Below are 57052 nucleotides of genomic sequence, written 5' to 3'. Positions count from 1 at the left end.
GAACAGCAGGATCGCCAACGGCGCGACGGTACTCCCGAAGTAGAACAGCACCAGCATGACGATCATCGTCACCAGGGAACCGACCACAGCTCCGTCGACGTTGATATCGGCGAACCGACCACCGATCCAGTTACCGACCACCATGCCGACCCCGTAGACCATCAGTACGAACCACATGAGGTTCTCCGGGAACCCGGCGCGCTCAGTCATCGTCCACGAGATGTAGGTGTACACACAGAACATCCCGCCGAAGCCGATTGCACCTGCCGCCAGGGAGAGGAGCACCTGCGGGTTCACCAGTGCACCGACCTCGGTCGACGGCCGGGTCATCGGCATGAGGGTCATGTGGGGCATCGAGTGCCACAGTCCAGCGAACGAAAGAAGGCCGATGACCGCAACCAACGCATAGGCACTGTTCCAGCCCAGCTGTTGCCCGATCCACTGGGCGACCGGCACACCGATCACCGTGGCAGTGGCCAGCCCCAGGGAAATGCGGGCTATCGCCTGCCCTCGTTTCCCTGGATCGGCCATCGACGCGGCGATCAGGTTCGCGACGGCGAAGTACGCCCCGTGCGGCAAGCCGGCGATGAACCTCGCCACCAGCAGCATCCCGTAGCCCTGGGCGATCACGCTCATGGCATTGCCGATGACGAACGCCGCCATCAGGATGATGATCAACCGACGCCGCGGCACACGTCCGGTCAGTGTGGTGATCAGCGGCGCGCCGACCACCACGCCGAGGGCATAGGAGGTGACGATGTGGCCCGCCTGGGCCTCACTGATGCCGAAATCGTCGGCGATGATGTTGAGCAGGCCCATCGATACGAACTCTGTGGTCCCGATACCGAACCCGCCGAGCGCGAGAGCGAGCATGGCGATCGGCCGTCGTCGCCGCCCCATCTCCGTCTGCCGCGGAACGGGCTTGCGCTGCGCAAGCTGCGACGGCGAAAGACGGGTGAGACGGGACGGCAGCTGCGCCTTTGCCCCCATAGTGGAAACTCCTTCACAGGACGTGAACGAATGGACACGTAAAGAAACCCCGGACGTGGGCGCTCACCCACCCGGGGCCATGAACGGTCCGTGGTGATCTCACTCCATTGTCCGCCTGATGTGCCGACACGTTCAACCCCCGGAGGCAGACGGGTCCTGTTCCGGCACCGTGATGTTATGCACACGGACGGTCAGGGGGCGTCCGCCTGGGCAGTCACCATGCCGGAGTTCCGTGGAATCACCATGGCCGCCAACGCCGCGACCACCAGGGCCCCTGCTCCGACAAGAACAGCGGGGACAGCCGGCTCGGTGAATCCGGTGGGGGTGAGTTGACCTCCCGATCCGGTGAACACGGCGGTGAGCACGGCGATTCCCAGTGCGATACCGAGTTCGCGCGCCGTTGAGTTCGTACCCGATGCCGTCGCCTGGTCGTCTGGTGTGACCCCATGGAGCGTCGCTGTCGCCAACGGGGCGAACACCAGGCCCATCCCCACCCCGGCAGCGACGAACGCCGGAACAAGCACCCGGTACTCGACGGCGGGATCAAGAAGGACCGCGATCCCGGTCAGCCCACCTGCCATCAACAGCAGGCCGGCGATCAGGACCGGGCGTGTCCCGGTACGTGGGGTGATCAGCCCGGTCAACGGTGCCACCACCAGTGGGGCGAGCGTCCAGGGCATCGTCATGATGCCCGCGTGCAGCGGGCTGGCCCCTTGCACGAGCTGCAGGAACTGGATCAGGAGGAACACCGCGCCGAAGATCCCGAAAGAGAAGACGACGCCGATGACGTTCGCGGCGGCGAAACTCCTGTTCCGGAAGAGGCGCAGCGGCAGCAGCGGCGCGGGGGCCATGGTCTCCCAGGCGATGAATGCGAGGAGAAGTACCGCGCCACCCACCAGCGGGACTACGATCTCGCCGCTGGTCCAGCCGGCATCATTACCTCGGACGATGCCGAAGGTGAGCGCGAAGATCCCGGCCGCGGCCAGAAGAACACCGAGGACATCCAGTCGCTCGGGACGGCCGTGCGACTCCGGCAACGCGTAGCGGACCAGCGGCAGGCAGAGCAGGCCGATGGGCACGTTGAGCCAGAAGATCGCCTGCCAACTCAAGCCTTCGACGACCGCTCCTCCGATGATCGGTCCCAATGCGACACCGAGACCGGACACCCCGCCCCAGATGCCGATCGCCGCCGGGCGCATGTGCGGAGGAACCGAGGTGCTCAGCAGGGTCAGCGACAACGGCATGACTGCCGCTCCCCCTGCTCCCTGGAGTGCACGGGCCGCGATGAGTGTTCCGACGTCCTCGCTGAACCCGCACCAGAGGGAGGCGAGTGTGAACACCAGTAGTCCGCCCATGAATATCCGCCGGCGCCCGAACCTGTCCGCCAGGGCCGAAGCCATCAGGATCAGGGAGGCAAAGCTGAGCGTGTAGGCGTTGACGGTCCACGTCAAGGCTTCCAGTGAGGCACCGAGGTCCTCGCGGATCACGGGTAGTGCGTTGGTCACCACGAGGTTGTCGAGTGCCGCCATGAACATCGGCAGCGATACGGCGAGCATCACCAGCCAGACCGGCCGTCGTGCCCGGTCCTGTCGTTGCAGGGATCTGTCAGCCATCACGCGTCCTTAGTTGTAATCAGTTGATTACAACTAATCTAAGTAATCAACTGATACCCTGTCAATGTGAACAAACCCGCACCCCGACGGATCCCCGCGACCGAACGTCGCGAACTGATGCTCGACGCAGCAAGCGTCGTCTTCGGCGAACGGGGCTATGCAGGTGCAACGACCGACGCAATCGCCGACGCGGCCGGGGTGAGTCAGGCCTATGTGGTGCGCACCTTCGGCTCGAAGGAGAATCTCTTCGCCGAGGCCGCGTCCCGCGCGATCGACCGCATCGCCGCGGTGTTCCGCGAGGCAGGCACCCGCTCCCCCGCATCCGGTGACGACATGCAGTCGGTCCTCGGACGCGCATACGTCGATCTCGTCGCCGACCGTGGCATCCTGCTGACGACGATGCATCTCTTCACACTCGGCCACCATCCCCGTTTCGGGCCGTTGGCCAGGACGGGCATGCTGGACATATACCGTGTCCTGCGTGACGAGGTCGGGCTCACGGATGCACAATGCGAGGAGTTCCTCGCCAAGGGGATGCTGATCAATACCGTCCTCGGCCTCGGACTTCCCGGAATCGTCGACGAAGAACCTGAAGCCAGGAACCTGATGACCTGCATCTTCGAGGACGACACCCGCGAGGTCCTGTCACTGACCGCCGACCAGGAACCCCTCGCCGCTGTCCGTCGTGACGCCCGTCGGGACCGGTCTTAGGCTCAGATCCGCTCGAGGAAGGTCCGGATCGTCCCGTTGTCGAAAGCCGCGCGCCGCCAGGTGGGCCAGGTGTGCCCGCCGAGAATGTCGTAGCGGAAGTCGATGTTGTCCATGCCCTGGCGGATGGCCTCGGCCTGCAGCTGGGCAGTCATCACGAACGTCCCGGTCTCGACCGGTCCACCGACGAAGAATGCGGCGACCGGATCCTTACCCGCCAGTTCTTCGGGGTGGACGATGCCGGTGGAGACGTTGACGATCGTCGGCATGGTGAGCTTGTCCAGGTTGCGCATCGGGTTGTTCGCAGCCCGGCTCGCCTCGGACGTCCACGGTGCCCGGTCCCTACCGCTGAGATACCGCGACGTTGCATCGATGGCGAACCGCCCGCCCGCCGACTGCGGATCGTAGATCCCGCTGAGTGCGTACACCGAGCTGTACTGCTCGGGGTGTTTCGTCGCCAGATTCAACGTCCCGTAGGCACCGGCGCTGAGACCGACCACACCCGTCGTCCCCCGCCCACCACCCGGGACGTCGAAGGATGTCTCCAGGTAGTCCGGGAGCTCGCTCGACAGGAATGTCTCGAACTGGGCGTCGGAGGACTCCGCTCCACCGTCCCAGTCCTGTGACCACGTCCACGGATCGGTGACCGGGAAGACGAGGGTCATGTCGACGTCGGTGAGCTTGTTGACCGCGCCCGCCTTCTCAACCCAGCCGTTGACCTCACCGGAATCTCCGCCGTCCAGGAACAGCGCGACCCTGTCGTTGTGCGGGGAAAGTGACGGGCGGACGATCACCGAGAAGTCGCGTCCCATCGAAGGAGACGGAACCTGGCATTCGAGGGCTCCGGGAGCGTCCTGCACGACCGACGTCTCTGCCCCGTCCTGACCTGACACGGAGGCAGCTTCCTCCTCCACGTCACGGGGGACGTAGGTCTGGCAGCCTGACGGGGTCGCCGATTCAGCCACTGCGACGGGGACGGCGATACCGCCGAGAGCCACCACGGCAGCAACGACAGCGGAGACGCCAGAGAACAACAGTGAGGGGTGTACGGTACGTCCCGTATTCAGTTGAGTCATGAAAAAGCAGCGTACAGCGCCGTGATCGAACCGGGACCCGAACAGGCGGAAAAGCCCGGACACACCATTCCCCCGACCCACCGACAGTGATGTTTTGCGCCCAGGAGTACCATCACTCCGGTCGCACGCCCCACCACGGCATGTCGCGTCGAGTCCTCCGCCTCTGCCAGGCGTGGTAACGGGTCACCGCCCACCCCATGCGGTAACCGCCCCACCCCGGCACCGGCAGCGAACTTGTCTCTCCCAAGGAGTACCGTGAGCCCGCACGTCCTGACGATCACTGTCCTGGTGCTGATCTTCCTCATCGGCACATTACGTAATGTCAACCTCGGCATTCTGGGACTTATCGGGGCATTCATCGTCGGTCTTGCCGTCCCCGGTTTCGGCGATGACGCCGGCGGTGGTGCCGACGGCGTCTTTGACCAGGTCTTCGCGGGATTCCCTGTCGACCTGATGATCGCCCTGATGGGGTTGACCTACCTGTTCGGCTTCGCCCAGCAGAACGGCACCATCGACATCATCCTCGACTGGGCGATGAAGGCGGTGCGTGGAAACCGCGCGGTGATGCCCTGGATATTCTTCGCCCTGACCGGGGCGTTCATGTCCATCGGTGCGATCTTCGCCATCGGCGTCATCTCCCCGCTCGCCATCCCGTTCGCCCGCCGCTACCGGATCAACCAGCTCATGATGGGCATGATGGTCGTCCACGGAGGCATGGCCGGACTGCTTTCTCCGCTGAGTGTGTACGGCATCTACGTCAACGACTTCCTGCGCACAAACGATCTCGGAAACCACCAGTGGACACTGTTCCTCATGGCCCTGGGTTTCAATGTGCTGATGGGGATCATCGTCTACATCTTCCTGGGTGGACGCCATCTCTTCGGCGCCCGCGCGCGAGCCGACCAGGATCTCATCGACGCCGACGAATCGGAGGGACTCCCCGCGGAAGCCGGAACCACCACGCGCACCAGGGTCAGCCCGTACCAGATCACCACGATGGTGGGACTCGCCGCACTCGTGGTCGGGGCCGGAATCTTCGGCCTGAACATCGGTGTCGTCTCACTGATCATCGGCGGCTGTCTGGCCATCCTGAAACCGACCGCCTCCCACACCGCGCTGTCCAATGTCTCGTGGTCGACGATCGTCCTGGTCGGCGGCATGATCACCTACATCGAGGTTCTGGAGGCGGCGGGGACGGTCGACGTGATCTCCGACGCGGTCTCCTCCCTCGGAGCTCCGCTGATCGGGCTGCTGCTGTTGTGCTACCTGTCGGGGATCGTCTCGGCACTGGCGTCGTCGATCGCGACGATCGGTATCGCCATCACCATGGCCGCACCGTTCCTCGTCAGCGGTGACCTGCCGATCGCCGGGACCGCCGCGGCGATCGCCATCGCGGCCACGGTCGTGGACGTCTCACCGTTCTCCACGAACGGTGCCATGGTCCTGGCCAACGTCGACGCCGCCCACCGTGACCGGTTCTTCCGCCAGATGCTCATCTACTCCGGCGTCGTCGTGGTCATCGGACCACTGCTGGCATGGCTGCTGGTGTTCCTGCCGTTCTGAGGTGTGCCGACGGTGGTACCATGGCTTCGTCACGACACCGGCGGGACGACCCGTACGGTAGCCTCCTGAGCAGGGACGACCCCGCAGAAAATCCGGGTACACAGCTATGACCAGTGCATCCGATCGTGCAGGGCACACCGCTACCCTGCGCGACGCTTTCTCCTCCGCCGTCATCTTTCGCCTCATCCTCGGTTGGGGCACCTTCGTCGCAACCCTCCTCGCCCGGCCGTGGCTCCACGGAACTCTGTCGACACCGGTGCTGACCGCAGTTCTCGCCGGGATCATCACCGTCATCATCCTCTGTGCTTTCGGTGTTGTCGCCCAGGCGGAGCATCTGGCCCACCGGCTCGGCGACCCCTACGGCACCCTCATCCTCACCCTGTCGATCGTCATCATCGAGGTCATCCTGATCTCCGCGGTCATGCTCGGCCCGGGTGACCACACCACCATCGCCCGGGACTCCGTCATGGCCGTGTCGATGATCATCCTCAACCTGGTGATCGGTGTCGCGCTCATTGTCGGAGGCTTCCGCCACGGAGGCATGCTCCCGAACCGCACGGGGACGTCGGCCTACCTCTCGGTGCTGGTCGTACTGACGACGATGGCTTTCGTCATGCCAGGACTCATCGGCTCAGACGGCACCTACACCACCGCCCAGGAGATCCCGATCATCATCTTCACGGTGATGCTCTACGTCTTCTTCCTCTACCGTCAGATGGGGGCACAGCGCGGTGACTTCCAGGAGGTCGACTCCCGTCCGGAGGAAACCTCCCCACCGAGTGCCGACATTCGCGACGTCCTCGTCGACCACCGCCGGGAGATCCTCACCCGTTCGGCCATCCTGCTTCTCACGGTCCTGCCCATCGTGCTGCTGTCCCACGACATGGCCACCCTGCTGGACGACGGACTGGCCCGCGCGGGTGCACCGGTCGCGCTCTCCGGCGTGCTCATCGCAATGGTTGTCTTCCTCCCCGAGACACTCACCACCATCCGGGCCGCCCACCAGGGCGAAATCCAGCGGGTCAGCAACCTCTGCCACGGAGCCCTGGTCTCGACGGTGGGTCTGACGATCCCGGCGGTACTGACCATCGGCATGCTCACCGGCCAGCGGGTCGAGCTCTTCGAGTCGCCGACGAACCTGGTCCTCCTGGCGGTCACGCTGATGCTGTCGGTGGCGACGTTCACCGGGCGCCGGGTCACGGCTCTCCACGGCGCAGCGCACCTGATGGTGTTCTTCGTGTTCGGGTTGTCCATCTTCGCCTGAGTTCACCACGTACGCTGGGAAGATGCTGCGCCGCGGATTCCTCACGCATCGTCACCCCGCTGACGGGGGCGAGACGTTGTGGGCGCCGGGGTGTCCGGAGCACCCCGCCCGCTTCGTCGTCGATCCCCGTCCACCCCGGTACGGCATGCACGTCCCGGTCGTCTACGATGACACGGCTCCCGGCATCGCGACCCCGCTGGACCCGCTCATCCCGGTCGTCCCGGTGATTGACTGGCGCGGCCCTGTCGGCGTCGAGGTGACCGCACCCTCCGGCCTGGAACGACTCTGTCCTGCGCCGACGGTGGCAGACTACCGTGCCGCGGTCGACGACGGCTTCACACCCCCGCTGTCCCGGCATGTCAAGGACCCGGTGTTGCTGGCCCTCACCCTACGGATGATGCAGCTGTCCGTCTTCGAGGCGCAGCGGCTCTGCCGTCTCGCAGATGCCGTGACACCTGAGCTCCTGGACCACGTCCACCGCCTCGGCCCGGGCCTCGAGCACTCCCCCGAATTCGCCGACGAAGCCCTGGGAAACCTGCCGCCCGCGGCACTGGGCTCCCACCGTAGACGGGTGTTGCACGCCGTCTGTGTGGCGACGATGCTCGCACGAACCACCGGACCCCTCACCATGTTCCGGCGGATATCGGCGGACGATCTGCGTACGGTGCTCGCACCGTTCGTGACAGTCTGTGGTCCCGTCCCCGGTATCGACGTCGACGCACTGCGACCGCCGCCCGTGGAGCTGCCGGAACCCGTACCTCCACCAGTCATCCGCGCCCGTCAGCTCCATGATGCGGTGACCGGCACCCTCGTCTGGGCCGCTTTCCCGATACCACCCGAGGTGGGGCAGGTGGTGGCGGTGTTCACCGGCACGCCGACCTTCGGAGAGGTGGCGCTGGGGACAGCCTGCACCCACCACCGCATCACCGTCGTCAACGACGTTGAGCCCACAGGCCAGACGAGCATCCTCGTCACCCCCGCCCTCCCGTCAACCGAGGGAGACGTACAGGTCATGCCGGTGGACTGGTGCCGCACGTACCTTGCCGACAACCCGTCCTCCGTCGCCCGACCAGTTGCTGCTGAGCGCCACCCGGACATCGAGTCGGCATCACCACGACCGGTACGTCAAGGCGGCCGTCGACGTCTGCCGTGGAAACGCCCCGACCGCGCGCACGTCCTGCTCTGGGACACCGCCCTCACCGAACATGACCGGATCAGGGAACAGTATCTGCAGTATGAGATGAACCCGGAGCTGATCCTGCGCTACCCCGCCGTGACCGATGTCAGTGTCGACCAGACCGCGGCATTCCATGATGCCGCGCCCGGGCAGACGCCTTGCGGGCCAATGCCGTGCCGGCAGACCCTCGTCACGCCGACGCATACCACAGGGCGGTGAACGAGCTTTCCCGACGGTGGACGCAGTGTGAGGACCACGGCAGACGTCTCGGGCACACCCATCTGCCCACCGCTGACGCCACCGACCTGGACCGGGCAGTGAAACTGATCCGCCATGCTGCCGGGGCGTCCACGGACCTCGAGCGTGCCGCCTACCTGGACCGCGCGCAGAGGTTGGTGGACGACATCAGCTCCCGGCTCACCGTGCGGATCGGGCGAACCGCCCGGCGTCGTCTGTCCTCCCTCGCGTCGATCCCACAGCTGAGTCCTCCGCCCGACGCCGATACCCTATGATGTCTCCAGAGAACACCTCACCAACTGAATACCTGACCACCCACAGACACGGGGTGTCCCGCCACGCAGCACCTGCGCTGCGCCGGGGCTGAGATCACACCCGCTGAACCTGACCTCATTCACATGAGCGGAGGAATGTCCCATGCCGCCTGTCACAGCGGTGACCGTCGACTGCGTCGACGTCGCCTACCCGAACTCCCCTGCCGTCCTGCAGGACGTCCACCTCACTGTCCCCGTCGGCGAGCACGTCGCCGTCATCGGTCGCTCCGGGTGCGGGAAATCCACGCTGCTGCATCTCATCGGCGGTCTCCTCTCCCCAGATCACGGCAGCGTGACCGTCCTCAGTGATCCCGCCGGCACCGCCGACACCGCCGATTCCGCACGGCTGAACCACTGTGCTCTGATGCCCCAGGGCGACAGTCTGCTGCCCTGGTTCAGCGTCCGTGACAATGTCGCCGTTCCACTGCGCAACCGTGGTGTGGGACGACGCGCCGCACGCGCCCGGGCTGCCGAGGTACTGGCCTGGTGCGGGCTGGAGCACCACGCCCGTCGACGTCCCGACCAGCTCAGTGGCGGCATGCGCCAGCGTGCCGCTCTGGCCAGGGCATTGCTCGCCGGGAAACCAGTCCTGCTCGCCGATGAACCGCTCGGCGCACTGGACGCGATCACCCGTGCGGAAATCCAGGACTGGCTCCACACCGTGCTCAGCGAACCGCCCACGGATAGTGCCCATGGTGCGGCCACCACGATGATCATGGTCACCCATGACGTGGACGAGGCCCTGCTCCTGTCCCACCGGGTCGTTCTCCTGGCGGACGGCCGCGTGCGCCAGACGTGGCCGGGATGGTTCGGACGCCGTGGGGACCGTCCCCGGGAGGATGTCCTCGCCGATCCAGACTTCGCCGCGGCCCGGTCGGACCTGCTGCGGGAGCTCGCAGGAGGTGGGCAGTGAGTACACGTGTGCTCTCCTCCATTGCCCCGCCCCTGGTCACCGTGGTCCTCATCGCGCTGCTCTGGGTTGCGGCGACCTCCGGAACCCGTATCGAAGACTACGTCCTTCCCTCTCCGGTATCTGTCCTCGATGCACTGCGGGACAACTGGGCTGGACGGTTGGCCCCCGCCACCTGGCTCACGCTGACTGAAACGCTGCTCGGCATCCTGTGCGGCGTGGCCGTCGCCCTGGCCGTCACCGTTGCGGCGGGCTACCTGCCCCTGCTCGGACGTGCACTGACGCCACTGCTGGTGGCGTCACAGGCGATCCCCACCATCGTGCTCGGCCCGATCCTCACGATCGCGCTGGGCTACGGGATGCTGCCCAAGGTGATCGTGGTGGCCCTCGTCTGCTTCTTCCCGGTGGCGATGAACCTGCTGTCAGGTGTCGGCAGCGTTGAGCAACGCCTCGTCGACACCATGCGCAGCCTGCACGGCACCCGGCATTCGGTGTTCTGGCGGCTGCGGTTCCCGTCCTCCCTGCCCGCCGGCTTCGCCGGGCTCCGGGTCGCGGTGACCTATGCGCCGGTCGCCGCGGTGTTCTCGGAGTACACCGGTTCCACCGACGGTGTGGGGTACCTGCTGCTCCAGGCCATCCCCCGCCTGCAGACGGACTACGTCTTCGCTCTCGTCGTGGTGCTGACGGTCATGTCCGCCACGCTCCTGCTGACCGCCACCGGCCTGGAACGCCTCTGCTGCCCGTGGCAGTCCCCCACCCCCTCACGTCCTGCGAAAGGTTCCCGATGAAACTCCTGACCCGCTCTGTCGCTGTGTTGCTGACCGCCGCCACCACGTTCTCGCTCGCCGCCTGCGGCGGCGCAGAGGACGGCGACACCGGCCACACGCGCGTCCTGCTGGACTGGAACCCGAACCCCGACCATCTGTCCCTCTACACCGCCGAACACACCGGCGCCTATGACGACCGCGGTCTGGACGTGGAGTTCCTGCTGCCCGGAAACACCGCCGACGCCGCGAAGGACGTCTCGCTGGGACGGGCGGACATGGCGGTCAGCTACGAGACCGACACCATCCTCGCCCGGGCCGAGGGGCTGGATGTGGTCAATGTCGGGGCGCTGATCCCCACACCGCTGAACTCGCTGATCACCAAGACCAGCTCCGGGATCACCGCACCTGCGGACCTCGCCGGAAAGTCCGTCGCCGTCTCGGGCCTGCCGTCGCAGCAGGTCACCTTGAACTACATCGCGGACAAGGCAGGTATCGACCCGGAGTCGATCACCATGCCCAACGTCCAGCAGAACCTCAACCAGGCACTGCTCAGCGACCAGGTGGACGCCATCTTCGGTGCATACCCCAATATCGAGGGCGTCGAGCTCTCACAACGCACCGACATCACCACGCTGACCGCCGCCGAGATGGGGGTGCCGTCCTCCGCCGAACTGGTGATCATCGCCAACCCCACCCGACTCGCCGACGACGACGCCTACGCCGAACGGGTCCGCGGCTTCCTCGCAGCCACCGCCGAGGGGCACGACGCCGCGATGCGGGACGCGTCCCTGGCCGTCGAAGCGCTCACCCCGGAGACCGAGGGCGCCTACGACCCCGACCTGCTGGCGGCGATGGTCGACGCGACCATCGGGATCCTGAAGAAGGGCAACAGCGACGGCGACACCACGTTCGGTGTTCAGAACCCGCAGGCGTGGTCGGACTACGCCGACTGGATGCGCGACAACGGGCTGCTCGATGCGGCGACGGGAAGCAATGCCCTGATCAACGGTGCCGACGCCACCACCAACGACTACCTTCCGGAGTAGGCACGTCTCTCGGCCGCCTCATCGGCCAGGTCCTTGGCAGACTGCAGACCGGCCCGTAACTCTGAAGTCCCCGCGTCAAGATCGTCACCGTCCACGGTGAAGGGCTCGCCGACCACGACATGCACGGTCACCCGACGCCCACCCAACCGGGGCCGCTCCCCCCGGGTCCAGAGCTTCTGCGTCCCGGAACACCCGACCGGCACGATCACCGCACCGGACTGCGCCGCCATGCGCACCGCACCCGATTTCATCTCACCGATCTCCCGGTCATGCCGGATCGTCCCCTGGGGGAAGACCGCGACGACCTCGCCGTCCTGCAGTGCGTCCACTGCCGCGGAGAACGACTCCCTCCCCTTCCCCGGGGTACGGTCGACGGCGATGCCGCCCAACTCGACGAACAGCTTCGTGATCCACCTGTTCGCGAACGCCTCCTTCTTCAGCATGTACCGCGGTTTACGGTCGCCGCGGAGCTGGAGTGGCCCACTGACGGGAATGACGTCGTAGTAGGCTCGGTGGTTCGGGGCGAGGATCACCCCGCCGCTGAGGGGAACATTGTCCGCCCCGACGATCTCGACCCGGATGTTCTGCAGGTAGAAGATCCACAGGATCAGGTTCTTCGCCAGGTCGTAGAAGGACCGTCGACGTTGTCTCGGTGCGGGCCGCGTGCCGTCAGGGGTGGTGATGATGGCGCGTGCCGCCCAAGACATTTCATTCGACATGGGAAGTACCCTAGCCGTCACTCCGGACACGGGAGCCGGTAACCCAGAAGTTCCTCAGATATTCGTGACCGCTCCCACCGACGCGGACTGCACCAGCTTGGCGAACTTCCCGAGCACCCCGTGCAACCGCGGGTTCGGCGGCGGAGTCCAGCCCTCTGCCCGTTCCGCCAACGTCTTCTCGTCGACGAGGAGGTCGATGGAGCGCGACGGGATGTCCACCCGGATGGGATCGCCGTCCTCGATGAAGGCGATCGGGCCGCCGTCGACCGCCTCCGGGGCGACGTGGCCGATCACCAGACCGGTCGATCCGCCGGAGAACCGGCCGTCAGTGATCAACAGGACATCCTTGCCGATACCGGCGCCCTTGATGGCACCGGTGATCGCCAGCATCTCCCGCATGCCGGGGCCGCCCTTGGGTCCCTCATAGCGGATCACGACCACGTCGCCCTTCTTCAACTCACCGTTGAGAACGGCGTCCATCGCCGGCTGTTCCTGGTTGAACACCCGTGCCGTGCCCTCGAACACCTCGGCGTCGAAGCCGGCGGTCTTCACCACCGCCCCGTCGGGGGCCAACGAGCCCTTGAGGATGCTCAGACCGCCGGTGGCGTGCAACGGCTCATCCATGCTTCGCAGGATCTTCCCGTCCGGGTCCGGTGGGTTGATCTCGGCGAGATTCTCCGCGACCGTCCGGCCAGTCACGGTCAGGCAGCTGCCGTCGATGAGACCGGCGTCCAGCAGTGCCCGCATGACCACCGGGATACCGCCGACCTTGAAGACGTCATTCATCACGTACCGGCCGAACGGTTTGAGGTCGCCGAAGTGCGGGACCCGGTCGCCGACGTCATTGAAGTCCTGCAGCTTCAGGTCGACACCCGCCTCATGGGCGATGGCCATCAGGTGCAGCACGGCATTGGTGGAACCACCGAGGGCCATGACCACCGCGACAGCGTTGAGCAGGGATTCACGGGTGATGATGTCGCGGGTGGTGATTCCCTTGCGCAGCAGGCCGACGACGGCCTCACCGGACCGGCGTGCGTACTCGGTGCGGTTCCGGTGGATCGCCGGTGGCGCGGCGGACCCGGGCAGGCTCATCCCCATCGCCTCAGCGGCCGAGGCCATGGTGTTCGCGGTGTACATGCCTCCGCACGCCCCCTCACCGGGGCAGACGGCGCGCTCGATGATTCCGACGTCCTCCTCCGACATCTTGCCCGCCCGACATGCTCCGACCGCCTCGAAGGCGTCGATCAGGGTGACTTCCTTCTCCGTCCCGTCCGACAGGCGTGCCTGCCCCGGCATCGTCGAACCGTTGTAGAGGAACACCGAGGACAGGTCCAGCCGCGCCGCGGCCATGAGCATGCCGGGGATGGACTTGTCGCAGCCCGCCATCACGATCGACCCGTCCAGTCGTTCGGCGGACATCACCGTCTCCACCGAGTCCGTGATGACCTCACGGGACACCAGGGAGTAGTGCATGCCCTCGTGCCCCATCGAGATGCCGTCGGACACCGAGATCGTGCCGAACTCGAGCGGGTACCCGCCCGCCGCGTGCACGCCTTCCTTGGCGAAACCGGCGAGCTTCTTCAGGGTCAGGTTGCAGGGGGTGATCTCATTCCAGGAACTGGCGACGCCGATCTGGGGCTTGTCCCAGTCGTCGTCGCCCATGCCGACCGCCCGGAGCATACCTCGGGCCGCGGTCTTCTCCAGGCCATCGGTCACGTCCCGGGAGCGGGGTTTGATGTCTACTGAGTCTGTGTCTCTGCTGTCTGTGTTGTGATCCATATCCCAACTCTAGTAGACGTGCCCTCGAGGAGCTTCCGTCCTTCCACTGTCGGTGACGGTGACGGCGAGTCGACCGTCCTGCACCTCGACCACGAGGTCGGTGAGGTCATCGAGGACGGCGTCCGCCGACGCCTCGCGTCCGAGCGCTTCCAGTGTCCCGCGCGGGTGGGACGTCGCCACCGCGAGGACCCGGCCACCGGCGGCGCGTCCGGCAGCCAACCCCGCGGGGGCATCCTCGATGACCAGGCAGTCCAGCGGATCCACGCCCAGCGCCTCGGCCGCCTTCCGGTACCCCTGCGGGTCCGGTTTTCCCTCGACAACGTCCTCGGCGGCAATCAGACTCTCCGGGACGGGGAGCCCCGCCGCGCCGAGCCGTGCGCGCATCAGCTCCTGCGAACCCGAGGTCACGGCCGCCCAGAGACTCCTGGGCAGTGACGCGAGCAGGTGTGCCGCACCAGGGAGCGCGACAACACCGTCGACGTCGCCGGTTTCCTTCGCCTCCAGCTTCTCGGCCTCGACGGCTACCTGGTCAGCCGGGAGGAAGTCCGCGATGGTGTCGGCGGAGCGCCGGCCGTGGCACACGGCGAGGACCTCATCGGCCTCTATGTCATGCTCGGCTGCCCACGCGCGCCATGCCCGGTTCACGGCCGCGGTGGAATCCACCAGGGTGCCGTCGATGTCGAAGAGGATGGCGGCGACGGTGAATCTGGAATCTGTACTCATCAATGCTCCCGTGGGTGGCGTCAGCGTGGGTTCCGGCGGTGTGGCACGAGTCTACGGTCACATGAAGATCAGCGGAACAGCCCACAGGGCCGTGAGTGCGAGCCAGACAAGGACATTCGCCCAGCGGTAGTGGACGACCAGCGCGGCAAACTCCCTGAGGAACGCCGAGGGCAGGTAGTAGGACGGTGTCACCGACCCCAGTGCGCGTACCCGCAGGCGTAGTTGGCGCGAAAGCGACACCGACCGCAGCACGTGGAAGTTGCTGGTCACGATGAGCAGAGCCGGGTCAACCAGCCCAGCGTCCCTCAGCACCTCTTCGGTGAACAACAGGTTCTCCTCGGTGTTCGTGGACTGGGTCTCCATGAGGATCCTGCCACCGGGGACCCCTCGTCCCCGCGCGTAGTCCGCCATCGCCTCCGCCTCGGCACGCGTCTCGTCCGTCCCCTGACCACCGGACATGACCATCAACGGAGCGGTTCCTGCGTCCTCCTGGGCGGTGTATTCGGCGACCGCCTTGTCCACCCGTGCCGCCAGCAACGGTGACACCGCGCCGTCGACGAGTCCGCAGCCGAGGACGACAATGACGTCCACGACATCTGCGTCGTCCCGGTGCGGGATCCAGCGGTAGACCACCGCGTAGACGGTGTAGGCGACCAACTCGACGATCAGCATGGCCCCGGGAATCAGGGTCAGCACCGCGACATTCACCGCCGCACGGGCTGACCAGGACAATACGGCCACATCACCCGCCGCGATGTAGAGCGCCGTCGCCGCAAGACCCACCGTCCCCAGCAGGGCGACCCCGATCACGGCGGGCGTCAGGGTCGCCAGTCGGATCCCCTCACGGCGTACCACGACCCCGGTGTTGGCGATGAGCGAGAACCCCGCGATGATCACCAGGACCGGAAGGATGAGCGTCGGTGCCGTACCGATCAGTGCCGGCACCGACACGGCGTGCACCGGCATCAGTGCAGAGGTCAGTGCCAGTACCGCGTACCAGAGTGCACCGACGGTGGCGAGCAGCCAGAACCCGTTGGACGGACGTCGCGGATGCCTCCGTATCCGCCAGACGGTCACCCCGGCGATGATCGACAGAGGGGCGAGCGACATCACTGAGGCGGTGTACATGGTGGTCACTATCCCCGGTTCCGGACGCCGGGTCATCGTGCCCAGGACTGAACTACCGCGCGGGACGACTCATCCCGTGGTCGGACATGGACGCCTCACACGTAGCCCCGGTACCTGCTCGGGGGAACCCCGTGGTGCCGGGCGAAGACGTGGCTGAAGGAACTGGTGCAGGAGTACCCGAGGTGCTGGGCGACCCCGTCCACCGGGACACCGGCAGAGAGGAGTTGGCGGGCGATTCCCATCCTCATCGAGGTCCGCCACTGACGGAAGGCCCCGGCCCCGTCCCCGGCGAGCGCACCCGTCAGCTCCGACCGGGAACACCCGAGATGCTCCGCCCACTCCTCCACGGTGCGGCCCGAGGACGGGTCCCGGCGAAACGTCTCCAGAAGTCGTGTCATCAGTCTGGAGTCCTGTACGTCTCCATCGCTCCCGCTGGCCAGGTAGGTGTAGAAGAGCCCGTCCACCAGTGCCGTCTGTCTGGCGAAGAGCGGATCGTATTCCTGTGCCGACGCTCCGAGAAGAGTGTCTGCATTCAGGCCCTCCGCGCACAGTCGGACCGGGCCTCCGCCGTGCTGCGCCCGACCGACCCGGGCCCCGACCGGCAGGACCAGGCTGTCATTCCCCATGTGCACGACATTCGGGATGCCCGCGGGAAGCCATGCCAGATCGCCCTCCACCAGTTCCAGATTCCCGCCACCGGCGGACACGCGAGCAGAACCCCGGTAGACCCAGATCAGGACGTGCATCCTGTTGGTCCTCGGCCAGGTGGACCTCTGACTGCCGGCACCCGACGCGGGTGACTCGGCACATCCCAAGGCCTCCGACGACCGGAGGCGTGCGGCGGTCGTCCCCATCGTCTCCCGGAACAGCCGCGCGAGCGCCGACCCCGACGATAGTCCGACGCGGTGAGCCGCGGTCTCCAGCGTCATCCCGGAGCCCCGTAGAAGCGCCGTCGCCGACGCGATCCGTGCCCTCGCCCTCCACTGCCCGACGGACAGAGACGTCTCGCTCCGGAACCGCCGGTTCAGGGTCGCCGGTGACAGGTGGACCGCATTCGCCAGGGACGCCACCGTCCCGGTCGACGTCGGATCATCCAGGAGGAGTTTCGCCGCCGCACGCGCGCCCGCTGACGTCGGCAACGGCGGCCGGGCGATTCCCGCCGGTGTTGTCGTGGATGGACCGGTCCCACGCAGGTAACCGAGACTCGATGCGAACTGCTCGACGAGGCCGTCCCGCCACTGCTCCGCGACCACTCCGCCGGACACGGTACCGTCCACCCGAAACGGCAGGACGTCGGTGTCCCTGCACCGGAATCCGACGACTCCCGCGTCCGGCGCACGGTCCACCCGCACGCCGACCCCCTGGTCAACCCAGATTCCCCGGCCCGCCCCCACCCTACGGACGCCATCTGCGCCACCCGCTCCCGTTCTGGTGACGACCTGCGCGGAACCGGAGACCGTCCAGTAGAAGACCGGAAAATTCAGTTCAACAGTGTGCGTCATACGGTCAATCCGGTCCATGAGGCTGACCATACACTTGTCCACCGTGAGGAAAGTAAGGCTTAGCTACAGGAGGAGAATTGTGAGAACACCGGGTTGGACACGGCGTTGCGTCTCGGCGGTCGTCGCGTGCGCGTGTGCGGCAGGACTGGCGTCGTGCGCGTCAGGGACAGACGGATCCGAGGGGCCCGCCGGCAGCACGGCAGACACAGCAGCGCAGCCCGCGGAGACGTCGGTGCCCGTCGAGCATGCCTTCGGCAGCACCGAGGTTCCTGTTCACCCCGAACGGGCCATCAGCTTCAGCCAGGCCTGGACGGACGCCTTCGCCTCTCTCGGGCATCCCGTGGCGACAGAGGTCGTCAGCACTCTCTTCGACGCGGGTGTGCCCTGGTCCACGGAGGCCGCCGGGGAATCCATCACCAATTCCGGTGGCGGTGCCGACGCCATCTCATCCTTCGGGGTGGAGGAGATCGCCGCGAAGAATCCGGACGTCATCTTCGCCGGTTACGTCCCCGACCAGGAGACCTTCGACGCACTCTCCGCTATCGCACCGACGGTGGCCACGGTCGGGACCGGGAAGGTCGACGACTGGAGGGAGGTCACCACCGCCGCAGGTCACATTCTCGGTGACGACGACGGAGCCGAGGACGTCATCGCCGGGGTTGACGACCTGATGCACCAGGTCGGCGAAGACCATCCCGCCGTCGACGGTGCCACCTTCGCCTACGCCGCCTACTCCGAGGGAAGTTTCAGCGTGATCTCGTCGCCGGAGGACGCGGCGAACCGATTCTTCACCGACCTGGGGATGACCCTGTCCGCAGACGACATCTCCGGCACCGAAACCAAACGTGGCATCTCGGTGTCCGCCGAGAACATCAGTCTGCTCGACATGGACCTGCTGGCGTTGTGGGTACGTGCCGACAGCCCCGACGACATCGCCGGCTGGTCGTCACTGCCGTCGGTCGAACACGGCACCGCGGCCGAGCTGGACTCCCCTGCCGCCACCGCCCTGGGCGCACCGACGGCCCTGAGCATCCCCTGGCTCCTCGACCAGCTCGAGCCCTACTTCACCAATCTCTGACACCGCACTCCGGGAGGAGCACACATGAACCACCCAACAGACCGCACCACGCAGGACGCCCGGGACGTCACGTCCGTCCTCAACAGCACAGAGCACAGGAAGGGCCTCAGTGAACTGGTCCTGGACGTCACCTCAGTGTCCCGCCGCTACCCCTGGCTGGCCCGCGTCACCGGCCATGTCGCCGGTATCACCGACACGACCGCCTGGGAGCACCCCAATCTGGCGGTGCGGCTGGCGGTCCCCGACCCCGGCGACGAGATCGGTGCACTCACCGGCCAACCCGACACGTGCCGACGGGTGTACACCATCGCGGAGTTCGACCGGCGGTCGTCCACGGTGGCCGTCGACATCGTGGTGCATGGCTCGGACTCACCGATGATGTGCTGGTTACGCGATCTTGTCCCCGGCGACCGTGTCCCGTTCGCGGGTCCCCGGCCGCATCCCGCCCCGTCCGGCGTGTCCGACGGTCGGCGCATACATCTTCTCGCCGACGGTTCAGCGTATCCGGCCGCCAGTGCGATCGCGCGGGCGGTACCGGTCGACACGGTCACGCTGGCACTTCCCGACGCCGGCCCGGCCGATCGCTACTCCGGTGATTTTCCCGGCGCGACGCTCCACCTCGCCGACAACTCCTCACCCACTCCCCTCGCTGACGTGGTCGCTTCCCTACCCTCGGACGGTTCGAGCGCGTTCTGGGCCGCCGGTGAACGCGAAGACATCCGGGGGGTACGTCACCACTGCCTGCGTACACTGCGTCTGCCGAAAGAACAGGTCCAGGTGTTCGGCTACTGGCGACGTGGCAGGACCGGCACCCAGGCGGACCTGGCGCGTCTGCGCGCTGCGGCCACCTACCAGGCTGAGGGGCGTTCCTTCAGCGAGGCCGATGACTTCGACATCGAGATCTGAGGTCAGTTCCTCTCCGCCCGCTGTTTGAGTGCATCCAGGGTCTGACGAATTCCCTGCTCAAGCTCGTCAGCGTGGCTGTCTGCTCCGCCCAGCAGGAAGCGGGCGAAAAGACTGCTGACCCCGGTCAGCCTCCCCGGGACGGGTCGACGGAGGGTGAGTTCGGTGCCGGCGTCGGTCTCCTTGAGCTCGTACACCCACCGTGCCCCGCTGGTCACGGTGTCCCAGGACAGTTCCCGGTCCGGAGAGACGGTACGGATACGGCTCCGGGTCGGCCACACCACCACTTTCCGCCGGTTGATCCCGATGTAGTTCTGCCCCTCGCGGAGCCCGCCGGGCAGGATCGGCACCATGGTGACGAGTTCGGGGCTGGCCGCCGCGAGGTTCCGGAAGTCGGTGATCACCGACCAGACGTCCCGCGCCTGCGCATCGATGGTGACCGACGAGCTGAGTTCGCGTGCACTGTCGTTGTTTCCCATGGCATCTCTCCTGGTTGTCGTCTCTGCGGGCCGTGCCTGACCGCCCCAGTATCACAGTTCGTCGTGGAAACTTCCCGGGAACCGGAGGATCATGGGTCTCATGACCACGTACAGCTGGAACTCGCTGCTCCTCGACCAGATGGACTGGCACTGGACGCATCAGCTCCGGGCACGGCTCGACGGGCTCACCGACGACGAGTACTTCCGGGAGCCGGTCGCCGGTTGCTGGAGTATCCGACCCCGGGGAACCGGCACTGCCCCGGTGCAGGCAGGCGCAGGATCCATGGCCATCGACTTCGCGTTTCCCGAGCCGACCCCACCCCCGGTGACCACGATCGCCTGGCGGCTCGGACATGTCATTGTCGGTGTCCTCGGCATGCGCAACGCCTCCCACTTCGGCGGTCCGCCCGTCGACTATGGCTCCTTCACCTACGCCACCACGGCACAGGAGGCTCTGGCCCAGCTCGATGAGCAGTACGGCGCATGGAAGGCCGGGGTGGCGTCCCTCGGCGAGGACGGGCTCTCACGTCCCTGCGGGGACGCGGAGGGTCCCTTCTCCGACGATCCGTTGGCACGCCTGGTCCTGCATATTCACCGCGAGCTCATCCACCACCTCTCCGAGGTCTGTCTGCTCCGAGACCTGTACAGGTGAAGTACGTTCACAGCTGACATGCAACCGCCGTGCTGGTCCAGAAAGATCCCCGTAGACAGGCGACGCGGGGACGCATGACGTACCACGACTGCGGTACGTGAAATCCCATGTCTGTGGGATTCGGAGCGGTGCCGATCCCGAAACAATGGTCACATGACCAGCCCACCGAACAAGATCAGTCATCAACTGCGTGCCCCGGGGAAGCTCCACGCCTTCAACCGCTACGAGCTGAAGTACCTGGTGCCCGCAGAGCAGGTGCCTGCCATCCGCGAGGAACTGTCCCGGCGGATGGAGCACGACCCCCACGCCGGGCCAGGCGGTTACGGCGTGTGGAGTGTCTACTATGACACCGACAAACTGCGCTTCTACTACGAGAAGATTGAGGGGCTGAAGTTCCGACGCAAGCTGCGGATCCGTCGCTACGGCGAGACCGGCGGCGCCGACGAACCCGTGTCCGCCGACTCGATGGTGTCGGTGGAAATCAAACAGAGGGTCAACCGGGTCACCCAGAAGCGACGGGTCATGCTCCCCTACCACCTGGCACTGGACCTGTGCGACCGTCGCATGCGGGTCGAGTACCCGGGTGCCGACCAGAGTTTCATTGATGAGGTCCTCGACCTGGTGATCAGGCTCGACCTCCGTCCGACGGCGATGACGGGGTACCGGCGTGAGCCGTACGTCGGCACCGACGCCGATCTCGGTCTCCGGGTCACCCTCGACCACCGCGTCCGTGGACGTGACCGCGACTTCGACCTGCGCTCCGAGACGGAGAGCCGCTACATCATCCGTCCTGACCTGGCGGTCATGGAGGTCAAGGTCAATGAGCGTGCCCCCTACTGGGTGACCGACATGGCCGCCCGGCATGACATGCAGGTCCAACGGATCTCCAAGTACTGCCAGAGCGTCGAGGCCCACCGCCTGGCGCCACGGTCACTCTTCCACGCCCCGGAGGACGACCACGTCGACCCGTCCTCCCTCGTCCGCACCAACTGAGAAAGAAAGTCTTCCATGGATCTCAATTTCGGTCTCACCGACCTTTCCGGCACCTTCAGCGTCGCCGACGTACTTCTCTCCCTGTCCCTCGCTTTCGTCTGCAGCCTCGTCGTCGCCTGGGTCTACCGCAACACCCACAAGAACATCAGCTACAGCCAGGGCTATGTGCAGACCCTGATCATCCTCGGCATGCTGATCTCCCTGATCATGCTCGTTGTCGGATCTAACGTGGCCCGGGCATTCGCCCTGGTCGGAGCATTGTCCGTGGTCCGCTTCCGTAACGCCATCAAGGAGACCCGTGACGTGGGCTTCATCTTCCTGGTGATGGGTATCGGTATGGCTTGCGGCACCCGCTTCTACACGCTGGCCGTCCTCGCCACCGTCGTGATCTGCGCCGTCATCCTGGTGATGCACCGGTTCAACTGGTTTGCGCTGGACGTCCAACGACAGGTCGTGAAACTGCAGGTGCCGGCCGACGGCGACGACTACGCTCCGATGATCGACGACATCCTCATCCGGAACACCACCGAGTACGAACTGATCAGCACCGAGAGCGTGCGCGGCGGCTCCCTGGTGGAGTACAGCTACACCGCGAAGCTGAAGAAGAACGTGAAGGCCGCGGACCTGATCAACGAGTTGCGTGTCGTCAATGCCGGCCAGAAAGCCACCGTCCTGACCGGGTACGACCAGACGGACATGTGACATGGCCCAGCCCACGGACACACAACGCACACCACTCCGCCACCGGCTGCCGGTACGGCTGCGGCATCACTGGAAGCTGCTGCTCGTCATCGTGGCGGTCGTCGTCACCGTCGCGATTGCCTTCGGTGCCAGTATGGTGCGCCCCTACATCACCTCCGAACTGGTCTCCGAGACCGTGATCACCCAGGACATCGGAGGGGACTCCGACCTTTTCGAAGGCGACGACCACACCATCGACATCAGCTTCAACCAGGCGGAATACGACGACATGATCGCGACCTTCCGTAATGAGGACGAGAAGGAGTACATCCGTGCCGACATCACCATCGACGGGACCCTGATCGAGAATGTCGGGCTGCGACTCAAGGGAAACTCCACGCTCTCGTCGCTGAGCGGAAGCGGCGCAGGTCCCGGCGGCGGGACCGGTGAGGACCGCGACATGCCCGAGGGCATGGAAATGCCCGAAGGAATGGAGGATATGGGCGGCACAGGTGGCATGGGCGGCATGACCCAGCTCTCCGAGGACTCCCCCGAAGAACTCCCGTGGCTGATCAGTTTCGATGAATATGAAGAAGGCAGGGCCTACCAGGGGATGACGGAGATCGCCCTCCGTCCTGCCGCCAGCGGTTCCGATGTCGCACTGAACGAGGCCCTCGCGCTGGAGATGACTGCGGAAGCGGGCCAGACGACCCAGGACTACAGCTTCACCTCCGTATCAGTCAACGGTGGCGAATCAACGGCACGTATCGTACTCGACAGCCCGGACACGCTGTGGGCCGATGACCTGGGCGACGGTGTCCTCTACAAAGCCCGGGCGGGCGGGTCACTGGACTACGTCGGAGACGATCCGACAGAGTACGAGGAATCATTCAAGCAGATCAACAGCGAAGGCGGTTACGACCTGCAGCCGGTGATGAACCTGTTGAAGTTCCTCGACCAGTCGTCGGACGAGGAGTTCGCCGAGCAGCTCGGAAACTATCTCGACACTGAATCGTTCGCGCAGTACCTCGCACTGCAGGAGATCCTCTCCAACAACGATGCGATGGACGGCCCGGGCAACAACTACTACCTGTGGTACGACACCGACGACGAGAAGTTCACGGTGCTGTCGTGGGACCTGAACATGGCCCTGTCCGGGATGATGGGCGGCACGGGCGGCGCGGGCGGTCCAGGTGGCGACGTGGCGGAAGACCCCGGTGACACTGCTGCCGAAGGTGATGCGGAAGGCACCGTCGACGGGCGTCCGCAGATGCCGCAGATGCCGCAGATGCCGCAGACCGGGGAGATGCCGGAGTTCCCTGACGGCATGCCCGGCGGTACCGGCGGTGGAGACCTGGAGATGCCTCAGATGCCCGACCGCGGTGAGGGGGAGGAAGACGGACCCGGGGGTGGAAGTGACAGCAGCATCCTCAAGGAGCGGTTCCTCGACAACGACGAGTTCTACGCCATGTACGAGAACGCCTACACCGATCTCTACGGCCGACTGATCGCCAGTGGCTACGCCGCCGACACTCTCGATGAGCTCACCACCCGAGCAGAGGCCGCCGGAGACACCGGTGCGACGGCGCTCGCGGAGTCCATACGGTCCACCCTGGAGTCACTCTCCGAGGATGCTCCCGAACCCAGCTCCGGTATGGGCATGGGAGGCGGTGGAGCCGGCGCGATGGGCGGACCTCCGGGCACTACCGACGGTACCGGTACCGGAGCCACTCAGGACGCCCAGTCCACCGAGACCTGACAGCGCACATCCCCGGTGGTGTCAGCGGGTCACGTCGATGACGAGTTTGCCGTTGGCCTCCCCCGACTTCGACACCTCCAGTGCCTCAGCAGCCTCCCCCAGCGGGAACGTCCGGTCGATGTGCACCGAAACCGCGCCCTCGGAGACCTTCTCCAGGAGATAGTGCAGCCGGCCACCGTCCGGGCGTACCCACACCCAGCGCCCGCCGTGTTCCTCGACATCGCTGTCGGCGATCGAGACCAGGCGGTTTCCATGATCCGCCCCCAGAAGCGCGAGGCTCTGGTCCAGCACACCACCGACGAAATCCACGACGGCGGTGATCCCGCCGGGCGCGATCTCACGCACCCGGTCTTCGAGTCCGTCCCCGTAGGCGACCGGCGTCACGCCCATCTCGCGGAGCCGGTCATGGTTCTTCGGTGATCCCGTACCGATCACCGTGGTCCCGTAGTCGACGGCGAGTTGCGCGGCGATGTGCCCGACCCCGCCGGACGCGCCGTGGATCAGCAGTGTGTCGTCAGGTGACAGTTGTACGGTCTCGAGGGCGCGGAGTGCGGTACCTCCCACCAGCGGAATGCTGGCAGCGGTGTCGATGTCCACGTCCGCGGGGACGACGGCAGCCGACTCTGCGGGAACGGCGACGTACTCCGCATAGGTTCCACCGTGGACGACCTCTTTTCGCGCGTAGGCTGCGACCCGGTCACCCACCGAGAACTCGGGGGTGTCAGGACCGGTCGCTTCGACGGTGCCGGCGACGTCCCACCCCGGAATGACGGGGAAGACGGCGTCCAGCATGGGGTCGAGGCCGCCGGCCATCACTTTCCAGTCGACGGGGTTCACGGCGGCGCGTTCGACCCGGATCAGGATGCTTCCGGGGCCTACTTTGGGCACCGGCACATCGTTGAGCTGCAGAATGTCAGGATTTCCGTATTCCGGGTAAGTCATGGCACGCATGTGTCAGCCAACAGGTCGCAACGCCTCCGTATTCCATACCCCCTGGGGTACCACCCCCGCACCCGCCGCTGCGCTGGGCATATCAGGGTCGTTCCCCTACCCCGAACCACACCGCTGCAGCGCCCCTCATCTCCTCGGTGAGCACTGCGTGGGACACCGGGTCGACCCCTGACTCACGCACCATCTGTTCGAGAGTGTCCCTCACCCACCACACATCTACCGGGTGAGCCTCCGGAGTGACTTCCAACGCGGCACTGAAGCGTTCCAGCGGCAATGCTGCACGCTCCCTGACCTCCTCCGGGCTCAACCCGGAGCGGGTCAGGTTCTCGGCGAACTCCGATGCCGTCTGTCGCCGTTGCTGATCATTGAGGGACATGTCCCCATCGTGCCAGAGTCCCCGCCTCCCCGTTCGTCAGGACGGGAAGGCGGGGACTCTGAAGATACGTCAGTAGTGGGCGGGCGGATCGCTGCCCGGGAAAGATTCTTCCTCCCACTGGTCCACGCGACGCTCAGCCGCTTCAGCGCTTTCCTTGCCGGAACCGGGGCGCTCCGACTCGTCGTCCGCGACCTTCTTCAGGTCCGGGTCGTCGCGCTTCTTGTCGTCACTCATCGTAACCTCCACTTCCCTTATCTCTGGTCCACGTGTCGGATACCTTGCGGATCCCAGGATACGCGTCTCAGCGAAGTTCTTCCGCCAGTGCGACGATGATCCCCTCCGGGCCGCGCAGGTAGCACAGACGGTAGGCGTCCCCGTACCGGACGATCTCGCCGACGAGCTCGGCGCCGTGTTCAAGGAGTCGACGGACGGTGCCGTCCAGGTCATCGACGGCGAACATGATCTGCCGTAGTCCGGGTGTCTCCACCGGTTCCGGTTTCCGGACGCCTGGATCGGGTTCCGGGCGCAGGTACCTCGTCACCTCGATGCGTCCGTGGCCGTCCGGGGTGTGCAGCATCGCGATGTCGGCGGTCACACCGTCAATGCCGCAGATCCGGTCCACCCACTCACCACCGACCTGCGTGGTGCCGTCAACCTCCATCCCCAGTTCGCGGAAGAAGTCGACCGCCGCATCAAGATCCCGGACGACGACAGTGACATGGTCCATGCGTTGAAGTGCCATGACGTCGAGCTTAGGCCTCCGGGAGCCGGAGCCCTGCACACTCGACTACTTACCGCTGTACACGGGGAACGCGCTGCTCTCCCCGTAGTCTTTCTCATCGAGGCTCCGCAACGCCTCCATGTCCTCTGCGGAGATCTCGAACCCGACCTCTGCGTTAGAACGCATGTGCTCCGGGTTCGCGGTCTTCGGCAGCGACACCGCCCCCAGCTGCAAGGTGTAGCGGATGCACAGCTGCGGCACGCTCACCTCATATTTGCCCGCCATCGCAGTAACATTCTCATTGCCGAGGATCTCACCGTGCGCGATCGGCGAATAGGCCTCGACGACGATATTCTTCGACGCGCAGTAGTCGATCAGCTCGCTGGGGGTGTTTCCGGCGTGGACGAGGATCTGGTTCACGTGGGGGGCCACCGAGCCGTTCTCGAGGATGTTGTCCAGGTCGTCCTCCCGGAAGTTGGAGACTCCGATCGAACGCAGCTTGCCAGCCTTGTAGGCCTCCTCCAACGCCCGCCACGCCTCTCGGTTGCCCTCGGCGTAGTCACCGCCCCGAAAGTCGTCCCAGGGTTGCGGGCTGTGGATCAGCATCAGGTCGATGTAGTCCAGGCCCATGGTTTCCAGGGACTGGTCGATCGCGGCGACGGCTCCGTCATAGTCCTTAACCTCGGCGGCAAGTTTCGTGGAGACGAACAGGTCCCCGCGAGCCACGCTACTGGTGCGGACGCCCTCGCCGACGCCCCGTTCGTTGCCGTAGGCCTGGGCGGTGTCGATGTTGCGGTAGCCGGCGCTCACGGCGTCTCGGACCGCCTGGGCGGCCTGGTCGTCATCGATGAACCAGGTCCCCAGTCCGAGCGCAGGGACCTCCACACCGTTGGACAGGGTGTAGCTTTCGTTGTAACTCATCAGGCCTCCTGAGATAGCGTGCTGTAGTGCTCGTCAGTGACCGGTTCCAGCCACTCATTGCGGGTGTCTTCACCGGGGACCTCCACGGCGAGGTGGGTGAACCAGGAGTCCGCCTTCGCGCCGTGCCAGTGCTTCACCCCGGCGGGAGTGCTCACCACACTGCCCGGTGTCATGCTCACCGGCGTCTCCCCCTCTGCCTGGTACCAGCCACTGCCGTCGGTGCACAACAGGATCTGACCACCACCGGACGAGGAGTGATGGATGTGCCAGTTGTTCCGGCAGCCCGGTTCGAAGGTCACGTTTCCGATGGTGACACCCTCGGTGGTGAGCATGTTCAGAAAGCTCTGACCGACGAAGTTCTCAGCGTAGGCGGTGTTGGGCTCCCCTACGGGAAACGTCGGTACGTACCCTGAATCAGTCATTCTTCTTCTCCTTCTTCTCCCTGGATTCTCCTTGGGCAATGGTCAGGACGATCTTGCCGACGGCCTCGCCGGAGCGGAGACGATCGGCAACGTGCGCCGGATCGGTGATGTCCAACGTCCTGTCGATGACCGGACGAATCTCGCCCCGGGCGACGGCAGGAAGGACGTCCGGCAACAGCCCGGCGATGATGCCGGACATCTCCGTGTCCCGGGTGAACCCGAACGACACACCGTGGACGGTGAGGTGCCGGTACGACAGCGCATCAAGATCAATAGTCGATGCCGCTCCGGCGAGCCGCCCGATATTCACCACGTGACCGTCTTCCGCGGTAGCAGGAAGACACTCGGCGAAGGTCTGCCCGGCGACGTGGTCGAGGACCACGTCCACCCCGCGCCCGTTCGTGGCGTCGAGGACCGCATCGGTGAGATCCTCCTCCCCGGTGACGACCACAGTGTCGGCCCCGAGCCCGAGCAACCGGCCACGTCCGGCTGACCTCCTGGTCGTCGCGATGACGGAGGATGCTCCGAGCGCCTTCGCCATCTGTACCCCGATCACCCCGATGCCGCTGGTGGCTCCCGTGATCAGCACGTCCTGGCCTGCCGTGAAGCCTGCCACCGTAAGCGCACCGTGCTCAGTCAGCAGCCCGGTGGGGAGCGCACAGGCGCTCTCCGAGGAGAGGCCTTCCGGACGGGGCAGGACGAACCGGTGGTCGACAACGACGTATTCCGCGAATGACGCCGGCACAGATCCCATGACCGCGTCGCCGACGGCCCAGCGCCCCGCGTGCTCCCCGACGGCGACGATTTCGCCGGCGTACTCGAAACCCGCGATGAATTCTCTGCCGTGCCCTCCGGTTGTCGAGTCCGCCTCAGCGAGCATCGGCAGATCCGCATTGTTCGTCGCGGCCGCATGGTTACGGACCAGGACCTCTCCTGGCCCGGGGGTCGGCACATCGACCTCGTCGAGGACCCATTCCGGGCCCCGTCCCGCGATCAGTGCACGCATCGTCATCTCCTTATCTCCTTATCTCCTTCATCTGTTGACTGCACACCATGATCGTCCCGCAACCCGGGCCGCACAGTGGAGGAAAACATCCTGGGAGAGATCCCTCCCCCTCACAGCCCACGTCCACCACTGGAATACTGGCCTTCATGAGCGGCGACACCAGGATGAGCGAACTCGGGACCTTCCTCAAGGCACGGCGCAGTGAACTGTCTCCGCGCCAGGCGGGTGTCGTGGAGACTCCGGGACCACGTCGGGTGCCGGGGTTGCGGCGTGAAGAGGTCGCTGCACTGGCCAATATCAGCACCGACTACTACACGCGTGTCGAGCAGGGTCGGATCCGGGTGTCCGCACCGGTCCTGACCGTCCTGGCGGATGTCCTGCAACTCGACGAGGACCAGCGCGCCTATCTCGTGAGCCTGTCGGGCAGGCAGGAGGTCCGGACGCCCCGTCGTGCCCGTCAGAAGGTCCTGCCGCAGCTCCGGAGACTGCTGGACGATCTCCGGACGACGCCCGCCATCGTCATGGGACGCAGAATGGACGTCCTCGCGTGGAACGGCCTGGCTGCCGCGATGATGCTCGATTTCTCCGGTGTTCCGGAGTCACGTCGGAACTATGTCCGGCTCCTCTTCACGGATCCGCGGATGCGTTCGCTGTAGAAGGACTGGGAGACGGTGGCACGCACCGCCGTCGCCCAGCTACGCATGGAGGCGGCGAAGTATCCGGACGACGCCAGGCTGGCGAACCTGGTCGGGGAACTGTCCGTCGGCGATCCCCAGTTCGCCTCCTGGTGGGCGGCGCGTACGGTGGCGAGCCTGACAACGGGGACGAAGACCCTGGTCCACCCCGATGTCGGCGAGCTTGTGCTGGACTGGGACACGCTGGTCAAGGCCGACGACCCAGAACAGCAGCTGGTGATCTGGACCGCAGCGCAGGACTCCCCGACGCACCATGCCCTGCTGCGGCTGAGTGGTCAACTCTGATCACCCACCGTGGGGTGCGGGAGGTACACCTGCGCACCGGTGGCGAGGAATTCCTTGCTCTTGCGCTGCATCCCGGCAATCGCCGCCTGCGCCTCGGCACTGCCGTAGGTGTCCCGGATGTCCTGTGAGATACGCATCGAGCAGAACTTCGGCCCGCACATCGAACAGAAGTGCGCCGTCTTCGCCGGTTCAGCGGGAAGTGTCTCGTCGTGGAAGTCCTGCGCGGTGACCGGGTCCAACCCGAGGGCGAACTGGTCACGCCACCGGAACTCGAACCGGGCCTTGGACAGGGCGTCGTCGCGTGCTGTGGCTCCTGGATGCCCCTTGGCCACGTCGGCGGCGTGTGCGGCGATCTTGTAGGTGATGACACCGGTCTTCACGTCGTCCCGGTTCGGCAGGCCGAGGTGTTCCTTGGGGGTGACGTAACAGAGCATGGCGGTACCGTGGCGGGCGATCTCGGCCGCCCCGATGGCCGAGGTGATGTGGTCGTATCCCGGCGCAATGTCGGTGACCAGCGGTCCGAGCGTGTAGAACGGCGCCCCGTCGCACAGCTCCTGCTGACGTTCGACGTTCTCGCGGATCTGGTGGAGCGGGATGTGACCGGGACCCTCCACCATGACCTGCACGTCGTACTCCCACGCCCGGTGGGTCAGTTCGGCGAGGGTGTCGAGTTCGGCGAACTGTGCGGCGTCATTCGCGTCCGCGATCGATCCGGGGCGCAGACCGTCGCCGAGTGAGAAGGCGACGTCGTAGGCGGCGAAGATCTCACAGAGCTCGTCGAAGTGTGTGTAGAGGAAGTTCTCCTCGTGGTGCGCCAGGCACCAGCCCGCCATGATCGATCCCCCGCGCGACACCATTCCGGTGACCCGGTCGGCGGTCAGCGGGATGTAGCGCAGCAGGACCCCGGCGTGCACGGTCATGTAGTCCACGCCCTGCTCGCACTGTTCGATCACCGTGTCGCGGTAGATATCCCAGGTCAGTGCCTCTGCGTTGCCGTCGACCTTCTCCAGTGCCTGGTAGATCGGGACGGTGCCGATGGGGATGGGCGAATTGCGGATGATCCATTCCCGGGTGGTATGGATGTCGTTGCCGGTGGACAGGTCCATCAGTGTGTCGGCGCCCCAGGTGGCGGCCCATTCCAGCTTCGACACCTCCTCGCTGATCGAGCTGGTCACCGCCGAGTTTCCGATGTTGGCGTTGATCTTCACCAGGAACTTCCGTCCGATGATCATCGGCTCGGATTCCGGGTGGTTGATGTTCAGCGGGATGATCGCGCGACCGGCGGCGACTTCGCTGCGCACCAGTTCCACGTCGCAGTTCTCCCGCAGGGCCACGAACCGCATTTCCGGGGTGACGACACCCCGACGCGCGTAGTGCATCTGCGTCACCGTGCGGCCCGGTTCAGCATGACGGGGTTCAGGACGTCGTCCCTGCCACTGCTGGGACGGTGCGCCACGGCGGACGGCGGCCCGGCCGTCGTCGATCAACTGTCGTTCACGGAAACGCCGGATACGGGTGTCTCCACGTGCCCGGATCCATTCTTCACGCCAGGGGGCCAGGCCTTCTTCCGGGACGCTGCCCGGCCCGGCGGTCCGGTAGACCTGCAGTGGCGGGTTGGGGCCGCCGTCCGGGGAGTTCTCCTGGTGGATCTCGGTGACCGGGACCCGGATGCCGTGGTCTTCGATCCATCCGCAACGGTGCGCGGGGTGCTGCTGGACAGGGGTGGGCGGGGCAGACGGGGTAGACACAGCTACGCTCCTCACTTCCTACGCCGGTATCAACCGGATCAGGTTCGACGGTCCCGGACGATCACAGTCCGGTCTCAGCCCCTCGTGGGGCACCCGTGTGGACGTCTCATGCCTACCATGACGGCTGGAGCACCTGCAATCGGACAGTGCTCAGAGCATGGCGACGACACCGTTGACCACCAGCGTCACCGCACCGGCGAAAGCCAGCAGTGTGGCGAGTTTCCGGGTGCCCTCGCTGGAGATCCGGTCATACAGCCGGTCACCGAACCACGCACCGACGAAAATCGCCGCGACAGCGAGGATCCACAACCAGACGGGCAGACCACCGACGTCGACACCACCGAAGATGACGATCTTGAGTACGAAGGACAGCAGGTTCGCGATCACGATCACCGGGTGCAGGGTGGCCACGAAATCGCGGTAGTCCCAGCCGGTCAACCGCGCGTACACGGTGAACGCGGGTGCGGCGATGCCGGCGACGGTGCTCATGAACCCGCCTGCCGCTCCTGCCAGCACCATGGGCAGGACGGACCGCTCCGAGAGCCGGGCCTTCTCCGGCTGGAACAGCGTGACCCCGAGCGCGGCCAGCACCAGTACACCGACGGTGACCAGCAGCCAGGGGCCGTCGGTCACCAGCACGACGAAGACGGCCGGGAGCGATCCGAGCACCAGTCCTCCGGCGAGGAAACTGAATCGCCGCCAGTCGGTCCTGGCACGTACCGCCCAGGCGTTGTTCACGGCGTTGACGGTGGACAGTCCGTTGACGACGGTCACCCCGGCAGCCGGGCCGAGCGCGACAGACAGCACCGGACCGGCGACGAGGCCGACGCCCATGCCGGTGATGCGCTGGAGTACCGCTCCGACGAGGACGGCGAGTATCAGGACGATCGCGACGGTGGACACAGAGATCGAGCATAAACACCCTGGACGCCGTGCCACCCCGGCGGGCTCGTCGGACGCGGTGTTGTGATTCTCGCCCACCCTGAGAAAGACACGGTCGCTGCGATATGCTCAGGGTGTACTAAGTGTTCTCCTGCACGTTCACCACCGCGACAGAAAGAAAACGAATGCTCTACGACGTCCCGAAGCCGACTGAGGCCCTGCTGATCACGGGTGGCATGATCGCCCGCAAGCCCGACAACCCCTACCGCGTCGTCATCGGCGGCGGCGCCTGGTCCGTACCTGTGCTGCACCGGGTACAGCGTTTCCACATCGGCGCGAACACCGTGAACATCGCGGTGCGTGCCCAGTCGAAGCAGAACGTCGACGTGGACGTCGAAGCCTCGGTGGTGTTCTCCGTGACCGCCGAGAAGAACAGCGTCATCGAGGCCGCCAACCGTTTCCTGGGCGTCGACACCGGCCAGATCGTGTCCACCGCGCAGGACATCTTCTCCGGTGAAACCCGCGCCATGATCGGGCAGCTCACCGTGGAGGAGATGATCTCCGACCGCACGGCGCTGGCCAGCCAGGTGCTGTCCAACGCCGAGCCACGCATGCTGCGGTTCGGCTGGCAGATCGACAGCTTCCAGATCAACTCGATCAGTGACCCGAACGGCTACATCCAGGCACTGTCCGCCCCGGAGCTGGCCCGTGTCCAGCGTGAACGTGCCGTGGCCGAGGCCCAGCGGGACGCCGAGATCGCCGAGGAGCAGCAGAAGTCCGAGCGTCGCAAGTCCGACTTCCAGCGGGAGACCGACACCAAGGTCGCGGAGAACACCAAGGAGATCGCCGCCGCCAAGGCCGAGGCCAACGCCGCGGGCCCGCGTGCCGAGGCTGAGGCCCAGGAGCAGGTCATCGCCGCACAGGCCGCCCTGGCCCGGCGCCGTGCCGAGACCGACCGCGAGGTCGCCGAGGAGCAGGCCCGTCTCGCAGAGTCACAGGCCGCGCTACGTGAGCAGGAGCTGGTCTCTGAGGTCATCAAGCCGGCAGAGGCGGAGGCGGAGCGCACCCGCATCAACGCCGAGGCGAAGGCTGCGGCCCTGCGGACCGAGGCCGCGGCAGTGGCGTCCAACAACGGTGTGATCCTGGACAAGCAGGTCGTCGATCAGCTCCCGGAGATCTTCTCGGCTATGGCGGAGGGCCTCACCGGCGCGAACCTCACCATGGTCGGCGAAGGCCAGGACCTGACCAAGCTGCTCTGCCAGTTCGCCGCGGTGATTCCGAACCTGCGGGAGACCGCTGCCGGGTCGCGGGGTGCGGAGGTCTCAGCTACCGACGCGTAGCAGCCCCCGGCTGCTGCACAAAAGTGCCCCCAGTCGGACTCGAACCGACACTGCGCGGATTTTAAGTCCGCTGCCTCTGCCAATTGGGCTATAGGGGCGCACGACCTGGGTCGTCTAGCTGTTGCGCTCGATGACCTCGGCCAGGATACCGTCCAGGATATCTTTCTCACTGACCGTGATCGACGTCAGCCCCTTGTCCAGGAACCGGGAGGCGAAGACGTCGATCACGATCGCACCGCCACCGATCACGTCGGCACGTCCCGGGTGCATCGCCGGGTGCTCCCGACGCTGCTCCACCGTCTCCCCCAGCAGGGACCGGGCCGTGGACCGGAAGTCCGCCAGGTCGATCTCGGACATGTGGGTCTTCTCCGGGTTGTACTCGGTGAGCCCCTTCTGGATCGCAGCCACGGTCGTCACGGTGCCTGCGACTCCCACGACGCGGGTGACGCTGTCGAGGTCGACGTTCTCCTCCACCGTCGCCATCAGCCCGTCGACGTAGCCCCGGGCCTCGGCGATCTCCTCGTCGGTCGGCGGCACGGTGTGCAGGTAGCGTTCGGTGAGCCGCACGCAGCCCATGTCGGCGGAGTAGGCCTGCCCACTCCCCTCACCGTAGGCGTCGACGACGAACTCGGTGGATCCCCCGCCCAGGTCGATCACGCAGATGTGTCCGTCGGTCGAGTCCATGTCGGCGACCGCCCCGGCGAAGGACAGCTGCGCCTCACGCACACCGGTCACGACCTCCGCCTGCACGCCCGGGGCCACGCGACCCAGATGGCGTCGGGTGATGGCGAAGAAGTCCTCACGGTTCTCCGCGTCACGGGTGGCGGACGTCGCCCCCATCATCACGTCGGTGACACCGTTCATGATCATCCGGTCAGCGTAGATGCCCAGTGCCTCGTCGACGCGGTCGAGCGCGGCGTCGGCGAAACGTCCGGTGGCGTCCACCCCCTGACCCAGCCGGACGATGATGTTGTCGCGGTTGATCTCCCGCAGCGTCCCGTCCTCCAGGACCTCACTGATCAGCAGGCGGATCGAGTTCGTTCCGCAGTCGATGGCGGCGTAGGTGCCGGTCACTGGTCCTCCTCGTCAGAACGGTCATAGGTCATTTCGTCGACGTGCTCGTCGAACGCCGCCTCGATGGACGTCCCGAGGTCCTCCGGGGTGGGCCAGTCGGCGGGGATGGCGGTACCGGACAGCTTCGGGGTGTGTGCCGCCGCCAACGCCACCGCCTCCGTGCCCAGGCGGACGCGTGAGGGCCCCTCGGCCAGCGCGTAGGCGATGAGCACATGCAGGCACTTCACCCGGTCCGGCATACCGCCGCCGGAGAAGTCCGTGCCCAGCGACTCGATGGCGTTGCGCTCCGCCAGGTAGTGCTCGTGTGCGGCCTGGTAGTCGGCGGCCAGTTCAGCGTCCTCCCGTAGACGCGCCTGCATCGTGCGCATCACCCCGGCCACCTCCAGTCGGGACGCCTCGGCGGTCAGCCGCGGATCGGTGAGGTAGTACAGCGTGGGGAACGGTGTGCCGTCCGGCAGACGCGGGGCGGTCTTGACCACGGCCGGCGCCCCGTCCGGGGTGCGGTAGGAGACCTCGATCGCACCACGGATCTTGCGTCCGAGCTGGCGGGACATGGTCTCGTAGTCGGCGTCACTCACGGTGCTGCCGGTGCTCACGGTGCCGTCGGTCACTACTGTGCTCCCTGCTGTTGTTGCTGCTGCTGTTCCTGCAGTTCGCGCTGCAGGTCCGGGTCGCCCTCCTGGGCCGGCGCCTCCGGCTGGTCCGGGTCAATCGGGAGATTACCGGATTCACCGTTGCGACCGTCGTCCTGCCCCGACCCACCGTCTCGACCGGCGTCGCCGTCCTCGTCGTCGGGGGTGGCGACGGAACCCCACAGTTGGGTGTACCAGGGGTCGGGTTCCGAATCATCGTGTTCCACGCCCGGGTCGGTCGGCGAACTGGTGTCGATACGAGGGTCCATCAGCCGGAAGGCGGACTCCCCCGGCTCCACGACCCCGAGGCGCGTCCGGGCCTGTTCCCGGACATAGGCCTCACTGATGTACCGGTCGAGTTCGGCGTTCAGGTCATCGCGTTCCGCCAGCTGCCGTTCGATGGTGGCGTTCACCTCGGCGATCTCGGCACGCTGCTGGAAGTAGTTGCGCAACGGCGTCGCCACGGACAGTGCCACGAACGCCACCACCAGGATCACCGCGACGGTGACCAGCGGATTCATCTTCTTCGGAAGTTCAACGAAGGAACGGGCCAACTTGCGTGGCGCCTGACGCACCTCACGCTGACGCCGGTCCCGCTTCTCCACCGACCGTGGTCGTGGCAGACCAGGACCGTCGGCCCGGGCGCTGTCGCGCTCGTCCGACGGTCTCGTGGCTTCCCGGTCCCTCCGGTCACGTGTACCCATGGGGACCGATTCTAGCCCGTTGCCCCGGGACTACTTCGCAGTGAACCGCGGGAAGGCCGACGCACCGGCGTAGACCGCGGCACCTTCCAGGTAGCTCTCAATGCGCAGCAGCTGGTTGTACTTGGCCACACGCTCGGAACGGGCCGGGGCACCGGTCTTGATCTGGCCGCAGTTCAGTGCGACGGCCAGGTCGGCGATGGTGGTGTCCTCGGTCTCACCGGAGCGGTGGGACATCATCGACTTGTAGCCGCTGTTGTGTGCCAGCGCGACGGCGTCGAAGGTCTCGGTGAGGGTACCGATCTGGTTGACCTTGACCAGCAGGGCGTTGGCGACGTCCTCGTCGATACCGCGGCGCAGGCGCTCCGGGTTGGTGACGAAGAGGTCGTCGCCGACGAGCTGGACCTTGTCACCGATCTCCGCGGTGAGCTTGGCCCAGCCCTCCCAGTCGTCCTCGTGCAGCGGGTCCTCGATGGAGACCAGCGCGTACTCCTCGACGAGTTCGCCGTAGACCTTCGCCATCTCCTCGGCGGTGCGCTTGCCACCCTCGAAGTTGTAGTGGCCGTCCTCGTAGAACTCGGAGGCGGCGACGTCGAGCGCGAGGGCCACGTCGGTACCGAGGGTGTAACCGGCGGCGGAGATCGCCTCGTCGATGACGTCCAGCGCGGCACGGGTGGAGTCGACGGAGGGGGCGAAGCCGCCCTCGTCACCCAGGCCGGTGGACAGGCCCTTGTCCTTCAGCACCTTCTTCAGGGAGTGGTAGACCTCTGCACCGATGCGCAGGGCCTCGCTGAAGGTCTCAGCACCGATCGGGGCGATCATGAACTCCTGGACGTCCACCCCGGAGTCGGCGTGGGCGCCGCCGTTGAGGATGTTCATCATCGGCACGGGCAGGACGTGGCCGTTGGGGCCGCCGATGTAACGGAAGAGCTGCAGGCCGGCGGACTCGGCGGCGGCCTTGGCCACGGCCATGGAGACACCGAGGATGGCGTTCGCGCCGAGGCGGGACTTGTTGGGCGTGCCGTCCAGCTCGATCATGGCCTGGTCCACCAGCCGCTGGTCGTCGGCCTCGATGCCTGCCAGAGCCTCGTCGATCTCACCGATGACGTTCTTGACGGCCTCGAGGACGCCCTTGCCGAGGTAGCGGTCGCCACCGTCCCGCAGTTCGTGTGCCTCGTGCACACCGGTGGAGGCGCCGGAGGGCACGGCGGCCCGTCCGACGGAGCCGTCGTCCAGACCGACCTCGACCTCGACTGTCGGGTTACCACGGGAGTCCAGGATTTCGCGGGCGATGATCTGCATGATTTCGGCCATATGGGTGTCAGCCTCCTCGGCTGGAGAAGTCGGTGGGATATCAGTCACCACCATACTGCCCTATCCGCACCGCGTCCGTCAGCCAGCCGGTCAGGCCGCCTGACCCAGTGCGTAGTTCGCCGCGGCGTCGCGTACCGAGATCATGTACTCCTCGGACCGGTTGTAGCTGAACAGTGCCCGGCTCCACCCGTCGGCGGTGTCCAGGTCCCGGTCGTGCCCGCAGAGCAGGCGTCCGGCGGCCGCGGCGGCGTCGCCGATGTCGTGCGGGTCTCCCCCGGCGCCGTAGATCCCCCAGGATTCGGGGAGGAACTGCATCGGCCCGACGGCACGGTCGTAGTCCGGGTCACCGTCGAGTTCGCCGTCGTCGGTGTCCGGGACCTCCATGAAGTCACCCGAGCCGTCCAACCGCGGACCGATGATCCGACCGCCGTCCTCTCCCGCACCGTAGGTGCCGTGGTGCGACTCGATGAAGCCGATACCCGCCAGGGTGTTCCAGGCGATGTTGCAGGACGGGAACTCCGACGCCACCGTCTGGGCGCCACTGATGTAGCCGGCGAGATGGTCCTCCGGCATCGAGAGTGACTCGGCGGTCGCGGCGAGGTCGTGCACGGTCGAGGCACGTGCCGGGGGCACGTCGTCCGGTACCGGGACACGCTCCTCCTCCGGTTCGCGCTCGTCGACGAGAAACACCCCGACGACGATGACGACGAGCAGGACGGTTGCGATCAGGCCGACGAATCCACCGCACCCGGCACGGCCACTCGGACGGGGGCCTGCTGTCACTGGTCCTCCGCGAGGCAGAGGATGGCCGACAGTGACGCGACGGAGAGCTGGACGTCACGTCCCTCCACCGTGAGCACCGCCATGTCCGGATAGGGGCGTTCACCGACGACGAGGTGAACTCCCGGCGCGATGCCGTTGTCCTGGAGGTAACGCAGCAGCGCGCCGTCGCGGTCGCTGATCCGGTCGACGAGGAGTCGCTGACCCACCGTCGCCTCCGAGAGCGGTTCGGTGTCCGGGACGGCGATCTTCCCGTCTCCGTCGGGGATCGGGTCGCCGTGGGGGTCGCGGACGGGGTGGCCCATGGCCGCGTCGATGCGGGCGATGAAGGTGTCGGACACGGCGTGTTCGAGGACTTCGGCTTCGTCGTGGACCTCGTCGACGCCGTAGTCGAGTTCGCGCAGCAGGTAGGTCTCGATGAGCCGGTGGCGGCGGACCATCTGCAACGCCAGCTGGCGGCCGTCCTCGCTGAGGGTGATGTCCCCGTAGGGCGCATGGACGACGAGCCCCTCGGCGACGAGCCTTTTCACCGCCTCCGACGCGGTGGAGCGGCGCTGCCCCAGCTCATCGGCGAGGACGGAGAGGGACGCGCCGCTGCGGTCCCACTCCTGGAGATCGTAGATCTTCTTGAGGTAGTCCTGCGACCGGTCCGGCAGATCGGTGACATGCATGGCGGTGAGTCTACCCCAACTCACCCTGTGCTCCGCCTGTACTCCATGGAACCGGTCTCACCGGCACCGTTGTCATTGTCGGGTATTGAAGTATAGAGTTCGCATCATTGAACTTACTCAACCGACCATGGAGAACTCCTGTGATCCGTATTATCCGCAGAACCACCGCAGCAACGACCTCGGTCCTCCTTGCCGGTGGTCTCGTCGCCTGCTCGTCCGATGACGCACGGGGCGGCACCCCTGACACCCCCGAGGTCCTCGCCACCTTCACGATCCTCGCCGACATGGCCCAGGAGGTCGCCGGTGACGCCCTCGAGGTCTCCTCACTGACCCGGCCCGGCGCCGAGATCCACGGGTACGACCCCACTCCGGGGGACATCCGCACCGCCGCGGGCGCCGAGGTGATCCTCAGCAACGGCCTGGGCCTGGAGAACTGGGTGGACAAGCTCACCGCGGATTCCGACGCCACCCGGGTCACCGTCACCGAGGGCATCGACCCGGTCCCGATCGAAGGCACCGACGAGCCCAACCCCCACGCCTGGATGAGCCCGACGCTGGCGAAGGTCTACGTCGACAACATCGTCGACGCCCTCAGCGACGTCCGGCCCGATGACGCGGACACCTTCCGGGACAACGCCGAGGCATACAAGAGCCGGCTCGACGAGGTCCAGGGCGACCTCACCGACGGGTTGTCCCACCTGCCGGAGAGCCAGCGTGCCCTGCAGACCTGCGAGGGTGCCTTCAGCTACCTCACCCGGGACGCCGGCATGGCAGAGAGCTACATCTGGCCGGTGAACTCCGACGCGGAGATCACCCCCGACCAGATCCGCGCGGCCGCGTCCTTCGTCGAGGACAATGACGTCCCCGCCGTCTTCTGTGAGTCCACCGTGGACCCCGGCCCGAAGGAGCAGCTCATCCGGGACACCGGCGCCCGTGACGGCGGCACGCTCTACGTCGACTCCCTCACCGAGGACGGCGGCGACGCCCCGACCTACCTCGACCTGATCCGCTACGACGTCGACACCATCGTCAAGGGCATGCGGGGCGACCGCTAGTGGGACACGCCATCACCCTGCGCGAGGTGTCGGTGAGCTACGGCACGGTCCGCGCCCTCGAGGACGTCTCCCTGGAACTGGACGCCGGTGCAATCCACGGACTGATCGGCATGAACGGGTCCGGCAAGTCCACGCTGTTCAACACCCTCACCGGCGGCGTCCGCCCCGACAGCGGGACGGTCTCGGTGTCCGGCAGCACCGCCTACGTCCCCCAGTCGGAGAAGGTCGACTGGACCTTCCCGGTCAGTGTGCGCGACGTGGTGCTGACCGGCCGCTACGGGCACATGGGCCTGCTCAAACGCCCGCGTGCGGCCGACCGGCGCGCGGTGGACGACGCCCTCACCCGCACCGACCTGACCGCACTCGCCGACCGTCAGATCGGACAGCTCTCCGGCGGGCAGAAGAAACGGACGTTCGTCGCACGGGGCCTGGCACAGGACGCCGGCGTCATACTGCTCGACGAGCCGTTCGCCGGGGTCGACACGGTCAGTCAGGCGACGATCAGTGACCTGCTGCGCGCCATGGCCGACGACGGTCGCTGCGTCCTGATCTCCACCCACGACCTCGGCTCGGTCCCGGAACTGTGCGACACCGTCACCATGCTGCAGCGCACGGTCGTCGCCCACGGTGCCCCGGCCGACGTCCTCACCACCGACAACCTCATGTCCACCTTCAGCACCCCCGGAACGGAGGCATGATGTCCGACATCCTGTGGTTCCTCGAACCCCTCGACTACGGCTTCATCCAACGCGCCCTGGCCGTGGCCACAGTCACGGCCGTGATCGCAGGCCTGCTGTCCTCCTGGCTCGTCCTCATCGGCTGGTCATTGATGGGTGACGCGGTCTCCCACGCCGTCCTCCCCGGCGTGGTGGTCTCCTACATCCTCGGCTGGCCGTTCGCCATCGGCGCCCTCATCGCCGCACTCCTCGCCGTCGGCATGGTCGGGGCGGTGGGCCAACGCACCACGTTGAAGGGCGACACGGCCATCGGGGTCATCTTCACCGCACTGTTCGCCCTCGGACTCGTCCTTGTCTCGGTGACCCCGGCGGGGACGAACCTGCAGGAGATCCTCTTCGGTAACCTGCTCGGCATCTCCCAGGAGTCGCTGGTCCAGGTGCTCATCTTCGGCGCGCTTGCCTGGTGATCATGCTCGTCATGCGACGCAACATCACCGCCTGGGCCTTCGACCCTGAGCACGCCCGCATCATCGGGATGCACACCGGTGCAATCAGGTGGACGGTGATGGTCTGCCTCGCACTGGTCGTCGTGGCCTCCATGCAGGCCGTCGGTGTGATCCTCGTGGTCGCACTGCTCATCACTCCCGGGGCGACGGCCTACCTGTTGACCCGACGGATCGGCCGGATGATGCTGATCGCCCCGGCCGTGGCGTGGTGCAGTTCAGTCGCCGGGATCTGGCTGAGTTTCTACGAGGACATCTCCGCCGGCGGCTCCATCGTGCTGGTCCAGGCCGGGATCTTCCTGCTGGTCTACATCTTCGCGCCCCGCGAGGGACTGGTGACCACGGCCAATAGAGAATAATCCCAGCATTCCCTAAAAGAAGACCTAAAAGATTAACGATAGAACCCGGAAATGCACCTGTCTTATATAATCTAGGCCAACTCTACACATCACCGCGAGTAAGCCAACCAGCATGATGAATCAATGGCAAGGCAGATATTCTAACGTTATCCATAAAATCCAACATCCCCTTCTTGGATACCCCATCTCCACGGGCAATACATTCCGCAAAAAACATGTCCTTATGGGAAATAAAGAGAACTTTTCCTTCCTCATCAGCCATCGCACACCAATCAGAATGATCTCCCCAGAAGTCAAATTCATTCTGATGCAGCGGAGCAAAGGCCGACTTATTGCCCACCTTTTGAAGAATCTGAGATATATGCATTCTCCCATCTTCCATCACGGAAATAGCATAGGAACTTGATGTAGGGAGTTTCCGCCCCTCACTAAACGACGGAAGCTCTTCAAAATCAGAAAGATCCTTCAGAAGCGATTCCGGAGTAAGCTCCTGCGGCATAAATATTGCAGGCACGCAACGATTTCCACTCACATTAAGTAACGACATAAGTAGAAAACTAGAATCGATATCATACATTCCCAAACTCCCCTGTTTATGAATCGAAAATGTCAAGATATATTGGCCGTCCGTTCAGCCGTCGGCCGAATATGAACGGCGCACCTCTTGGTTGATTAAACTGACCCCCTTCCGAGAGATAGCGGCGGATCGCCAATACTTCAGTACCCCGATCGCGCACCTCTTCGTCCACATCAGTTCTGTTATTCCCGAACATCCAGGAGATAAATTTCTGCAACAGTCCTCCCACATCGGGAGCAGCAGCTAGCACCGAATTCAAAGTCGCCGGCTGCCCCGTTGCGAGCGCCACCGGAACAACGGAAAAACCAGATACCAAAGTATCGGTTAGCCGTGTCCCAGCATCGGACCGTTTACGCTCCTTCCGCGTCAGCTCCTGTGCGAGCCGTTTAATGTCATCGACAATGACAATGCGCTCAGAAGCCGATCCTGTCTGAGATAGGAGCTGGAACCTCGATTTCGAGGCAATACGCCATTCCTCCAAGTGGTCCATTTCTCGGATATTGAGCAAGTATCTCGCGTCATTGTGCAATAATGATGTTGCATCTAATGCTGGAACATCCATCATGGCGTTAAGGCCATTCATATTACGCATGCTTACTGCTTCTGAACCAGTTCGAAACTGATTATTATTAAACTTTTCGACAGATGGAATATTATCAAGAAGCCAATCAAGAACTTCTTTCCCCGCAAAGAAGCTAGGCAAATACAAGTCAAAGTATTCGGACCTATTAACTATTTCATTAAAAGACCGAAAGAATTCCTGGAACCATAGGGACAGGGACTGGAGGGATATAAGTTCGGATACCGAATCGATTTCACTACCAGTAGCGCTGAGCTTATCTTTAACTACAGAGCGCATATCTACATCAGCCATTCTAGCCAGTTCCAAGCTCATCTCATCACTTATAAGAGCATTCTCCCTCGCCACGTAGTAGAGCAGACTGGCACGCTCCAGTGGGGCGTATTTAGCAATTCTCCGTAAACTCCATATAACATAGTCAACGCTGTTATAGTAACCAATTTGCTGATCTATAGCTTTCTCATAATCACCCGTAGCGACCCACTCCCCCACTTCGTCCACCACTGCAACTTGATCAGCATAATTCAACGATCTGGTGACAAACTCGAATTCTAGATCATATGGAGTTACTCCGCCCCCTTCATAGTCAGAAAGAAAGGCGGGACGGTATGACGTTGAAGATTTTCTAGGAACGGGGTCGAGTTCAGTTATTGAATATTCTTCAGCAACGGAAAGAGCAATCTCCTTGCCTTTCCCAGGATCTCTCGTGGCCTTCCATACGGAAAGATCAGTAGCCTCTTCACCAAGTAAATTATCCAGGATCTCAGATACAAACATAATGAACCCAACCTCACCTCGAACGATGAACTCTGCCTGCGTCCTCTGTCAGAGCTGACAGCGCTCTAACTACCTCGTGCACCATCGGCTCCTTCGACGCTAATCGAGACATCTTAGTATAGCAACAATAGTTCGCTTACAAACGTTAGCATATTTTTCCGCACAAGGACATCAACTTGACCATAGTCAATCGCGCCTGCTTAGGTAGCCCGTTCAACTCTCTCAATTCGCTGTCACTGGCTTGGTTCTGCCGTACCCCCATGGTGGGTCGAACTGGCAACCCCTACCTCCGTCATTCCGAAGCCCACAAGCTTTCTGCTCAAAGGGTAAGGACGCAGGGTCTCGTCAACGTCGTTGAAAAGCCGTGATGACCAGTGATGTTGGTCGTCTCGGATCACGGCTATGTCGCCGCAGCGCTGCAGCCATACACATCTCACCCGACAAGCGCAGCACACTGATCGCTGTACTGCGCAAGCTCACCCTCACCGGTGGCCCTGCCCCCGGTGCGGATCTGGCTGCGATCCTCGTCGAAGAAGACGCCACGAACCCAGTGCATTTTGTTCTCAATGGCCCAATGCGACTGCGACCACGCTGCAAACTTCTGCACCGGGGCATCCAGATGCCCCGGTACCTTGATTCTGTCCCCGTAGGCTCGGGGGCAGGTCACTGGCCTCGGTATGGCTGATTCACCCTGTTGTTCGACATGAGTCCCAAGTGGTGTTGCCCCGACTGCACCGAGGTCTACGACAAGGCCCTGCCCCAGGATGAAGCCAGCCTGCGCACCGTCTTCGACGAACTCAAGGCCCACGGCATGGTCCTGTTGATCGTCGACCAGCCCAACACCATCGGAGCTCTGCCCGTCGCCGTCGCGAGGACCTGCGACTGCAGCGTGGCCTACCTGCCTGGCCTGGCGATGCGAAAAGCCGCTGATTTATACCCCGGACGGGCGAAAACGGATCAGAGGGACGCGTTCATCATCGCCAACACCACCCGAACCATGCCGCACACCCTGCGTGCGTTGGACCGCAACGCCGAAGTGTTTCCCGCACTCAAGATGCCGTCCGGCCTCGACGACGACATCGTCCGCAACTGCACCCGCACAATCAACAGGCTGCGCAGCATCCTGGTGCAGATCTACCCGTCACTGGAACGCGTCTTCCTCGGTGAGATCATCCAACGAGCCAACGTGGGTGCACCTGCTGATCCACTACGGAGGGCCGACGAAGCTGAAGCACTCCGGCAAGAGCCGGGTACTGGCCTGTTCACGTAAGCGGGCGACGAAGGACACCGAAGCCCTGGTCGACAGCATCTTCGCCGCGCTGGCGGCACAGACGGTCACCGTACCCGGCACCGCCGCGGCAGAGATCGCCACTCCGATGCTGACGACCAACATCAAAGCGTTGAAAACCCAACGCGACTCCATCGCCGCGCAGGTCGAGGAGATGCTTGATGACTTCCCTCTTGCCTGAAACCGGCTGCAGCCTCGATGTCGATGCCGGGGGTCGGCATCACGAGCCGGGCGCCGAAAATCCTGCTGGCCGTCGGCGGCTGTTCCGACTGCCCGGATACCGCCCACCTGGCCGCCTACACCGGCATCGCCCCGGTGACCAGGCGGTCCGGTCCATCGATCAAAGATGAGTTCCCGGCCAGATCTGGCAACAAGAGACTCAAGAACGCCCTGTTCAAATCCGCGTGGATCGCATCGAACTGTCACAACGCGTCCCGGTCGTACTACACCAAGAAACGCGCCGAAGGTAAACGGCACAACGCTGCGGTGATGTGCCTGGCTCGCCGCAGGTGCATCATCGTCTTCGCGATGCTCACCCGCGGTGAACTCTTCCGCGAATTCCCGCTACGAGCCACCGCGGAGACTGCCGCAGCCTAGATCGCTGAACTGGCCCCTGCTGCCCCGGAGGCGTCGCAGACTCCGGAAACGCCCGGACCTCACGTCTACGCCACCATGTTCGAAGTCAGGCCACCGGAGGTCAGGGCACCATGTCGAGGAAACTACGCTCCTCGGGGGGGTGACAATCTAGATATGGACACCCCTCCTGTCGAGGGTGCCGGAGTCAGTAAATAGCACCTCACGCAAGTAATCACCGGCGACATAACTCACTCAAGAGATGCTAATCGCTCTGCAGTAAACAAGACGAGGGTATGGAACGTTCGGTTCAGGAACCCCATCTGTCGGATGGTGCCTCGGCCGAGCCGCCCCCGAAGCGGTTCTCCAGCTCACGGCGGAACGTCTCCACCGCAGTGATCAGCCGGTTGTCCGAGTCGCCGACGTTGTCCCGTTCCAGGCCGATCATCGGGAACCGGATGTCCGTCGGGATCTCGGAGTCGTGCAGACCGTTCCGACGGGCCAGGATGATGACCTCTTCCGCCGCAGCCAGTGCCGATGGTGCCGAGGCCGTCTCTGTCGGGTTCGTCACCGCGGCGAATGTCGTCGCATGCGGTTCCTCACGGTGTGCCGGCTCCTCCTTGTGCGCCGGCTTCCCCTCGCTGACCCGTCCCTCGGCCCACAGCCGGTCCTGCTCGTCGCGGGACACCGGACGCTCCACGTCCTCGAAGAGGTACGGAGCCCGTGACCGCATCTTCGCCACGAATGCACCGGCGACGTGCCCGATGTCAAACGCGCCCCGCCGGTTGGCGATCTCCGCGTGGAAGAGCACCTGCAGCAGGATGTCCGACAGTTCCGTGCACAGCTCCTGCTGGTCGATCCCGGACTCGTCCTCACCGGGGCCCACCTGGTCGATGACCTCGGCCAGTTCCTCGGTCTCCTCCCGCAGGTAGGCCAACAACGAGTGGTGTGTCTGGGACTGCTCCCACTCCCCCTGGCGCATCGCGCGGGTCATCAACGCCACGGCGTCCTCGACCTCGTCCATCACCGACGACGGCACCTCGGTGCGCGAGGTCCGACGCAGCCCGGCCACCGCGGCGGTGTGGTCGTCCGTGCCGACGATCTCCCCGTCCACGACGCCGCCGCCTGAGTAGTCCACGGCCGCAGGTTGCTGCTCGACCGGCGCCGTGTCCGACGCCGCCTCGATCTCCCGGTCCCCGGCCATTTCCATCAGCAGACTCGGCGCCTTGACCAGGGTGTCCCCCCGCTCGAGGCGCTCCATGACGGCTTCATTGGCGAGGTCGGTGGTGACGATCACCTCGGTGTCGTCCACCGTGTGCCCGCCGAGGTCGGCGATGACCCAACGGATCCGCACGGGCACCTCCTCGGTGTAGCAGACGTCATCACCGAGCAGCGGTACCGCCTCCACAGGCAGCATCGCGGGGAACCTGGGATCCAGCAGCACGACTGACATGGAGGTCAGTGTACCGGGTGACCGTCCGGTCTCAGCGGGTAACCGGCTCCGTGTGTCCGGCCACCGCTGTGACGTCGCGTCGCGGCACGCCCGCCAGGTCCGTGAGCACGTTGGCACACCACTGCACCAGGTCGAGGTCGCGCAGGGCGACGGCCCGCATCCCGGACCCCTCCTTCGGCACCGGGACCAGCACCGTCTTCGGTGTCGCCCGGTACGTCGCCGCGGGGAACAGCCGCTTGAGACGCACCTGCCCGGAGTCCGCCAGCGTGATCGGGGAGAAACTGATCTTCGCCCCGGTCTGGATGACCTCGGTGACGTCCAGGTCCCGGCACACCATCCGCAGACGTGCGACGACCACGAGCCGCTGCACCTCCTCGGGGATGTCACCGTAACGGTCACGCAGCTCCTCCAGGACCTGCTCCAGTGCCTCGTCGTCGGTGGCTTCGGCGAACTTGCGGTACGCCTCCAGCCGCAGCCGCTCGCTGGCGATGTAGGTCACCGGAATGTGGGCGTCGACGGGCAGGTCGATCCGGATCTCGCGGCGTTCCGCCGTGTCCGAACCGTCCACCGTCTCGCCGTCCGCCATCGCGCGGAAGGCTCGACAGCTTCACCGACAAGCCGGACGTAGAGGTCGAAACCGACCCCGGCGATGTGCCCGGACTGCTCGGCACCCAGGACGTTGCCCGCACCACGCATCTCCAGGTCCTTCATCGCCACCGCCATGCCGGCGCCGAGGTCATTGTTCTGCGCGATCGTGGTCAGCCGGTCGTAGGACGTCTCGGTGAGCGTCTCCCCCTTCGGGTAGAGGAAGTAGGCGTAGGCGCGCTCACGCGACCGCCCGACACGTCCGCGCAGCTGGTGCAGCTGGGACAGGCCCATGTGGTGCGCGTTCTCCACGATCAGGGTGTTGGCGTTGGCGATGTCCAGCCCGGTCTCGACGATGGTCGTGCACACCAGCACGTCGAACTCCCGGTCCCAGAACCCCTGCACCGTCGTCTCCAGCTGCTCCTCGCTCATCTGCCCGTGGGCGACGACCACCCGTGCCTCCGGGACGAGCTGCCGGATCCGCGAGGCGGTGTCCTCGATGCTCTTGACCTTGTTGTGGACGTAGAAGACCTGCCCGTCGCGCAGCAGCTCCCGGCGGATCGCCGCGGCCACGTGCTTCTCGTCCTGCGAGCCGACGTAGGTCAGCACCGGATGCCGGTCCTGCGGCGGGGTGAGGATCGTCGACATCTCACGGATGCCCGCCATCGACATCTCCAGGGTGCGCGGGATCGGTGTGGCCGACATCGTCAGCACGTCGACGTGGGTACGCAACGACTTGATGTGTTCCTTGTGCTCCACACCGAATCGCTGCTCCTCGTCGACGACGATCAGCCCCAGGTTCTTCCACTGGATACCGGTGCCCAGCAACCGGTGGGTGCCGATCACGATGTCGACGGTGCCGTCGGCCATGCCCGCGAAGATCTCCGTGGACTCCTTCGGCGAGGTGAACCGGGACAGTTCCCGGATCTGTGTGGGAAAGTCCTGCATCCGTTCGACGAACGTGCGGTAGTGCTGCTGCGCCAGCAGGGTGGTCGGCACCAGCACGGCGACCTGTTTGCCCGACTGCACCGCCTTGAACGCCGCGCGCACCGCCACCTCGGTCTTGCCGTAGCCGACGTCACCGACGATCACCCGGTCCATCGGCACCGGCTTCTCCATGTCACCCTTCACCGCCTCGATGGCGTTGAACTGGTCCTCGGTCTCCGTGAAGGGGAACGCCTCCTCCATCTGCCGCTGCCACGGTGAGTCCGGGTCGAAGGCGTACCCGGGTGCGGCCTGCCGGGCCGCGTAGAGCTGCACCAGCTCCCCGGCGATCTCCCGGACCGCCCCACGTGCCTTCTTCTTGGTGTTCTTCCAGTCCGACCCGCCCATCTTCGACAGCGACGGCTTCTCGCCGCCGACATAGCGGGACAGCAGGTCCAGCTGGTCCATCGGGACGTAGAGCTGGTCACCGGGGCCGCCCCGCTTCGACGGGGCGTACTCCAGCACCAGGTACTCACGTCGGGACGCGTCCGGACCCTTGCCGATCGTCCGCTCGGTCATCTTCACGAACTTGCCGATGCCGTGCTGGTCATGGACGACCAGGTCCCCCGGGGCCAGGGCCAGCGGATCCACCCGGTTGCGTTTCTTGGCGGGCTTACGGCGCCCGGTCGCACTGGCCTCGACACGGTTACCCGTGACGTCGGACTCGGTGATGAACAGCAGCTCCCGGGTGTCCAGGCCGGAATGCGCCGCGGCCTGGTAGATGCTGACCGTCCCTGTGGCGGGCACCTCGTCGGGGGTGTGCTTCGACCGCCGCATCCTGCCCTGCCCGGTGATGCCGTCGAGATCCACGCCCACGGCCTCCGCGGCGATCCCCGCCTCCCGGAACCGCCGCAGCATCCGGGCCACGATCGTCGGCGACGGTGCAGCGTAGGCCACCCGTCCGCCGTCCTCCACCCGACGACGGATCGTGGACATCAGCTGGCCGATGGCCTCCATCTCGCCGTGCGGTGCCGGAGCGACGTCGAAGTCGAGCAGCAGCGGCTCAGCATCGCCGTCGTCAGAGCCGTCGTCCCAGTCCGCCACGCCGGTCGGCGACAACGTCCACCACGGCACCCCCAGCACGTCCTGCGTCTTCTGCAGCGACGCCATGCTCCGGTACCCCGCCCGGTCCACGTCCCGGTCACCGGAACCGTCGGCGATGGCGCTCACGTCCACCGGAGCGGCACCACCCATCGCCGCGACCTCCCACCCCGCGGCGAGGAACTCGCGACCGGTCGCGATGAGGTCCTCGGCGCGTCGCTGCACGGCGGCCGGTGCGAGCACCACGGTATGGGCGCCGTCGGGCATGAGCTCGGGAAGCGTCTGCATCGGCCCGTTGTAGAGCAACGGGATCAGCGACTCCATGCCCTGCACCGGAGTGTGCTGGCTGATCTTGTCGAACGCCTCCGCCAGCTCCGGGTTCCCCGCGTTCTCCCGCGCCAGCGACTCCGCCCGCCGGGCGACGTCATCGGTGATCAGCAGTTCCCGGACAGGATGGGCGAAGACCGCCTGCGTGACCGCCTCCGGGATCGTCCGCTGGTCCCCCACCGAGAAGGCTCGGACCTCACTGACCTCGTCACCCCAGAACTCGACACGCACCGGCATCTCCGCGGTCGCCGGGAAGATGTCGAGGATCCCGCCACGGGTCGCGAACTCCCCACGGCGACCGACGACGTCGGAGTGCGTGTAACCGAATTCCACCAGGCGCTTCTGCACCTCGGCGAAGTCGAGTTCCTCGCCTTCCACCAGCCGCACCGGTTCCACGTCCCCCAGGCCGGCCATCACCGGCTGGACCACCGAACGGGTGGGGGCGACGAGTACCTGCACCTGTCCGTGGGCGAGCCGGTAGAGCGCCTGACGACGCTGCGAGACCGTCTCCACACCCGGTGACAGCCGCTCGTGCGGCAACGTCTCCCAGGACGGCACCATCGCCACGGTGTCCCCCAGCATCGCGGTGAGCTGGGCCGTCAGGTCCTCGGCCTGGCGCCCCGTCGCGGTCACCAGCAGCACCGGGGCACGCTGTGCCAGCGCGCCGACGGCGAACGGCCACGCCGCCTCCGGGCCCTGCAGGTGCAGGCGTCGGTCGCCGACGTGGGTGACCATGCCCCTCAGCTTCGGATCGGAGGCGACGGAACGCAGCACCCCGGACAGCGGCGGTGTCGGGGTTGTGTGGGTGGCACTCATGGGCAACCATCGTAGTCTGACGACCATCAGGTAGAGTGACCGGTTGACCGGGACGGGCGATCGAGCTCCAGCCCCGGACGTTCCCCCATGGTGTAATCGGCAACACTGCGGTTTTTGGTACCGTCATTCCAGGTTCGAGTCCTGGTGGGGGAGCTTTTCGTGTCCGGGAGGTGCGGCCCGTGCACCGTTTCCGATGTGTACGGCGTTAGACTGTCGGTCATTCGCGTGATCCACGTCCGCAGCCGACCGCCAATGTGTAAGGACACCGCCCATCGTGACTGAACAGAACAAGCCGGTCGCCGTCGTCGTACTCGCCGCCGGTGCCGGGACCCGCATGAAATCCGCCACGCAGAAGACCCTGCACTCCATCGGGGGCCGGACCCTGCTGGCGCACAGTCTGCACGCCGCGGACACCGTCTCCCCCGAGCGCATCGTCGCCGTCGTCGGTCACGGCCGCGACCAGGTCGGCCCCGCCGCCGAGACGATCGCCGGGGAACTCAGCGCCCCGGTCGACCTCGCCGTGCAGGAGGAGCAGCTCGGCACCGGTCACGCCGTCCAGTGCGCCATGCCCGCACTGGAGGGGTTCGAGGGCACGGTCATCGTGACGAATGCCGACGTCCCGCTGCTGACCGGCGACACCCTGGGGCACCTGCACGCCGCACACACCGAGGTGCCGACGGCCGTGACGGTGCTGACCACCGACCTGACGGACCCCTACGGTTACGGCCGCATCATCCGTAACGACGAGAACGAGGTCACCGCCATCGTCGAGGAGAAGGATGCGACGGAGGCTGAACGTGAGGTCACCGAGATCAACTCCGGCGTCTTCGCCTTCGACGCCGCGATCCTGCGCGATGCGCTGACCCGCCTGCGCACGGACAACTCCCAGGGCGAGCTCTACCTCACCGACGTCCTCGGCATCGCCCGGCACGACGGCCACCCGGTGCGCGCCTACCGCTCCGAGGACTACCGTGAGCTCGCCGGCGTCAACGACCGGGTCCAGCTCGCCGCCGCCGGCAAGGAACTCAACCGTCGCACGGTCGCGGCCGCGATGCGGGGCGGTGCCACCGTCGTCGACCCCGCGACCACCTGGATCGACGTCGAGGTCACCGTCGGTACCGACGTCACCGTGCTGCCCGGCACCCAGCTCAAGGGCCGCACCTCGATCGCCGCCGGCGCCACCGTCGGTCCGGATTCCACGCTGCAGGACGTGACCGTCGGCGAGGGAGCGTCGGTCGTGCGCACCCACGCACTCAACGCCGTCATCGGTGCGCACGCCGAGGTCGGCCCCTTCACCTACCTGCGCCCCGGCACCGTCCTGGGCGAGGAGGGCAAGCTCGGCGGCTTCGTCGAGGCCAAGAACGCCACCATCGGCCACGGCACGAAGGTCCCCCACCTGACCTACGTCGGCGACGCCACGATCGGCGACTACTCCAACATCGGTGCGTCGAGCGTCTTCGTCAACTACGACGGCGTGAACAAGCACCACACCACCGTCGGCTCCCATGTCCGGACCGGTTCCGACACGATGTTCATCGCACCTGTCACCGTCGGGGACGGTGCCTACTCGGGTGCTGGGACAGTGATCAAGGACGATGTCCCGGCCGGGGCGTTGGCCGTGTCGGGCGGCCAGCAGCGCAACATCGAGGGGTGGGTCCAGCGCAAGCGTCCCGGAAGCGCCGCCGCTGAGGCTGCTGAGGCGGCCCAGGCCGCTGAGACACCTGAGACGCCTGAGGAATCCTGACCCCGACGGGGTTAGCCGGATTGGTTCGGGCGAAGCCCCGTCTTAGACTCACAGCAGCGATAAGCTCAAGCCCCACACCCTCCCCAAGTCGGAAAGGTCGTAGAATCCGTGTCCCACTGGATCGACAACCAGAAGAACCTGATGCTCTTCTCCGGTCGTGCCCACCCAGAGCTCGGCGAGGCCGTCGCCCGTGAGCTGGGGATCGCCCTGACCCCCACCACGGCGCACGACTTCGCCAACGGCGAGATCTTCGTCCGGTTCGAGGAGTCGGTCCGCGGCTCGGACGCCTTCGTCCTGCAGTCCCACCCCCAGCCGCTGAACAAGTGGGTGATGGAACAGCTGATCATGATCGACGCGCTCAAGCGCGGATCCGCCAAGCGCATCACCGCGATCCTGCCGTTCTACCCCTACGCCCGCCAGGACAAGAAGCACCGCGGCCGTGAGCCCATCTCCGCCCGGCTAATCGCCGACCTGCTCAAGACCGCCGGCGCCGACCGTATTGTCTCGGTCGACCTGCACACCGACCAGATCCAGGGCTACTTCGACGGCCCGGTCGACCACATGCACGCAATGCCGATCCTCACCGACTACATCATCGGCAAGTACGGCAAGGACAACCTCTGCGTGGTCTCTCCCGACGCCGGTCGCGTGAAGGTCGCCGAGAAGTGGTCGAACGTGCTCGGCGGTGCCCCGCTGGCGTTCGTCCACAAGACCCGCGACATCGACGTGGCCAACAGCGTCACCGCCAACCGTGTCGTCGGTGACGTCGAGGGCATGACCTGCATCCTGCTCGACGACATGATCGACACCGGCGGGACCATCGCCGGTGCCGTGAAGGTCCTGCGTGAGGCCGGTGCCGGCGACGTCATCATCGCCACCACCCACGGTGTGTTCTCCGACCCGGCCCGGGAGCGGCTCGACAACTGCGGCGCCCGCGAGGTCATCACCACCGACACGCTCCCGCAGAGCACCGAAGGCTGGGACAACCTGACCGTCCTGCCGATCGCCCCGCTGGTCGCCAAGACCATCCACGAGATCTTCGAGAACGGTTCGGTCACAACCCTCTTCGAGTGATACACTCTTGACCGTCTCGGCGAGGGCTGGTTCATACCGGCCGTTATCGGCGCGCATACGTTCCAGGGTGTTCGGCACCACGGGACGGTCACCGCACCATGAGCCGCAGCAGAGTCTGCGGCTTTTTTCGTGAGACCGATCAGTTCCGACATCTAGGAGATCACCATGGCAACGAACATCACCCGCATCAGCGGCCTGCCGCGCACCGAGTTCGGCAAGGGCGCGTCCCGCCGTCTGCGTCGCGACTGGCGCATCCCGGCCGTCCTCTACGGATCCTTCCACGAGCCGATCCACGTCAGCTTCGAGCTGCTCGAGTTCCAGGGCATCGTCCGCAACCACGGCGCCAACGCCATCCTCGAGGTCGAGATCGACGGCGAGGACAACCTCTGCATGATCAAGGCCGTCGACCAGAACGTCCTGACCCTGGACATCGACCACGCCGACCTGCTCTCCGTCAAGCGCGGCGAGACCGTCGAGGTCGACGTCCCCGTCGTCGCCGAGGGCGAGGCCGCCCCGGGCACCCAGGTCGTGCAGGACGCCGACACCGTCACCATCGAGGCCGACGTGCTCTCCATCCCCGAGGAGATCACCTTCTCCATCGAGGGCAAGCTGATCGGTGACCAGATCACCGCCGGCGACCTGAAGATGCCGGGCAACACCTCCCTGGTGTCCGACGCCGACACCCTGATCGTCAACATCATCGAGCCCGAGGTCGCCCCGGAGCCCGAGGAGACCGACGAGGCTGCCGGAGAGGCCGAGGCCGAGGCTCCCTCCGAGGAGTCCGCGGAGTAGTTTTACGCCGCACCCCGGTATGGGAGACTGGATCAGTGAACAGCACTGACCGGTCTCCCTTTCTCGTTGTCGGCCTCGGAAATCCCGGGGCACAGTACGACGGCACCCGCCACAACGTCGGCGCCATGGTCCTCGACGAGCTCGCCGGGCACTGCGGCGGCCCGGCGGGCCCGGCAAGCTTCAGCACGAACCGGAAGCTCAACGCCCGGGTCGCTGAGACCCGGATCGGAGACCGGCGCGTGGTCCTCGCCGTCCCCCGCAGTTACATGAACCAGTCGGGCGGGCCGGTGAAGGCTCTCGCCTCCTACTACCGGGTACCTGTCGACTCCGTCCTCATCGTCCACGACGAACTGGACCTCGACCCGGGCACGGTGAAGCTGAAGTCCGGCGGAGGACTGAACTCGCACAACGGTCTCCGCGATATCGCGAAATCCCTGGGGACGCGGGACTTCCCGCGGGTACAGGTCGGCATCGGACGCCCACCCGGACGCATGACGCCGGCATCCTACGTCCTCAAGCCTTTCTCGAAGAACGAACGCGCGGAGCTGCCGATCACCCTCGCAGACGCCGCGGACCTGATCCTCGACCTGGCGGCCGGTCGGTAGACTCAGCGGCATGAGCCTGCTCTCCCGCCTGACGGCCTTCTTCCGACGTCGCCCCGCCTCTCCCGGGGCCGATGCCCTGGCCCCCGCCCAATGGCTGGTCATCGGGATGGGAAATCCCGGTGCGAAGTATGCCGGGACCCGGCACAACGTCGGCTACCTCGTCGCCGACCTGCTGCTCGACAGGTCGGACGCCGACGCCCTCCGCGGCATCCCGGGGACGAAGGCCCAGGTCGCCCGGGTGGAGATCGACGGTCACGGCGTGCTGCTGGTGCGCTCGACGACGTACATGAACCTGTCCGGCGAGGCGGTCGCCCCACTCGCCACCAGTTACGGGGTCAGTCCGGACCATGTCATCGTCATCCACGATGAACTCGACCTGCCCGCCGGGAAGGTCAAGGTGAAGCTCGGTGGCAACGAGAACGGTCACAACGGGCTGAAGTCGGTCACCGCTGAACTGGGGACCCGCGACTACGTGCGCATCCGCGTCGGCATCGGACGTCCTGCCGCGGGGACCGGCGTGATCGACCACGTCCTCTCCCCGCTGGACGACGACACCGACTGGGACGCCGTCGTCGCTACCGCCGCCGACGCCGTCGGCATCACCGTCACCCGCGGGCTCTCGGCGGCACAGAACGAGATACACTCCCGGGCGTGAGCAACGCGAAGAAGAAGACCGCCCGCCTGCCGTCCCCTGTCGCCGGGACGTACGAGGGGGACTACGGCATCCTCGAGCTCGAACCGGATCCTCACGTCACCGACGGATGGCTGATCAGCGTCAACGGCGTGCCGAGCAGCCACGTCGTCCTCGGAAACCCACGCCAGCTCGTCTTCGAGTACATGCAGTGGATCGCCAGTGGACTACGCGCGCACGTCACCGGACACCTGGATCCGTCCAGCCTGCGGGTCACGCATCTCGGCGGCGGCGCCTGCACGCTGGCCCGCTATGTGGCGGACGTCTACCCGGACTCGCGCAACACCGTCGTCGAGCTCGACGGTGAGCTGGCCCGGCTCGCCCGCGAGTGGTTCGACATCCCCCGCTCTCCGCGGGTCAAGATCCGCGTGGACGACGCCCGTGACGTCGCAGAATCATTCGCCCCCGCCAGCCGCGATGTGATCATCCGCGACGCCTTCGCCGGTGCGGTCACCCCGACCGGCCTGACGACGGTGGAGTTCTTCCGGGACTGCCACCGGGGCCTGGCGCCCGGCGGGATATACATCGCCAACTGCGGCGACCATTCCGACCTGCGCGGCGCGAAAGCCGAGCTCGCAGGCATGGCCGAGGTGTGGGAGCACCTGGCCGTGATCGCCGATCCGTCGATGCTCAAGGGGCGCCGGTACGGCAATATCATCCTGCTCGCGTCGGACGTCCCCCTGCTGGAGACCGGGTCCACCGCCCACGCCACGGTGACCCGTGAGCTTCTCGGTGGCGCGGTACCTGCGCAGTACAAGGATGATGCCTGGGTGCGACGGTTCTTCTCCGGTGCGAAGCCGCGGTGGGCCAGCTGACGCGGTTACACTGGCCAGCATGTTTGAGTCACTTCAGGAAGCGCGGGCGGCCGTGGGGAGACATGTCGCGCCAGAACACGTGGACAAGGTGCTGAACGTCCTCATACCGGCGATCGGCCTGAAGCCCGGTGAACCGGGCAACACCGTCCGCGGCGATTCAAGGCTCGGTGGCGAACCAGAACTTCCGGTCGGCATGGAGTGGCCGCGTCCGACACCGCCGGCAGATCCCGCGGACATCGCAGGCCGGGGAAACTCATCCGCGGAGCAGGCGATGCTGGACCACCTTTCCCGGAACCTGCCCTTCGCTTCCGTCGCCCAGATCGACCTTGCCGAGGCCCATGCACTGGGGGAGGTCGCGGCGGACCTGCCAGACACCGGCCGTCTCCTCTTCTTCTACGACTTCTGCGTGGGCCCCTGGGAGAACGGGCAACGAGTCGCCAGGGTCATCTGGGACGCTTCCCCGGTCAACCAGACCGCACCGGCCGCGCTACCCGGCGACCTGGCTAACGTCGCTACGCACGGTACGGAACACTTCGGCAAGGAGTTGTTCCACGCCCCGGCCCGCCCGGTGACACTGTTCAGCGGAGTGACCATCCCCGTCGAGACCAGCAATGCTCCCGAAACGGAGTACGTGTTTGAACCGGGCGGACTCGCCGACGTCACCGACGGGGTCGAAGACTTCTGGGATGAAGACGACTGCTGGTTGGGGTGGCGGCATCATCAGCTGCTCGGAACCCCCGTCCCGCTCCAGAGCGATCCGCGGGACTACATTGCCGGATACGGTACTGATGAGGAGGTCTCGGACTGGAAGTTGCTGTTCCAGCTGGAAATCAACGATTGGAGTGGCGAGAGATTCGACGAGGGGGACGTGTACTTCCTCATCCGGACCGCTGACCTCGCGGCACGTCGCTTCGATCAGGTCCAGGCCGTCTACCAACAGACCTGAAACTGCAGAACCCGGCTTCCCGATTCTACTAGAACTCTTGTTCTAATTATTCCACCTGTTGCGCCTTTCATGTCCACCCTGTCCGATACAGTGTTCGTATCCGAAGGAGGGGACCATGACCAGCACGTACACCACCGAACCCACCACCGGCGAGAGCTACACCTCTCTGGCCACCACCTACTCCGTCCAGATCAACACCGCCGAGCTCGA

At 65.6% G+C, this 57052-nt stretch carries 52 protein-coding genes, 2 tRNA genes, 4 pseudogenes and 2 riboswitches (1 of these 60 cut by a window edge); of the genes and pseudogenes, 28 read left to right on the top strand and 30 right to left on the bottom strand.

Going from position 1 to position 57052, the window contains the following annotated elements:
• Together BJF89_RS01030 and BJF89_RS01025 are read right to left on the bottom strand one after the other, a co-directional pair.
• Window positions 1–990, bottom strand: the 5' portion of a protein-coding gene (locus BJF89_RS01030; protein WP_255372437.1) for an MFS transporter. It extends 294 nt beyond the left edge of the window; 990 of the gene's 1284 nt are visible here — the first part of the coding sequence; its start codon is at window positions 988–990; its stop codon lies off the left edge, out of view.
• A gap of 191 nt (window positions 991–1181) precedes the next feature.
• Entirely contained in the window at window positions 1182–2603 is a 1422-nt protein-coding gene (locus BJF89_RS01025) for a DHA2 family efflux MFS transporter permease subunit (protein WP_075811475.1), read from the bottom strand.
• Between the two features lie 66 nt (window positions 2604–2669).
• On the opposite strand from BJF89_RS01025, the gene BJF89_RS01020 reads away from it, so the two are divergent.
• Window positions 2670–3314: a TetR/AcrR family transcriptional regulator gene (locus BJF89_RS01020; protein WP_255372436.1), complete on the top strand. Its 645-nt coding sequence runs from the start codon at window positions 2670–2672 to the stop codon at window positions 3312–3314.
• A gap of 2 nt (window positions 3315–3316) precedes the next feature.
• Here the strand turns inward: BJF89_RS01020 and BJF89_RS01015 are convergent, their stop codons facing one another.
• On the bottom strand, window positions 3317–4387 hold the full coding sequence (locus tag BJF89_RS01015; protein WP_139311828.1) for an alpha/beta hydrolase family protein: 1071 nt from the start codon (window positions 4385–4387) through the stop codon (window positions 3317–3319).
• A gap of 255 nt (window positions 4388–4642) precedes the next feature.
• Between BJF89_RS01015 and BJF89_RS01010 the strand changes: the two genes are divergently transcribed.
• The 7 genes from BJF89_RS01010 to BJF89_RS00980 all read left to right on the top strand — a co-directional run bounded on the left by BJF89_RS01010 (window position 4643) and on the right by BJF89_RS00980 (window position 11665).
• The gene (locus BJF89_RS01010; RefSeq protein ID WP_075811471.1) at window positions 4643–5950 is read left to right on the top strand and encodes an SLC13 family permease; all 1308 of its coding nucleotides are present in this window, start codon (window positions 4643–4645) and stop codon (window positions 5948–5950) included.
• Between the two features lie 106 nt (window positions 5951–6056).
• Window positions 6057–7214: a calcium:proton antiporter gene (locus BJF89_RS01005; protein ID WP_075811469.1), complete on the top strand. Its 1158-nt coding sequence runs from the start codon at window positions 6057–6059 to the stop codon at window positions 7212–7214.
• 22 nt (window positions 7215–7236) lie between these two features.
• The gene (locus BJF89_RS01000) at window positions 7237–8610 is read left to right on the top strand and encodes a hypothetical protein (RefSeq protein ID WP_075811467.1); all 1374 of its coding nucleotides are present in this window, start codon (window positions 7237–7239) and stop codon (window positions 8608–8610) included.
• The gene (locus BJF89_RS00995) at window positions 8607–8903 is read left to right on the top strand and encodes a hypothetical protein (protein WP_075811465.1); all 297 of its coding nucleotides are present in this window, start codon (window positions 8607–8609) and stop codon (window positions 8901–8903) included. Before BJF89_RS01000 ends, BJF89_RS00995 begins: the two co-directional genes overlap by 4 nt.
• 39 nt (window positions 8904–8942) lie before the next feature.
• Window positions 8943–9056: riboswitch (TPP riboswitch) on the top strand.
• Window positions 9046–9855 carry an ABC transporter ATP-binding protein gene (locus BJF89_RS00990; RefSeq protein WP_075811463.1) on the top strand — a complete coding sequence of 270 codons (810 nt, stop codon included), beginning with the start codon at window positions 9046–9048 and terminating at the stop codon, window positions 9853–9855. (Overlaps the previous riboswitch by 11 nt.)
• Entirely contained in the window at window positions 9852–10640 is a 789-nt protein-coding gene (locus BJF89_RS00985) for an ABC transporter permease (RefSeq protein ID WP_075811461.1), read from the top strand. Before BJF89_RS00990 ends, BJF89_RS00985 begins: the two co-directional genes overlap by 4 nt.
• Entirely contained in the window at window positions 10637–11665 is a 1029-nt protein-coding gene (locus BJF89_RS00980; RefSeq protein ID WP_075811459.1) for an ABC transporter substrate-binding protein, read from the top strand. Before BJF89_RS00985 ends, BJF89_RS00980 begins: the two co-directional genes overlap by 4 nt.
• Here the strand turns inward: BJF89_RS00980 and BJF89_RS00975 are convergent.
• From BJF89_RS00975 to BJF89_RS00955, 5 genes are all read right to left on the bottom strand, one after another.
• Window positions 11650–12384: a 1-acyl-sn-glycerol-3-phosphate acyltransferase gene (locus BJF89_RS00975; protein ID WP_083650415.1), complete on the bottom strand. Its 735-nt coding sequence runs from the start codon at window positions 12382–12384 to the stop codon at window positions 11650–11652. The genes BJF89_RS00980 and BJF89_RS00975 overlap by 16 nt on opposite strands.
• 54 nt (window positions 12385–12438) lie before the next feature.
• Window positions 12439–14163: a dihydroxy-acid dehydratase gene (gene ilvD, locus BJF89_RS00970; protein WP_075811455.1), complete on the bottom strand. Its 1725-nt coding sequence runs from the start codon at window positions 14161–14163 to the stop codon at window positions 12439–12441.
• 9 nt (window positions 14164–14172) lie between these two features.
• Complete coding sequence (locus BJF89_RS00965) at window positions 14173–14886, bottom strand: HAD-IA family hydrolase (protein WP_075811453.1); 714 nt, start codon at window positions 14884–14886, stop codon at window positions 14173–14175.
• Window positions 14887–14943: 57 nt separating this feature from the next.
• Window positions 14944–16014 carry a YdcF family protein gene (locus tag BJF89_RS00960; RefSeq protein WP_158026017.1) on the bottom strand — a complete coding sequence of 357 codons (1071 nt, stop codon included), beginning with the start codon at window positions 16012–16014 and terminating at the stop codon, window positions 14944–14946.
• A 95-nt stretch (window positions 16015–16109) separates the two neighbouring features.
• Complete coding sequence (locus BJF89_RS00955; RefSeq protein ID WP_158026016.1) at window positions 16110–17534, bottom strand: helix-turn-helix domain-containing protein; 1425 nt, start codon at window positions 17532–17534, stop codon at window positions 16110–16112.
• 61 nt (window positions 17535–17595) lie between these two features.
• Here BJF89_RS00955 and BJF89_RS00950 point away from each other — a divergent pair, with 61 nt between their 5' ends.
• Window positions 17596–18594: an ABC transporter substrate-binding protein gene (locus BJF89_RS00950; protein ID WP_255372435.1), complete on the top strand. Its 999-nt coding sequence runs from the start codon at window positions 17596–17598 to the stop codon at window positions 18592–18594.
• Window positions 18595–18618: 24 nt separating this feature from the next.
• On the top strand, window positions 18619–19500 hold the full coding sequence (locus tag BJF89_RS00945; RefSeq protein WP_075811447.1) for a siderophore-interacting protein: 882 nt from the start codon (window positions 18619–18621) through the stop codon (window positions 19498–19500).
• A 2-nt stretch (window positions 19501–19502) separates the two neighbouring features.
• Here BJF89_RS00945 and BJF89_RS00940 read toward each other — a convergent pair whose 3' ends face one another.
• On the bottom strand, window positions 19503–19976 hold the full coding sequence (locus BJF89_RS00940; RefSeq protein ID WP_075811445.1) for an SRPBCC family protein: 474 nt from the start codon (window positions 19974–19976) through the stop codon (window positions 19503–19505).
• A 100-nt stretch (window positions 19977–20076) separates the two neighbouring features.
• Between BJF89_RS00940 and BJF89_RS00935 the strand changes: the two genes are divergently transcribed.
• The 4 genes from BJF89_RS00935 (at window position 20077) to BJF89_RS00920 (ending at window position 24061) form a co-directional block, all read left to right on the top strand.
• Complete coding sequence (locus BJF89_RS00935; protein ID WP_075811646.1) at window positions 20077–20628, top strand: DinB family protein; 552 nt, start codon at window positions 20077–20079, stop codon at window positions 20626–20628.
• A gap of 153 nt (window positions 20629–20781) precedes the next feature.
• The gene (locus tag BJF89_RS00930; RefSeq protein WP_075811443.1) at window positions 20782–21621 is read left to right on the top strand and encodes a polyphosphate polymerase domain-containing protein; all 840 of its coding nucleotides are present in this window, start codon (window positions 20782–20784) and stop codon (window positions 21619–21621) included.
• A 15-nt stretch (window positions 21622–21636) separates the two neighbouring features.
• Window positions 21637–22323, top strand: coding sequence for a DUF4956 domain-containing protein (locus BJF89_RS00925; RefSeq protein WP_075811441.1), 687 nt, complete (start codon window positions 21637–21639; stop codon window positions 22321–22323).
• Between the two features lies 1 nt (window position 22324).
• On the top strand, window positions 22325–24061 hold the full coding sequence (locus tag BJF89_RS00920; protein WP_075811439.1) for a CotH kinase family protein: 1737 nt from the start codon (window positions 22325–22327) through the stop codon (window positions 24059–24061).
• A 21-nt stretch (window positions 24062–24082) separates the two neighbouring features.
• Here the strand turns inward: BJF89_RS00920 and BJF89_RS00915 are convergent, their stop codons facing one another.
• The 7 genes from BJF89_RS00915 to BJF89_RS00890 form a co-directional block, all read right to left on the bottom strand.
• Window positions 24083–25003, bottom strand: coding sequence for an NADP-dependent oxidoreductase (locus tag BJF89_RS00915; RefSeq protein ID WP_222843784.1), 921 nt, complete (start codon window positions 25001–25003; stop codon window positions 24083–24085).
• A gap of 91 nt (window positions 25004–25094) precedes the next feature.
• Window positions 25095–25388 (bottom strand): DUF2316 family protein, encoded by a 294-nt coding sequence (locus BJF89_RS00910; protein WP_075811435.1) that lies wholly within the window; start codon window positions 25386–25388, stop codon window positions 25095–25097.
• Window positions 25389–25457: 69 nt separating this feature from the next.
• Window positions 25458–25622: a hypothetical protein gene (locus BJF89_RS18770; RefSeq protein WP_158026015.1), complete on the bottom strand. Its 165-nt coding sequence runs from the start codon at window positions 25620–25622 to the stop codon at window positions 25458–25460.
• A 67-nt stretch (window positions 25623–25689) separates the two neighbouring features.
• Window positions 25690–26130 (bottom strand): VOC family protein, encoded by a 441-nt coding sequence (locus BJF89_RS00905; protein WP_075811433.1) that lies wholly within the window; start codon window positions 26128–26130, stop codon window positions 25690–25692.
• 45 nt (window positions 26131–26175) lie between these two features.
• Entirely contained in the window at window positions 26176–27030 is an 855-nt protein-coding gene (locus BJF89_RS00900) for an aldo/keto reductase (RefSeq protein ID WP_075811431.1), read from the bottom strand.
• Window positions 27030–27452, bottom strand: coding sequence for a cupin domain-containing protein (locus tag BJF89_RS00895; RefSeq protein ID WP_075811429.1), 423 nt, complete (start codon window positions 27450–27452; stop codon window positions 27030–27032). The genes BJF89_RS00900 and BJF89_RS00895 overlap by 1 nt, the downstream gene beginning before the upstream one ends.
• On the bottom strand, window positions 27445–28464 hold the full coding sequence (locus BJF89_RS00890; RefSeq protein ID WP_075811427.1) for a zinc-binding dehydrogenase: 1020 nt from the start codon (window positions 28462–28464) through the stop codon (window positions 27445–27447). The genes BJF89_RS00895 and BJF89_RS00890 overlap by 8 nt, the downstream gene beginning before the upstream one ends.
• Window positions 28465–28505: 41 nt before the next feature.
• On the opposite strand from BJF89_RS00890, the pseudogene BJF89_RS00885 reads away from it, so the two are divergent.
• A pseudogene (locus BJF89_RS00885) lies at window positions 28506–29438 on the top strand (helix-turn-helix domain-containing protein).
• Here BJF89_RS00885 and thiC read toward each other — a convergent pair.
• Both thiC and BJF89_RS00875 read right to left on the bottom strand, forming a co-directional pair.
• Entirely contained in the window at window positions 29429–31186 is a 1758-nt protein-coding gene (gene thiC, locus BJF89_RS00880; RefSeq protein ID WP_075811425.1) for a phosphomethylpyrimidine synthase ThiC, read from the bottom strand. The pseudogene BJF89_RS00885 and the gene thiC sit on opposite strands and share 10 nt — an antisense overlap.
• A riboswitch (TPP riboswitch) is annotated at window positions 31185–31293 on the bottom strand. Its footprint overlaps the gene before it by 2 nt.
• Window positions 31294–31336: 43 nt before the next feature.
• Window positions 31337–32095, bottom strand: coding sequence for a sulfite exporter TauE/SafE family protein (locus BJF89_RS00875; RefSeq protein WP_187344660.1), 759 nt, complete (start codon window positions 32093–32095; stop codon window positions 31337–31339).
• Between the two features lie 158 nt (window positions 32096–32253).
• On the opposite strand from BJF89_RS00875, the gene BJF89_RS00870 reads away from it, so the two are divergent.
• Window positions 32254–33408, top strand: a complete 1155-nt coding sequence (locus BJF89_RS00870) for a flotillin family protein (protein WP_075811421.1) — start codon at window positions 32254–32256, stop codon at window positions 33406–33408.
• 24 nt (window positions 33409–33432) lie between these two features.
• Here the strand turns inward: BJF89_RS00870 and BJF89_RS00865 are convergent.
• The 7 genes from BJF89_RS00865 to BJF89_RS00835 all read right to left on the bottom strand — a co-directional run bounded on the left by BJF89_RS00865 (window position 33433) and on the right by BJF89_RS00835 (window position 38580).
• Window positions 33433–33506: transfer RNA gene (locus BJF89_RS00865), tRNA-Leu, on the bottom strand.
• A gap of 16 nt (window positions 33507–33522) precedes the next feature.
• On the bottom strand, window positions 33523–34482 hold the full coding sequence (locus BJF89_RS00860) for a Ppx/GppA phosphatase family protein (protein ID WP_075811419.1): 960 nt from the start codon (window positions 34480–34482) through the stop codon (window positions 33523–33525).
• Entirely contained in the window at window positions 34479–35036 is a 558-nt protein-coding gene (locus tag BJF89_RS00855) for a DUF501 domain-containing protein (RefSeq protein ID WP_075811645.1), read from the bottom strand. Before BJF89_RS00855 ends, BJF89_RS00860 begins: the two co-directional genes overlap by 4 nt.
• 56 nt (window positions 35037–35092) lie before the next feature.
• Entirely contained in the window at window positions 35093–35818 is a 726-nt protein-coding gene (locus tag BJF89_RS00850; protein ID WP_075811417.1) for a septum formation initiator family protein, read from the bottom strand.
• A 30-nt stretch (window positions 35819–35848) separates the two neighbouring features.
• Window positions 35849–37129 (bottom strand): phosphopyruvate hydratase, encoded by a 1281-nt coding sequence (gene eno, locus BJF89_RS00845; RefSeq protein WP_075811415.1) that lies wholly within the window; start codon window positions 37127–37129, stop codon window positions 35849–35851.
• Between the two features lie 90 nt (window positions 37130–37219).
• Entirely contained in the window at window positions 37220–37912 is a 693-nt protein-coding gene (locus BJF89_RS00840; protein ID WP_083650413.1) for a hypothetical protein, read from the bottom strand.
• A complete protein-coding gene (locus tag BJF89_RS00835) occupies window positions 37909–38580 on the bottom strand; it encodes a metal-dependent transcriptional regulator (protein WP_075811411.1) in 672 nt (223 codons plus the stop codon). Before BJF89_RS00835 ends, BJF89_RS00840 begins: the two co-directional genes overlap by 4 nt.
• A gap of 140 nt (window positions 38581–38720) precedes the next feature.
• On the opposite strand from BJF89_RS00835, the gene BJF89_RS00830 reads away from it, so the two are divergent.
• The 3 genes and pseudogenes from BJF89_RS00830 to BJF89_RS00820 all read left to right on the top strand — a co-directional run bounded on the left by BJF89_RS00830 (window position 38721) and on the right by BJF89_RS00820 (window position 41174).
• Window positions 38721–39635, top strand: coding sequence for a metal ABC transporter substrate-binding protein (locus BJF89_RS00830; RefSeq protein ID WP_255372434.1), 915 nt, complete (start codon window positions 38721–38723; stop codon window positions 39633–39635).
• Window positions 39635–40333, top strand: a complete 699-nt coding sequence (locus tag BJF89_RS00825; RefSeq protein WP_075811409.1) for a metal ABC transporter ATP-binding protein — start codon at window positions 39635–39637, stop codon at window positions 40331–40333. Before BJF89_RS00830 ends, BJF89_RS00825 begins: the two co-directional genes overlap by 1 nt.
• Window positions 40333–41174 (top strand): annotated as a pseudogene (locus BJF89_RS00820) (metal ABC transporter permease). Before BJF89_RS00825 ends, BJF89_RS00820 begins: the two are co-directional and overlap by 1 nt.
• An 82-nt stretch (window positions 41175–41256) precedes the next feature.
• On the opposite strand, the gene BJF89_RS18380 reads toward BJF89_RS00820, so the two are convergent.
• From BJF89_RS18380 to BJF89_RS18765, 3 genes are all read right to left on the bottom strand, one after another.
• Window positions 41257–41751: a hypothetical protein gene (locus BJF89_RS18380; protein ID WP_139311825.1), complete on the bottom strand. Its 495-nt coding sequence runs from the start codon at window positions 41749–41751 to the stop codon at window positions 41257–41259.
• A gap of 16 nt (window positions 41752–41767) precedes the next feature.
• Window positions 41768–43108, bottom strand: a complete 1341-nt coding sequence (locus tag BJF89_RS18375) for a hypothetical protein (protein WP_139311824.1) — start codon at window positions 43106–43108, stop codon at window positions 41768–41770.
• Between the two features lie 433 nt (window positions 43109–43541).
• Window positions 43542–43715: a hypothetical protein gene (locus BJF89_RS18765; RefSeq protein WP_158026014.1), complete on the bottom strand. Its 174-nt coding sequence runs from the start codon at window positions 43713–43715 to the stop codon at window positions 43542–43544.
• Window positions 43716–43835: 120 nt separating this feature from the next.
• On the opposite strand from BJF89_RS18765, the pseudogene BJF89_RS19885 reads away from it, so the two are divergent.
• Window positions 43836–44993: pseudogene (locus BJF89_RS19885) on the top strand (IS110 family transposase); the annotation flags it as partial.
• Window positions 44994–45279: 286 nt separating this feature from the next.
• Here the strand turns inward: BJF89_RS19885 and BJF89_RS00810 are convergent.
• A complete protein-coding gene (locus BJF89_RS00810; RefSeq protein ID WP_075811407.1) occupies window positions 45280–46422 on the bottom strand; it encodes a MazG nucleotide pyrophosphohydrolase domain-containing protein in 1143 nt (380 codons plus the stop codon).
• A gap of 31 nt (window positions 46423–46453) precedes the next feature.
• Window positions 46454–50202 (bottom strand): annotated as a pseudogene (mfd, locus tag BJF89_RS00805) (transcription-repair coupling factor).
• Window positions 50203–50256: 54 nt separating this feature from the next.
• Between mfd and BJF89_RS00800 the strand changes: the two are divergent.
• From BJF89_RS00800 to BJF89_RS00765, 8 genes are all read left to right on the top strand, one after another.
• Window positions 50257–50328, top strand: a tRNA-Gln gene (locus BJF89_RS00800).
• A 121-nt stretch (window positions 50329–50449) separates the two neighbouring features.
• A complete protein-coding gene (gene glmU, locus BJF89_RS00795; protein ID WP_075811405.1) occupies window positions 50450–51919 on the top strand; it encodes a bifunctional UDP-N-acetylglucosamine diphosphorylase/glucosamine-1-phosphate N-acetyltransferase GlmU in 1470 nt (489 codons plus the stop codon).
• Window positions 51920–52027: 108 nt separating this feature from the next.
• Window positions 52028–52993: a ribose-phosphate diphosphokinase gene (locus BJF89_RS00790; RefSeq protein ID WP_075811403.1), complete on the top strand. Its 966-nt coding sequence runs from the start codon at window positions 52028–52030 to the stop codon at window positions 52991–52993.
• A 165-nt stretch (window positions 52994–53158) separates the two neighbouring features.
• Window positions 53159–53785: a 50S ribosomal protein L25/general stress protein Ctc gene (locus tag BJF89_RS00785; protein WP_075811401.1), complete on the top strand. Its 627-nt coding sequence runs from the start codon at window positions 53159–53161 to the stop codon at window positions 53783–53785.
• 35 nt (window positions 53786–53820) lie between these two features.
• Entirely contained in the window at window positions 53821–54390 is a 570-nt protein-coding gene (pth, locus tag BJF89_RS00780) for an aminoacyl-tRNA hydrolase (protein ID WP_075811399.1), read from the top strand.
• A gap of 10 nt (window positions 54391–54400) precedes the next feature.
• The gene (gene pth / locus BJF89_RS00775) at window positions 54401–55045 is read left to right on the top strand and encodes an aminoacyl-tRNA hydrolase (protein WP_075811397.1); all 645 of its coding nucleotides are present in this window, start codon (window positions 54401–54403) and stop codon (window positions 55043–55045) included.
• Window positions 55042–55896, top strand: coding sequence for a spermidine synthase (locus tag BJF89_RS00770; RefSeq protein WP_075811395.1), 855 nt, complete (start codon window positions 55042–55044; stop codon window positions 55894–55896). Before pth (BJF89_RS00775) ends, BJF89_RS00770 begins: the two co-directional genes overlap by 4 nt.
• A gap of 19 nt (window positions 55897–55915) precedes the next feature.
• The gene (locus tag BJF89_RS00765) at window positions 55916–56842 is read left to right on the top strand and encodes a DUF1963 domain-containing protein (RefSeq protein WP_158026013.1); all 927 of its coding nucleotides are present in this window, start codon (window positions 55916–55918) and stop codon (window positions 56840–56842) included.
• Window positions 56843–57052 lie beyond the last annotated feature (210 nt).

It is taken from the genome of Corynebacterium sp. CNJ-954, from assembly GCF_001942345.1.
Taxonomy (GTDB): domain Bacteria; phylum Actinomycetota; class Actinomycetes; order Mycobacteriales; family Mycobacteriaceae; genus Corynebacterium.
The sequence above is the reverse complement of the archived record's forward strand: the minus strand, read 5'-3'. Positions and strand labels throughout refer to the sequence as shown.

Excerpts from the sequence above, each read along its gene's own strand:
- BJF89_RS00940 (WP_075811445.1), bottom strand. The coding sequence starts at position 19,976 with ATGGGAAACAACGACAGTGCACGCGAACTCAGCTCGTCGGTCACCATC.
- BJF89_RS01015 (WP_139311828.1), bottom strand. The coding sequence starts at position 4,387 with ATGACTCAACTGAATACGGGACGTACCGTACACCCCTCACTGTTGTTC.
- BJF89_RS00785 (WP_075811401.1), top strand. The coding sequence starts at position 53,159 with ATGGCAACGAACATCACCCGCATCAGCGGCCTGCCGCGCACCGAGTTC.
- BJF89_RS00920 (WP_075811439.1), top strand. The coding sequence starts at position 22,325 with ATGGCCCAGCCCACGGACACACAACGCACACCACTCCGCCACCGGCTG.
- BJF89_RS01025 (WP_075811475.1), bottom strand. The coding sequence starts at position 2,603 with ATGGCTGACAGATCCCTGCAACGACAGGACCGGGCACGACGGCCGGTC.
- BJF89_RS01005 (WP_075811469.1), top strand. The coding sequence starts at position 6,057 with ATGACCAGTGCATCCGATCGTGCAGGGCACACCGCTACCCTGCGCGAC.
- BJF89_RS00910 (WP_075811435.1), bottom strand. The coding sequence starts at position 25,388 with ATGTCCCTCAATGATCAGCAACGGCGACAGACGGCATCGGAGTTCGCC.
- BJF89_RS00835 (WP_075811411.1), bottom strand. The coding sequence starts at position 38,580 with ATGCATGTCACCGATCTGCCGGACCGGTCGCAGGACTACCTCAAGAAG.
- BJF89_RS00965 (WP_075811453.1), bottom strand. The coding sequence starts at position 14,886 with ATGAGTACAGATTCCAGATTCACCGTCGCCGCCATCCTCTTCGACATC.
- eno (WP_075811415.1), bottom strand. The coding sequence starts at position 37,129 with ATGGCCGAAATCATGCAGATCATCGCCCGCGAAATCCTGGACTCCCGT.
- BJF89_RS00925 (WP_075811441.1), top strand. The coding sequence starts at position 21,637 with ATGGATCTCAATTTCGGTCTCACCGACCTTTCCGGCACCTTCAGCGTC.
- BJF89_RS00990 (WP_075811463.1), top strand. The coding sequence starts at position 9,046 with ATGCCGCCTGTCACAGCGGTGACCGTCGACTGCGTCGACGTCGCCTAC.
- BJF89_RS00855 (WP_075811645.1), bottom strand. The coding sequence starts at position 35,036 with ATGTCCCGCCAGCTCGGACGCAAGATCCGTGGTGCGATCGAGGTCTCC.
- BJF89_RS00890 (WP_075811427.1), bottom strand. The coding sequence starts at position 28,464 with ATGACGATGCGTGCACTGATCGCGGGACGGGGCCCGGAATGGGTCCTC.
- BJF89_RS18380 (WP_139311825.1), bottom strand. The coding sequence starts at position 41,751 with ATGTATGATATCGATTCTAGTTTTCTACTTATGTCGTTACTTAATGTG.
- ilvD (WP_075811455.1), bottom strand. The coding sequence starts at position 14,163 with ATGGATCACAACACAGACAGCAGAGACACAGACTCAGTAGACATCAAA.
- BJF89_RS00945 (WP_075811447.1), top strand. The coding sequence starts at position 18,619 with ATGAACCACCCAACAGACCGCACCACGCAGGACGCCCGGGACGTCACG.
- BJF89_RS00915 (WP_222843784.1), bottom strand. The coding sequence starts at position 25,003 with ATGACTTACCCGGAATACGGAAATCCTGACATTCTGCAGCTCAACGAT.
- BJF89_RS00935 (WP_075811646.1), top strand. The coding sequence starts at position 20,077 with ATGACCACGTACAGCTGGAACTCGCTGCTCCTCGACCAGATGGACTGG.
- BJF89_RS01000 (WP_075811467.1), top strand. The coding sequence starts at position 7,237 with ATGCTGCGCCGCGGATTCCTCACGCATCGTCACCCCGCTGACGGGGGC.
- BJF89_RS00900 (WP_075811431.1), bottom strand. The coding sequence starts at position 27,030 with ATGAGTTACAACGAAAGCTACACCCTGTCCAACGGTGTGGAGGTCCCT.
- BJF89_RS18770 (WP_158026015.1), bottom strand. The coding sequence starts at position 25,622 with ATGAGTGACGACAAGAAGCGCGACGACCCGGACCTGAAGAAGGTCGCG.
- BJF89_RS00810 (WP_075811407.1), bottom strand. The coding sequence starts at position 46,422 with ATGTCAGTCGTGCTGCTGGATCCCAGGTTCCCCGCGATGCTGCCTGTG.
- BJF89_RS00955 (WP_158026016.1), bottom strand. The coding sequence starts at position 17,534 with ATGGACCGGATTGACCGTATGACGCACACTGTTGAACTGAATTTTCCG.
- BJF89_RS00895 (WP_075811429.1), bottom strand. The coding sequence starts at position 27,452 with ATGACTGATTCAGGGTACGTACCGACGTTTCCCGTAGGGGAGCCCAAC.
- BJF89_RS00870 (WP_075811421.1), top strand. The coding sequence starts at position 32,254 with ATGCTCTACGACGTCCCGAAGCCGACTGAGGCCCTGCTGATCACGGGT.
- BJF89_RS00930 (WP_075811443.1), top strand. The coding sequence starts at position 20,782 with ATGACCAGCCCACCGAACAAGATCAGTCATCAACTGCGTGCCCCGGGG.
- BJF89_RS00980 (WP_075811459.1), top strand. The coding sequence starts at position 10,637 with ATGAAACTCCTGACCCGCTCTGTCGCTGTGTTGCTGACCGCCGCCACC.
- pth (WP_075811397.1), top strand. The coding sequence starts at position 54,401 with ATGAGCCTGCTCTCCCGCCTGACGGCCTTCTTCCGACGTCGCCCCGCC.
- BJF89_RS00975 (WP_083650415.1), bottom strand. The coding sequence starts at position 12,384 with ATGTCGAATGAAATGTCTTGGGCGGCACGCGCCATCATCACCACCCCT.
- BJF89_RS00905 (WP_075811433.1), bottom strand. The coding sequence starts at position 26,130 with ATGGCACTTCAACGCATGGACCATGTCACTGTCGTCGTCCGGGATCTT.
- BJF89_RS18375 (WP_139311824.1), bottom strand. The coding sequence starts at position 43,108 with ATGTTTGTATCTGAGATCCTGGATAATTTACTTGGTGAAGAGGCTACT.
- BJF89_RS00960 (WP_158026017.1), bottom strand. The coding sequence starts at position 16,014 with ATGTACACCGCCTCAGTGATGTCGCTCGCCCCTCTGTCGATCATCGCC.
- BJF89_RS00850 (WP_075811417.1), bottom strand. The coding sequence starts at position 35,818 with ATGGGTACACGTGACCGGAGGGACCGGGAAGCCACGAGACCGTCGGAC.
- BJF89_RS00765 (WP_158026013.1), top strand. The coding sequence starts at position 55,916 with ATGTTTGAGTCACTTCAGGAAGCGCGGGCGGCCGTGGGGAGACATGTC.